45 protein-coding genes, 2 tRNA genes and 1 rRNA gene are annotated in these 55,875 nt (G+C 40.7%); 29 read left to right on the forward strand and 19 right to left on the reverse strand.

Features of this window, described 5'->3' with window-relative positions; all coding sequences use genetic code 11:
• Positions 1-9 precede the first annotated feature (9 nt).
• Positions 10-121: ribosomal RNA gene (rrf, locus tag Q7J63_RS05135) — 5S ribosomal RNA — on the forward strand.
• Positions 122-1,139: 1,018 nt separating this feature from the next.
• Here rrf and Q7J63_RS05140 read toward each other — a convergent pair.
• From Q7J63_RS05140 to Q7J63_RS05170, 7 genes are all read right to left on the reverse strand, one after another.
• Positions 1,140-2,003 carry an endonuclease/exonuclease/phosphatase family protein gene (locus Q7J63_RS05140; protein ID WP_304884491.1) on the reverse strand — a complete coding sequence of 288 codons (864 nt, stop codon included), beginning with the start codon at positions 2,001-2,003 and terminating at the stop codon, positions 1,140-1,142.
• Between the two features lie 384 nt (positions 2,004-2,387).
• A complete protein-coding gene (gene bglX / locus Q7J63_RS05145) occupies positions 2,388-4,688 on the reverse strand; it encodes a beta-glucosidase BglX (protein WP_304884493.1) in 2,301 nt (766 codons plus the stop codon).
• A 383-nt stretch (positions 4,689-5,071) separates the two neighbouring features.
• A complete protein-coding gene (locus tag Q7J63_RS05150) occupies positions 5,072-7,033 on the reverse strand; it encodes a glucoamylase family protein (RefSeq protein ID WP_304884495.1) in 1,962 nt (653 codons plus the stop codon).
• Positions 7,034-7,105: 72 nt separating this feature from the next.
• On the reverse strand, positions 7,106-8,191 hold the full coding sequence (locus tag Q7J63_RS05155) for a LamG domain-containing protein (RefSeq protein WP_304884497.1): 1,086 nt from the start codon (positions 8,189-8,191) through the stop codon (positions 7,106-7,108).
• Positions 8,192-8,212: 21 nt separating this feature from the next.
• The gene (locus Q7J63_RS05160; RefSeq protein WP_304884499.1) at positions 8,213-9,754 is read right to left on the reverse strand and encodes a RagB/SusD family nutrient uptake outer membrane protein; all 1,542 of its coding nucleotides are present in this window, start codon (positions 9,752-9,754) and stop codon (positions 8,213-8,215) included.
• An 18-nt stretch (positions 9,755-9,772) separates the two neighbouring features.
• Entirely contained in the window at positions 9,773-12,844 is a 3,072-nt protein-coding gene (locus Q7J63_RS05165; RefSeq protein ID WP_304884501.1) for a TonB-dependent receptor, read from the reverse strand.
• A 331-nt stretch (positions 12,845-13,175) separates the two neighbouring features.
• A complete protein-coding gene (locus Q7J63_RS05170) occupies positions 13,176-14,990 on the reverse strand; it encodes a 7TM diverse intracellular signaling domain-containing protein (RefSeq protein WP_304884502.1) in 1,815 nt (604 codons plus the stop codon).
• A 373-nt stretch (positions 14,991-15,363) separates the two neighbouring features.
• On the opposite strand from Q7J63_RS05170, the gene Q7J63_RS05175 reads away from it, so the two are divergent.
• Positions 15,364-16,257, forward strand: coding sequence for a flavin reductase family protein (locus Q7J63_RS05175; RefSeq protein ID WP_304884504.1), 894 nt, complete (start codon positions 15,364-15,366; stop codon positions 16,255-16,257).
• A 32-nt stretch (positions 16,258-16,289) separates the two neighbouring features.
• Here the strand turns inward: Q7J63_RS05175 and sppA are convergent, their stop codons facing one another.
• Positions 16,290-18,050, reverse strand: a complete 1,761-nt coding sequence (sppA, locus tag Q7J63_RS05180) for a signal peptide peptidase SppA (RefSeq protein WP_304884506.1) — start codon at positions 18,048-18,050, stop codon at positions 16,290-16,292.
• 73 nt (positions 18,051-18,123) lie between these two features.
• Between sppA and folK the strand changes: the two genes are divergently transcribed.
• A complete protein-coding gene (gene folK / locus Q7J63_RS05185) occupies positions 18,124-18,612 on the forward strand; it encodes a 2-amino-4-hydroxy-6-hydroxymethyldihydropteridine diphosphokinase (RefSeq protein ID WP_019600669.1) in 489 nt (162 codons plus the stop codon).
• A 54-nt stretch (positions 18,613-18,666) separates the two neighbouring features.
• On the opposite strand, the gene fabD is transcribed toward folK, so the two are convergent.
• The 4 genes from fabD to Q7J63_RS05205 form a co-directional block, all read right to left on the reverse strand.
• Positions 18,667-19,542 (reverse strand): ACP S-malonyltransferase, encoded by an 876-nt coding sequence (gene fabD, locus Q7J63_RS05190; protein ID WP_304884508.1) that lies wholly within the window; start codon positions 19,540-19,542, stop codon positions 18,667-18,669.
• Positions 19,543-19,639: 97 nt separating this feature from the next.
• Positions 19,640-20,260, reverse strand: coding sequence for a carbonic anhydrase family protein (locus Q7J63_RS05195; protein WP_019600443.1), 621 nt, complete (start codon positions 20,258-20,260; stop codon positions 19,640-19,642).
• Positions 20,261-20,389: 129 nt separating this feature from the next.
• A complete protein-coding gene (locus Q7J63_RS05200) occupies positions 20,390-20,821 on the reverse strand; it encodes a thiol-disulfide oxidoreductase DCC family protein (protein ID WP_019600444.1) in 432 nt (143 codons plus the stop codon).
• Positions 20,818-23,595 (reverse strand): gliding motility-associated C-terminal domain-containing protein, encoded by a 2,778-nt coding sequence (locus Q7J63_RS05205; RefSeq protein ID WP_304884511.1) that lies wholly within the window; start codon positions 23,593-23,595, stop codon positions 20,818-20,820. The genes Q7J63_RS05200 and Q7J63_RS05205 overlap by 4 nt, the downstream gene beginning before the upstream one ends.
• Before the next feature lie 256 nt (positions 23,596-23,851).
• On the opposite strand from Q7J63_RS05205, the gene Q7J63_RS05210 reads away from it, so the two are divergent.
• The 8 genes from Q7J63_RS05210 to Q7J63_RS05245 all read left to right on the forward strand — a co-directional run bounded on the left by Q7J63_RS05210 (position 23,852) and on the right by Q7J63_RS05245 (position 31,829).
• Complete coding sequence (locus Q7J63_RS05210; RefSeq protein WP_026333895.1) at positions 23,852-24,538, forward strand: succinate dehydrogenase cytochrome b subunit; 687 nt, start codon at positions 23,852-23,854, stop codon at positions 24,536-24,538.
• A gap of 12 nt (positions 24,539-24,550) precedes the next feature.
• Positions 24,551-26,485 carry a fumarate reductase/succinate dehydrogenase flavoprotein subunit gene (locus Q7J63_RS05215; protein ID WP_019600448.1) on the forward strand — a complete coding sequence of 645 codons (1,935 nt, stop codon included), beginning with the start codon at positions 24,551-24,553 and terminating at the stop codon, positions 26,483-26,485.
• 28 nt (positions 26,486-26,513) lie between these two features.
• Positions 26,514-27,263, forward strand: a complete 750-nt coding sequence (locus Q7J63_RS05220; protein ID WP_019600449.1) for a succinate dehydrogenase/fumarate reductase iron-sulfur subunit — start codon at positions 26,514-26,516, stop codon at positions 27,261-27,263.
• Positions 27,264-27,467: 204 nt separating this feature from the next.
• The gene (locus Q7J63_RS05225) at positions 27,468-28,892 is read left to right on the forward strand and encodes a sodium:solute symporter (RefSeq protein WP_304884516.1); all 1,425 of its coding nucleotides are present in this window, start codon (positions 27,468-27,470) and stop codon (positions 28,890-28,892) included.
• Positions 28,893-28,904: 12 nt separating this feature from the next.
• A complete protein-coding gene (locus Q7J63_RS05230) occupies positions 28,905-29,345 on the forward strand; it encodes a GNAT family N-acetyltransferase (protein WP_019600451.1) in 441 nt (146 codons plus the stop codon).
• Positions 29,346-29,351: 6 nt separating this feature from the next.
• A complete protein-coding gene (locus Q7J63_RS05235) occupies positions 29,352-30,425 on the forward strand; it encodes an alanine/ornithine racemase family PLP-dependent enzyme (protein ID WP_304884518.1) in 1,074 nt (357 codons plus the stop codon).
• A 102-nt stretch (positions 30,426-30,527) separates the two neighbouring features.
• Positions 30,528-31,130 (forward strand): porin family protein, encoded by a 603-nt coding sequence (locus Q7J63_RS05240; protein ID WP_019600453.1) that lies wholly within the window; start codon positions 30,528-30,530, stop codon positions 31,128-31,130.
• 138 nt (positions 31,131-31,268) lie between these two features.
• Positions 31,269-31,829, forward strand: a complete 561-nt coding sequence (locus Q7J63_RS05245) for a porin family protein (RefSeq protein WP_304884520.1) — start codon at positions 31,269-31,271, stop codon at positions 31,827-31,829.
• Between the two features lie 24 nt (positions 31,830-31,853).
• Here the strand turns inward: Q7J63_RS05245 and ruvC are convergent, their stop codons facing one another.
• Positions 31,854-32,432: a crossover junction endodeoxyribonuclease RuvC gene (ruvC, locus tag Q7J63_RS05250; RefSeq protein ID WP_019600455.1), complete on the reverse strand. Its 579-nt coding sequence runs from the start codon at positions 32,430-32,432 to the stop codon at positions 31,854-31,856.
• 21 nt (positions 32,433-32,453) lie between these two features.
• Here ruvC and Q7J63_RS05255 point away from each other — a divergent pair, with 21 nt between their 5' ends.
• The 8 genes from Q7J63_RS05255 to Q7J63_RS05290 all read left to right on the forward strand — a co-directional run bounded on the left by Q7J63_RS05255 (position 32,454) and on the right by Q7J63_RS05290 (position 38,989).
• Positions 32,454-33,575, forward strand: coding sequence for a glycosyltransferase (locus Q7J63_RS05255; protein ID WP_304884523.1), 1,122 nt, complete (start codon positions 32,454-32,456; stop codon positions 33,573-33,575).
• Positions 33,576-33,597: 22 nt separating this feature from the next.
• Positions 33,598-33,849: a hypothetical protein gene (locus Q7J63_RS05260; RefSeq protein WP_019600457.1), complete on the forward strand. Its 252-nt coding sequence runs from the start codon at positions 33,598-33,600 to the stop codon at positions 33,847-33,849.
• 10 nt (positions 33,850-33,859) lie between these two features.
• Positions 33,860-35,071 carry a PP2C family protein-serine/threonine phosphatase gene (locus Q7J63_RS05265; RefSeq protein ID WP_304884526.1) on the forward strand — a complete coding sequence of 404 codons (1,212 nt, stop codon included), beginning with the start codon at positions 33,860-33,862 and terminating at the stop codon, positions 35,069-35,071.
• Positions 35,072-35,075: 4 nt separating this feature from the next.
• Positions 35,076-35,702 (forward strand): polysaccharide deacetylase family protein, encoded by a 627-nt coding sequence (locus tag Q7J63_RS05270; RefSeq protein ID WP_304884528.1) that lies wholly within the window; start codon positions 35,076-35,078, stop codon positions 35,700-35,702.
• Entirely contained in the window at positions 35,702-36,808 is a 1,107-nt protein-coding gene (locus Q7J63_RS05275) for a glycosyltransferase (RefSeq protein ID WP_304884530.1), read from the forward strand. The genes Q7J63_RS05270 and Q7J63_RS05275 overlap by 1 nt, the downstream gene beginning before the upstream one ends.
• Positions 36,805-37,575, forward strand: a complete 771-nt coding sequence (locus tag Q7J63_RS05280) for a TatD family hydrolase (protein WP_304884532.1) — start codon at positions 36,805-36,807, stop codon at positions 37,573-37,575. The genes Q7J63_RS05275 and Q7J63_RS05280 overlap by 4 nt, the downstream gene beginning before the upstream one ends.
• A gap of 2 nt (positions 37,576-37,577) precedes the next feature.
• Complete coding sequence (locus Q7J63_RS05285; RefSeq protein WP_026333898.1) at positions 37,578-38,654, forward strand: asparaginase; 1,077 nt, start codon at positions 37,578-37,580, stop codon at positions 38,652-38,654.
• Between the two features lie 248 nt (positions 38,655-38,902).
• A tRNA-Ser gene (locus tag Q7J63_RS05290) sits at positions 38,903-38,989 on the forward strand.
• Between the two features lie 566 nt (positions 38,990-39,555).
• On the opposite strand, the gene Q7J63_RS05295 is transcribed toward Q7J63_RS05290, so the two are convergent.
• Together Q7J63_RS05295 and Q7J63_RS05300 are read right to left on the reverse strand one after the other, a co-directional pair.
• Positions 39,556-39,870, reverse strand: a complete 315-nt coding sequence (locus Q7J63_RS05295) for an HPF/RaiA family ribosome-associated protein (protein WP_019600463.1) — start codon at positions 39,868-39,870, stop codon at positions 39,556-39,558.
• Between the two features lie 107 nt (positions 39,871-39,977).
• Positions 39,978-41,132, reverse strand: coding sequence for a hypothetical protein (locus Q7J63_RS05300; protein WP_304884534.1), 1,155 nt, complete (start codon positions 41,130-41,132; stop codon positions 39,978-39,980).
• Positions 41,133-41,931: 799 nt separating this feature from the next.
• Here Q7J63_RS05300 and Q7J63_RS05305 point away from each other — a divergent pair.
• The 7 genes from Q7J63_RS05305 to Q7J63_RS05335 all read left to right on the forward strand — a co-directional run bounded on the left by Q7J63_RS05305 (position 41,932) and on the right by Q7J63_RS05335 (position 48,395).
• A complete protein-coding gene (locus Q7J63_RS05305) occupies positions 41,932-42,738 on the forward strand; it encodes a MotA/TolQ/ExbB proton channel family protein (protein WP_019600465.1) in 807 nt (268 codons plus the stop codon).
• Between the two features lie 57 nt (positions 42,739-42,795).
• On the forward strand, positions 42,796-43,125 hold the full coding sequence (locus Q7J63_RS05310) for a hypothetical protein (protein WP_019600466.1): 330 nt from the start codon (positions 42,796-42,798) through the stop codon (positions 43,123-43,125).
• Entirely contained in the window at positions 43,125-43,757 is a 633-nt protein-coding gene (locus Q7J63_RS05315) for a biopolymer transporter ExbD (protein WP_019600467.1), read from the forward strand. Before Q7J63_RS05310 ends, Q7J63_RS05315 begins: the two co-directional genes overlap by 1 nt.
• 2 nt (positions 43,758-43,759) lie before the next feature.
• Complete coding sequence (locus Q7J63_RS05320; protein ID WP_019600468.1) at positions 43,760-44,221, forward strand: biopolymer transporter ExbD; 462 nt, start codon at positions 43,760-43,762, stop codon at positions 44,219-44,221.
• A gap of 67 nt (positions 44,222-44,288) precedes the next feature.
• The gene (locus tag Q7J63_RS05325; protein WP_304884538.1) at positions 44,289-45,617 is read left to right on the forward strand and encodes an MFS transporter; all 1,329 of its coding nucleotides are present in this window, start codon (positions 44,289-44,291) and stop codon (positions 45,615-45,617) included.
• The gene (locus Q7J63_RS05330; RefSeq protein ID WP_304884540.1) at positions 45,610-47,085 is read left to right on the forward strand and encodes an NAD(P)H-hydrate dehydratase; all 1,476 of its coding nucleotides are present in this window, start codon (positions 45,610-45,612) and stop codon (positions 47,083-47,085) included. The genes Q7J63_RS05325 and Q7J63_RS05330 overlap by 8 nt, the downstream gene beginning before the upstream one ends.
• 68 nt (positions 47,086-47,153) lie before the next feature.
• Complete coding sequence (locus Q7J63_RS05335) at positions 47,154-48,395, forward strand: MFS transporter (RefSeq protein ID WP_019600471.1); 1,242 nt, start codon at positions 47,154-47,156, stop codon at positions 48,393-48,395.
• A gap of 58 nt (positions 48,396-48,453) precedes the next feature.
• Here Q7J63_RS05335 and asnS read toward each other — a convergent pair whose 3' ends face one another.
• Positions 48,454-49,905: an asparagine--tRNA ligase gene (asnS, locus tag Q7J63_RS05340; RefSeq protein WP_304884542.1), complete on the reverse strand. Its 1,452-nt coding sequence runs from the start codon at positions 49,903-49,905 to the stop codon at positions 48,454-48,456.
• 191 nt (positions 49,906-50,096) lie between these two features.
• Between asnS and rpoN the strand changes: the two genes are divergently transcribed.
• Positions 50,097-51,551, forward strand: a complete 1,455-nt coding sequence (rpoN, locus tag Q7J63_RS05345; RefSeq protein WP_019600473.1) for an RNA polymerase factor sigma-54 — start codon at positions 50,097-50,099, stop codon at positions 51,549-51,551.
• Positions 51,552-52,175: a hypothetical protein gene (locus Q7J63_RS05350; protein ID WP_026333899.1), complete on the forward strand. Its 624-nt coding sequence runs from the start codon at positions 51,552-51,554 to the stop codon at positions 52,173-52,175.
• A gap of 53 nt (positions 52,176-52,228) precedes the next feature.
• Here the strand turns inward: Q7J63_RS05350 and Q7J63_RS05355 are convergent, their stop codons facing one another.
• Positions 52,229-52,966 carry a porin family protein gene (locus Q7J63_RS05355; RefSeq protein WP_019600475.1) on the reverse strand — a complete coding sequence of 246 codons (738 nt, stop codon included), beginning with the start codon at positions 52,964-52,966 and terminating at the stop codon, positions 52,229-52,231.
• Between the two features lie 179 nt (positions 52,967-53,145).
• On the opposite strand from Q7J63_RS05355, the gene Q7J63_RS05360 reads away from it, so the two are divergent.
• A tRNA-Arg gene (locus Q7J63_RS05360) sits at positions 53,146-53,219 on the forward strand.
• A 51-nt stretch (positions 53,220-53,270) separates the two neighbouring features.
• On the opposite strand, the gene Q7J63_RS05365 is transcribed toward Q7J63_RS05360, so the two are convergent.
• Complete coding sequence (locus Q7J63_RS05365; protein WP_304884547.1) at positions 53,271-53,510, reverse strand: hypothetical protein; 240 nt, start codon at positions 53,508-53,510, stop codon at positions 53,271-53,273.
• 404 nt (positions 53,511-53,914) lie between these two features.
• Positions 53,915-54,787: a hypothetical protein gene (locus Q7J63_RS05370; protein WP_304884549.1), complete on the reverse strand. Its 873-nt coding sequence runs from the start codon at positions 54,785-54,787 to the stop codon at positions 53,915-53,917.
• Between the last annotated feature and the right edge of the window lie 1,088 nt (positions 54,788-55,875).

Consider the following 55,875-nt stretch of genomic DNA (forward strand, 5'->3'; position numbering starts at 1 on the left):
CAGCAAAGCATAGGCGGCCTGGCGCAGGGGTCCCACCTCTTCCCATCCCGAACAGAGAAGTTAAGCCCTGCAGCGCCGATGGTACTGGGGTTACTCCCGGGAGAGTAGGCCGCCGCCTTATTGTCATTCAGCTCCCACCCTCACCAGGTGGGAGCTTTTTGCGTTTTGAGGCTTTTGGATTATTGACCTTAATTCATTCTATATTTTTTCAAAAACAGGTGCATAAGTACAGACACCTTTGCGGGGCAAAATGTGCTGATTCTTTTCAGGTAAGATGGATTGAAAGCAAAATATCCCTAAAATTTTACCTTCCGAGCTTCCGGATTTTGAGTATGATTTTTCGCTTTTTATTTCTAATGCTGCCCAAAGCCCAAGATCCCATTTCAATTACGCTGGGCATGTTAAAAAGTCGAATCCTCTGTAGGAATTAAATCAAAATCAAAAGGAAAATCCATTGGCTTGCCGGACTTGCACATTTGAATGTTCAATCAGTTAAGCTCTTTTATTAAATTTGAAACAATGAGTAAAAGGGAAAGAAGAAAATTCGACAAGGCCTTCAAGACCATGGCTGTAGAGTTATAATTGAGCGGTAAAAGCAGTACAGAAATCGGAAGGGAATTAGCCATCGGACCTGATCTTGTACGCAGGTGGACTAGAGAATTTTAGGTGGGTGGTGTGACAAGTTTTCCGGGAAACGGGAAAATGAATCTCTCCTCGGAAGAAAAGGAAATTTATGCTCTGGAGAAAGCTTTACAAGAATCAGAGATAGAAAAGTAAATCCTCCAGAAGGAAGGATGTATCCGAGCCTTTGGGGATGATTCTCATGAGGGAAAGCAGATATACATTTTTATGAAGGAATACAGACATGTGTATGCTGTTGATAAGATGTGTAGGGTTTTCAATGTTGGGTGGACTAATTTTTATGCTTGGCTAAACAGGGACTCGACCTAGCGTGCTGAATAAAGGGGGGGATTGGCTAAAAATCCAATATTCCTTAGTATTGATATGATTTTATATAAATCAGAGAACTGTCCACTGTAGAATGATATTTGGATCATTCTTATGCAGGACTTCGGTGAAATCCCAAGGGGTCTAAGTTTGATACTCAAAACCCAATGGGTTAAATTAAGGTCTAAGTATCAATTTTTTAAACTGATTTCAACCATTACCGGGAAGTGATCAGATGGGTATTTGAGTCCATAATTGTCTGTCAATATCCCATGTCTTCTGACATGAATTTCAGGACTGACAAATACATGATCAATAATACCCTCTGGCATTTTGTTCCAATCAAATCCAGTAAAGGTACCGTTGGGACCAAAGGATGGTAAATTGCTAATGTTTTTACTGTCTCTCAAAGGGGAGTTTTCAATAATGGTTGTGTAAGCGCTATTCTCCGGTGTCACATTGAAATCCCCCAGCAAGATGACTGGTAAGTTTTGCCCATTGATCTCCTTGATTTTTTTGATGACCAAATTGCTACTTTCCTCTCTTGCTTTTTGGCCGATATGGTCATAATGGACGTTGAATACATAAAATATTTCCCCATCCGTATCTTTAAATTTACCCCATGTACATACTCTATTCAATGCGGCATCCCAACCTTTTGAAGGTTGGTTCGGATCTTCTGAAAGCCAAAAAGTAGCCTGTTCCAAAACTTCAAATTTTACGGGGTCGTAAAAAATAGCACTAAATTCTCCTTCATTCCCTCCTTTGTCCCGTCCCACACCTATATATGGATAGCCTAGACCCTTTTTCATTTCTTCAAGTTGGTGGTGCATGCCCTCCTGTGTGCCGATTATATCCATTTTATGGAATTTGACTTGGCTGAATAAGTGAGGCGACCTGTCCTTCCAAAGATTTCCATGATCATTTGGGCTGTCAAACCGAATGTTGTATGTAGCAATATTGTAACTGGATTGTCCTAAACCGTCTGAAGAGATGGCAAGCGAAAACAAAACACAAAAGGAGAATCCAATCAGATAAAAAGGGTTTACTTTCATTTTAAAGTGTTTAAGCATTAATATATTGGTCAATTCAAGATGAGAATATTCTATCGCATGGCACGTATGGGCTTGTTAGAATATCATGTTTTTTTCAGAATCGAACTTGTACAATATGTATATTTCGAAAAAGGAAATCGGGGGCAGAAAGATTCGATCCCCAATTTCCTTTCCATTTAAACTTGATTAAACCCGTTTTATGCATTGCCAATTCTATTCCAGCCTGAAATGAACTAATAATCAGTCTTTGTTTATCATTTCTGACTTCATCATGCCGGCCTTACGCCTTATTTTCAGAGTGGTCTGATTCTCTTGCAGTTTCAATATCCATTAAGGAACTTAATAGATGTTTCGGGATTTAAGCATCATGCCAGATCTTATTCTTTACTCTTTCCAATTCAGTTTCCCCATGGATAGGTCCCTGGAATTTCCTCCGATCATTATTTCAAAATCACCAGGCTCCCAAACGTATTCCAATTCATAATTGTAAAATTTCAGATCTTCCGGGGTAATATCAAAAGTCACTGTTTTGGTTTCTCCTGCTTTCAAAAATATTTTTTGAAAGCCCTTCAATTCCTTTACCGGTCTTGTGATACTTCCAACCACATCACGGATATACAATTGTACGACCTCAGCGCCATCATATTTACCCATATTGCTCACCGAAATACTTGCTTTGATGCTTTGGTTACCAATTGGGGAAATGTTACTAAGCTTAAGGCCTCCATACTCAAATGTGGTATAGCTGAGTCCAAATCCAAAAGGATAAAGCGGTTCATTGGGTATGTCTAAATAATTGGACCTGAATTTTTGGAACCATTGGCCTTCCGGAAGGGGACGGCCGGTATTTTTATGGTTGTAATAGATTGGGATTTGCCCAACATTTTGTGGAAATGTGGCACTGAGCTTTCCGGAAGGATTTACATCCCCAAACAATACATCGGCAATGGCGTCCCCTGCTTCACTTCCCGCAAACCATACATTTAAAATCGCGGGAACATGTTCTTCTTCCCAAGTCAACGCCAAAGGCCTTCCTGTCAACAACACCATTACCACAGGCTTTCCTGTCCCCAAAAGGGCTTTCATCAGGTCGCGTTGATTTTCAGGCAACTCAATATTACTCATACTGGATGCTTCTCCGGTCATTTCTGCTGATTCCCCAAGGACAGCCACGATCACATCTGCATTTTTTGCTACGTCAAGGGCCTCTTGGATCATTGCTGATGCGCTCCGTTCGTCTCTATAAGTGGGTTTACCAAATATACTGACCCTTGACTCCAACAAGGAATCTGCCACCACATTGGCTCCTTTGGCATATACAATTTTAGCCCGATCCCCAACGGCCTTTTTCAAACCATCATTGATGGAGATCGATCTTTCAAAATTAGCAGCCACACTCCAGGTGCCTGTCATATTTTCCTTGTTATCGGCAAGAGGACCGATTAGGGCAATGGTTCCTTTCTTTTGAAGGGGCAAAACATTTCCCTGATTCTTGAGCAACACAAAAGTCTGGGCAGCAATTTCCCGAGCAGATTTCCGGTTTTCGACTGTGAAAAGTTCCTTTTCGGCTCTTTCAGGATCAGCATATTTATAGGGATCGTCAAATAAACCCAGTTTATATTTGGCGACCAAAATTAGCCTGCAGGCATCGTCAATCTGTTTTTCGGTAATCTTACCTTCCTCCAATGATTTTTGTAAAGTGGTCAAAAAACCCTCTCCCACCATGTCCATCTCCACGCCGGCCTTCAGGGCCATTGCCGAAACTGTCTGTAAGTCACCCAATCCATGGTCAATCATTTCATTTATGGCAGTATAATCCGTCACCACAAAGCCATCGAATCCCCATTGCTTGCGCAAAACATCAGTCATCAACCATTTATTCCCGCTTGCTGGTATGCCATCTACGTCATTAAAAGCAGTCATCACACTTCCTACACCAGCATCCACTGCGGCTTTGTAAGGCCCAAAATATTCATTATACATCCTCACTCGGCTCATGTCTACTGTATTGTAATCTCTTCCTGCTTCAGGTGCTCCATAGAGCGCAAAATGCTTGACACAGGCCATAATGGTATTGTTCAAAGCTAAGTTTTCTCCTTGGTATCCTTTGATCATTGCCTTGGCAATTTGAGCACCCAAATAAGGATCTTCACCACTTCCTTCAGAAACCCGGCCCCATCTTGGGTCTCGAGAGATATCCGTCATTGGGGAGAAGGTCCAGTTGATCCCATCAGCGCTGGCCTCATTGGCAGCGATTCTGGCTGATTTTTCCATTATTTCCATGTCCCAGCTTGCCGACATTCCAAGGGGAATGGGAAATATGGTTTCATAACCATGAATCACATCCATTCCAAACAAAAGCGGGATTTTCAATCGACTTTCTTCAACAGCCACCCTTTGAACCTCCCTGATTTTTGATGCGGATTTGAGGTTGAAAAGGCCGCCTACCTTTCCTTCTTTAATTTTTTGGGCAATGTTGGAACTAGAAGCTTGTCCTGTGGTGATATCCCCGGCAGCTGGCAGGTTCAGTTGGCCTATTTTTTCCTCCAAAGTCATGATGGATAGAATTGAATCTGCCTTATAAATGTATTTGTCTTCCAAAGAGTATTTCTCATTGGAAGGACTAAAAGCCACTGCGAGTAAAACAGTGAGGGATAGGAGGAATAATGAAATTTTTACGCCCATGGTTTTTATAATTAAATGTTAAGTCTTTTAAATTTTTTAGATCTCGTGAATATCCCAATTGTTCAAGTTTATTTTCGTTTGTATGAAAACTACTTTCAGTACAAACAACAATATCAATCAAGCCAAATCTTCGCCCCTCTTAAGTTACCATCTTTTGGTCATTTTAGGGTTGTTTCCCTGGCTGAACCTAAGGTTGGCCCCACATCCTCCCATTAATATTGAAATGATTTATTGTGAAGATTCATTAGGGAATTATCAGAAATGCTCCCCTCAGTCAATTTTGAATGCCCCTTTGTGTCTTTTTTTGAATTACACCAGAATACGAATTGAGTGAAGTGATAAGGGTAAAGTAAGATTTTTTCCACAGCTCTTCGATTAGTCCGTTAATGGGTGAAATTGAGGTTTTTCAAACCTGTTTTTATATCCTTATCTGACATAAATAGGTCCCAAAGCAAATTGGATCTGTGATTTTCAATCATAATAATAATTGGGCCTTGGTCTATTGCCAGATAGGAATCCGCATACCAAGCCTCAGTAATGTTAAACGCATCATAAAACCCATATTCTCCCCACAAGCGGTCTCCCATATTGTAATAGAAAAAATGCAATGCTTTGGTGGATTCCTCAGGAGTATAGGGGAAAGAAGACAAGGCAGCCGTAGGAGAGATCACTCCCCTGTCATTGGTGGGTGAATGTGCCGAATAACCTTGATTGCCATCACTGGCGGTAAGTCCCCAACTTTCGTCAGAATAACCCACGTAACCCAAAGGATTGTTGATGGAATGTGCTTGGTTGATTAAGGTGTGGTTTTGGTTCTGTTTCCAGTAATCCGCGTATTGATCGGATAAACCTCTGGGATCCAATCCCAGAAAAGAGTAATGCGAAAAAAACAAAGGGCCGCCCATATCGGGCCCCAAAGGAAGCGTTTTTTGATAAAAGGTTTTCCCGTTTTTCATTCCTCCATTCCTGGCCCATCCATTATCATAGACTTTTTTATCGATTTGGTGAGTTGGGGAGGCAGCTGCCAAAACATACACTATCAGAGATTCATCATAACCCCTGATGGGCAGGTTCATCTCCCAGTTGAATAGGGGAGACCAATGCCAATATAAAACATCTTGTCCCCCTTTTGTAAACCAAGACCATTCTACTTCCGCCCACATCTGGGTGATTTTCTCAATGATGGCACTCTCCACTGCCACGGATTCATTTAGGTAAGCCCTTGCCGACAGAAGCCCCTGCATCATCAATGCTGTTTCTACCAAGTCAGCTCCATTGTCTTTGCTGCTAAAGGGAATTACATTTCCAGTGTTTCCATTTATCCAATGTGGCCAAACCCCATGAAATCGATCAGCGCTGGAAAGGAAGTCAACGATCTTTGAAATCCTCTCTATTCCCTGTTGGCGTGTGATAAAACCTCTTTCGATCCCCACAAGTATGGCCATTACACCAAATCCTGAACCCCCTATGGTAACCAGGTTGCCAGAAGTATTTCTTTCCCGTGCCAGCCCGCTGTTTTCATGGGCAAAGTTCCAAAAATATTTGAATGTCTGCTCCTGTACTTTGGTCAGCAATTCTTCATCAGAAATCAATGGGAATTTAGCAATTTGATCTACACCGGTATAGAAAATTTTGCTTAATCCCGCAAAATCTTCTCCCGAGGCACTTTTGAAGGTGTTGAGTATTTGAATTGTATATTTAGAGAGGTACACCAAGGGAGTATCTCCCGTAATGGAAACCTGTTGATCATTGTTGGAAAATGAAAACTGGAGACTTTGTGGTCCCGTACCAATCAGTTTCAAGGAATTTTGAAGAGATTGCCTATCGACAGGACCTGAGAATTCAAGATTGATGTTGAAATCCAAAGGGACATTTATAATTCTACCTGTTTTGGTTTGATCCGAGTTTTCAAGGTCAAAGGAAACCAGCTCCAATGCACCAATTTTGGTTTTAAAACGGATCTCCTTTCCAGCAAAAGGACTTTTATTGGCTCCTTTGAGATTATCAGAAATGACAATTTTGTATAAAGTGTTGGTTTTCAATATACCCTTTGGGTATAATATTATATTTTTATTATCAGCAATCAGGGTTGTGGTAAGCTCAACCTCCTGATTTCCTTCAAAAAGTGAAATGGCGGAAGACACAAGTGCGGGATCCAACGGGCTTGAAAAAACCAGCGTTATAGGACGGTCAGGGGGGAAGTTTTCACTGATAGGTTCAGTGAGATTAATTTCCCTTCCGCCAATATCTGCCTGCAGAAGGCTCAATTGAGTGAGATCCGATTCTTGTTTTTCGCAACTTGTGGAGAAAACCACAATGGCTAAGTAAAATAAAAATTTTCTCATGCTGTTTTCAGGAAAAAAATAGGGGTTTCAACCAAAGTCGAAACCCCTATTGGAATTATATTTTAATGTGTATTAAGGCTTTTCAGCATCTATTATGTTCTGGATTTCTTCTTGAGTAAGTGCTTTGTTGAACAATCTAAGTTCGTCAAATAAACTTCCATCTGATAAATGTCCCCATTCGGCAAACCTAGGAGCTCCTGAGGCAATCGAAAGCACATCGCATCCGGTCCAATTTACTCCTGGAAAGTCTCCACCACTAACTTTCTGGCCATTGATGTAAACAGAAGCGTTTGTTTCGGAAATCGTAAATGCCAGATGCACCCAATCGGTGTTGGTGCTTGGGTTTATGGATGCCGCTGCACCACCATCAAACCAGTTGTCTCCACTACCATTTCCAATATTCAACTTAAAGGTTTGATTGGTTCCACTTCCCTCTCGGAAAAACCTAAACCCTCCTGATCGATTATTCATGTTATTGGGGTTGTTGGTGTCAGGTGGTCCAATTACCAAAATACCGGCTCTGTCTGGAGCTGCATTTATTTTGTACCAAAATACTGCACTAAACTCACTGCTGAGTAGATTTGTTGTTGGGAAGGTCAAATAGGCATTGCTGGCGCCATCGTATGCTCTTCCAATCAATCCATTCGCAAAACCTGGATTTCCGTTCACGTTTGCATTTTTGATGTTGATCAATTCCATATAATCTCCATCAAAAGGCAGGTAAAAGGTTTCCCCATCATACATTGGTTTGTATGGTTCCACTTTCTCAAAATTGACCGTCTTGGTAGTGGTCTTACCGGATAAGTCACGGGCTTCCACAACGAGGGTGTGTGCACCATTTCCTAAATTCTCATGGAGATGTTCTTTGATCACTCTTCTGTAATCTTTGAAGTCATTGTATTTGGCGATTTCATTGCCATTTAGCTTCAATGAAATCGATTCTACTTCGATATCATCCATAACTTCAAACTTAATATTGATCGCAGTCACATCCTCAGTCACTCTTATCAGAGTACCTTCTGAAGGGAATTCGATAGTCACTTGCGGAGCGGTGATATCAGTCCCTTGTGCAACCGGTATTATTTCATCTATGTAGTTTTCCGTGCAGCCAAAGCTGAGGAAAACCATTCCCAATATAATTAAATTAGATTTTTTCATATTTTTCATCATTAATCAATATCAATTATTTGCTTTATAAGCGGCCAGCTTTGGTAGGATATTCTCTTGTTCCAGTGGATAGGGTAGGAATTTATGGTTTTGGATGGAAAAACTCCTGCCTTCAAAATTCAGCTCGGAAGCTTTTTCATATCGCATTAAATCATAAAAACGAATTCCACCTTCCATTCCGAATTCCGCATATTTTTCGTCTAGTACAACATCAAGATTTACCCCTGAAAGCGTTCCCAAACCTACTCTTTGTCTTACCAGATTTACAGCTTGATCGGCCGATAACACTGAGCTACTCGCTCCGTTTACCAATGCCTCGGCATGCATCAACAATACTTCCGAATACCTTATGGCTGTGAAATTCTTATTGGATCCGTATGAAAATCTTCCAGGAATCAATTGATTGGAGGGGAGGTAATGCTTGCCGCTAAGGAAATTATACCTTGGATGACTATTGAACACATCTCCGTCAGGAGTAACATTCGACATCCAAGCCGGTAAGGTTGAAAATTGAGGGTCTGCCTTTATTTCATCCAAGCCTGCCGGGGTAAATAAAACGGTGGTTTGCAAACGCTCCTGTTCTCCTCGATTCAGCATAAACTTGATGTATTTGGCACTTGGAGCGAAAAATCCCCATCCTGTTGATGCACCGGTAACTGCTGGAGTCCAAGATGCTGGACCATAAGTTTCGAATGGATATGAAGTTCTTGTACCTGTACCGGTCCCAAAATCAGAATATTGGAATTCCAAGATATTTTCCCTGTTGAGTTTACCAGGTGTTTTGAACAATTCGTAATAATCTGGCTCCAGGGCAAATTGGTTACTGCTGATGATCTGGCCGGTTGCTTCAGCTACTGCAGGAAAGTTCTTCAGTTCCAGATTAGCCATGGCTTTTACAGCCAAAGCAGCACCACGTGTAATCCCTCCACGGACGTCTGACCTGTCTCTAGGATGCACATCTGATAGAAGAGGAATTGCCTCATCCATTTGTGCGGAGATATGGTTCATGACCTCTTCAAATGTCGATACTTCTACATTGAAAAGCTCACTGGGTTGTGAACTTGTTGGAATAAGGATATTTCCCCAAGTACGGGCCAATTGTAAAAGCTCAAATGAACGCATCACCTTAATTTCGGCTCTGTATTGTTCAGCTGTTGCAGGATTGGCACCGCCTTCCTGGTATTTTCTGATTTCCTCCATCGCACCATGCCAGTATAGCAAATCTGAATATAGGTTTAACCAGACTGAATTATACATCCAGAAATTCCTGTCGTACCTAAACTCATCCGTTTCAATTAAAGGGAACTGATCCCCTGCAGCTGTGACATCATCCCCTCTCACTGAAAGGATGGTGTAGGTTTCCCATTGAGAACGATAAAGCTCCCCATAAGCACCATAGAGCATCAGGACCATGTTTTCAGACTGGGTGTAATCCGTGTCCTCGACTTTGATCTGGTTTTCAAGTGGCTCATCCAAAATATCCGTACAGGATATGGTGACAAAGAAGGCCATCATCATCGCCACCGCGTTTTTAATAATTCTTATGTGTTTCATGATTATTTTTCCTTATCGTTAAAATTTAACATTTAATCCTACGGTATAAATAGCTGGAATAGGATAAGTCTGTCTGTCTATTCCATCAGCAACCTCCGGATTAAAGCCATTGTAATTGAACATGGTAAGCGGTCGTTCTGCAGTTAAGGTGATTCTGGTATCTGGAAATTTCACTCCAAAAGCCTCTCTATTGATTACGGAATAGGACATACGTACATTTTGAATCCTGAAGTAGGATCCATCTTCGACAAAATAACTACTCATGTTCTGGTTCCATCCTTTTCTAAGGCCGGCTGCTGATGGGTATCTGTCTGAAGTTCCCGCTCCTCGCCATAGATTGTCAATAAGTTCAGCATCAAGATTGGTGTCATTGGTGAAGATCACTTCTCCTCTTTTTCTATTGAGGATATTGTGTCCCCTTTGACTTTGAAAAAGAGCGGAAAAATCAAAATTCTTATATTTAAATCCAGCATTCAATCCATACGTCAATTTGGGTAGGAATGAGCCAAGCACCACTCTGTCCAAGTCATTGATGACACCGTCTCCATTTTGGTCCTTGAAGATAAAATCTCCAGGTACTAGTCTGTTGTCGCTGATGAATTCGGAGGTGTATCCACTACCGGTGATCTGCTCTTGCGTTTGGAAGACACCATCTACTTCATAGCCGTAAAAAGCGCTAAAAGGCTGACCAACTATGGAACGTTGACGAAATTCAGCAGAGCCACCGTCTAAATATGACGGTCCGCCCAATCCCAATACGGTGTTTTTCAAGGTGGCAATGTTTCCTCCGATAAAGTAGGAGAAATTATCGTTGACCCTTTCATCCCAATTCAAGGACAATTCCAAACCTTGATTTCGGATTTCTCCAACACTTCTACGCTCGGTAGCACGAAAAACCGGTGGAATGATACTTACAGCAAGATTTCTTGTGTCCCTGATGAAATAATCCGCCTCTACAGATAACCTTTCCTTGAATAATCTCGCACTTAAGCCAAAATTTTGCTCCACTGTAGTTTCCCAGCGGTCAATTAGGTCAAATGTTGGATTTAATCTTCTGCCAATCGTGAATACATCGTTGATGGCCAAATTATTCTCCTGTAAGGTTGGTACACCCACTGATGGATTGATTGCGTCATTTCCAAGTTGACCCCAAGACCCTCTGAATTTAAGAAAATCGATTGCGGGCACATTGAAAAAACTTTCTTCAGTCACAACCCAACCTGCTCCAATAGTGGCGAAATTGCCCCATTTTTGTTGGAATTTATTGTTTCCATCCCTTCTGATGGTTCCGTACAATAGGTACCTGTCATCGTAATTATAAGCGATTCTGGCAAAATAGGATTGGAAAAATAACTTTCCGCCAGTATCTCCGATGGAATTCAAATCCAAATTGGTTGAATTGGAAAGATACCAGAATTGTTCTTGTCCCCTCACTGGCTCTGGATTTAAACCTTCTCCTCTGGCAAATAACCCTTCAAAGGTTTCGCTTCGAAAGGACTGACCCAAAACGGTAGTGAAACTATGTTTCCCAAAGTTTTCGGTATAGGTAAGGAAATTGTCCCAAATCTGGTCATACCTCGTTATGTTACTTCTGCTCAGCGAGGATTGATTTTCAGTTACACCATCATTGTAAGCAAATGAAACATTCCTGGTATTGATTTGATCTATACTATAGTTGTAGGCAGTTTTGAAGGAAAGCTTGTTTGGAACAAGCTCTAAATCAGCATAAAAGTTACCTAGGATTTTAGCGATATTATTCCTGTTGTCGGAGAAGAGAATGCTGTAAAATGGGTTTTGGTTACCCCGATACCCTATTTGCTGGGCATTGGACAGCGTAAAGGGAGAAGCCGTTGCTCCCGTGTTGAGCGGATCATATTTAGGGATAATGGGAACTGTGTTGTAAGCCCTGAACCAAGCGCCATCATCGGCATTATAGCGCTGAGCTGTACTGATATTCAAGTTTCCTCCTACCGTAATCCAATCTTTAAGATCGGTATCCAATTTTATCCTAAAGTTGAGTCTCTTGTAATCATTTCTTCTTTCATTCATTAATCCATTTTGCTCGAAATAGCTACCCCCAACACTGTATCTCGTGCGGTCACCACCACCATTAAAGGATAATGAGTGGTTTTGGATGGAAGCTGGGCTCATGATTTCAGAATACCAATCTGTATTGACATCCGGAATATTCGGGTCAAGCCTACTTCTGCCATATCTTTGGATCGAGTTGTTTAAAAATGCGATATCCGCAGGGCTTCCTGTTTCGTTCACATATCTGGCAAATTGCTGAGAATTGGCCATTTTAAGCACGTTTTGTGGTACCTGCATCCCAACATAACCGTCATATACGATTTCGGGTTTTTGGTTATAACCGCCGGTTTTGGTAGTAATCAATATCACCCCATTTGCAGCACGTACACCATAGATTGCAGCTGCAGAAGCATCTTTCAATACTGAAAGCGTCTCAATGTCATTGGGATTCAGAAAATCGATATTGGTAAAAAACATGCCATCTACTACATAAAGCGGTGCTGCTCCGCCCTCAAATGAACCCACTCCCCTTACTCGAACAGTAGGTGATGAACCAGGAGCGCCGCTACTTACAATCTGTACGCCAGCGACTCTTCCCTGAAGTGCCTGCATGGCGTTGGTCGCAGGAGTTTTTACGATGTCTTCCGTTTTGATCGTGGAAATAGCAGAAATCCTGTCCTGTTCTCTTTGCGTTCCATAACCAATTACCACCACCTCATTCAAAGTTTTGGTGTCTTCCAATAAGGTAATGTTTACACGGCTGCGTTCACCCACAATGGTTTCCTGCGTTTCATACCCAATAAATGAAAAGAGCAATACAGACTTGGAAGAAGCGACACTTAAAGTGAAATTTCCGTCTAAATCGGTTACGGTTCCATTTGAAGTCCCTTTTTCCAAAATGTTGACACCTGGAAGCGTTTCACCGCTACTGGTGGTTACATTACCATTTATTGAAATTTGCTGACCATAAGACAAACTTAAGGTCAACAGAAAGACGGCCACAGTGAGAAAAAGCCGCATTGGTTTTTGGAGATGTTGGGAAGTTGTTTTCCCTTTCATTTCACTTTTTTGTAAAGTGCAATTCATAGATTTCGTATTTGGGGAATATGGTTAGAAAATTTAACTGGGTCAATCCGCAATCGTTTCCGTAAATGGATTGATCATTGAGAAAAGTTAATCCAAACAAATAAGTTTGGGTTAAAATATGTTAAAAAAAGATCAAAAAAGCATGGAATATCACACGTTTTTCAGTCCAAAAATCACGCTTAAATAACACGAATAAAATCGCAAATAGCGCAATTGGGGGGTATTTTTCTTATTGGATATCGCATTAATACTAAGACAAAAAATTAAATCAAAAAAGCGGCTTTTATTGCCTTGATTCGAGTGGTTAAAGTGCCGTTTTTTGGAAATTGGTTTCTCCCATAATATCCTCCCACTGGGGGTTGGAATGTCCATTCGAATCAAGAATATCTTTCACTCTTTTTCTAAAGCTGCCAACGGTATTTTTCCGGAGATCCAACATTTCGGAAAGTTTTTCCAAAGTTTGCTTTTCCGTTTCAGATATGACTGTGTAAGCGATGTAAAAACCCTTCTCCAAAGGGAATTTTACCCCATGAAAAACCGTTCCCACCGTTGCGGATTCAATGTAGCCACATTTTGAACACCTTTTTGTAAATAGTTTTGGGCCAGTTGATGATTTGTGGTTTCCACAACTTTTGCATTCAAAGCCCTTTGACCATTTGAATTCCTCTAAATAGCGGTAGCAAGCTGATTGGTCCGGAAATATTTTCTTGAACTCCTCGTAAGAGAGCAATTTGTTCGTCAGCCTGTCCTGGAAGGATTGTTTGATACTGCTTTTTAGCTTCCAATTGTCTTTGTCCAAAAAGGAATTGATTCTTTTAATTTCTTCATCTTTTTCGATCAGTTGACGGTTGATGGATTCCATCATCGCTGATTTACTTTCCAACTCTTGGGTTCTTTCCTTTACTTTGTTCTCCAATTCCAAGTTGACTTTTTCCTTCAGCCCATAATTGATTTCAATTTGTTTTATGGTTCTTTGAAACGCCCGATCTCGGTTTTTCTTCAAAATCCTAATGCGGTCCCCCAAAGCAAAGGTCAGCAGTAGCATTTCCAGCAAAAAGGCAAAATGAAGGCTATAATAAATGATAGTGTTGTGCGGAATTATCCCGGTATTTGCCAAAACCTTTATCATTAAACCAATAAACAGCACCCCATAAGCGATCACAAAGAACCGCACCACTTGGTATCCTTTGGTCCAAATGTAGATGCTGGAAAAGAATATGAAGAAAGTTGGGATTACATCATAATACTTGATTTCAAATAATTTGTTGTTCCAAAACAAACCGATCAAAAAGAGTATGGTCTTGATGCCTAGAATTACCCAAAGTGTTTTGTGGATTCTCTGAGACCTGACTTTGGTATTCAAAAATCTGATAGAGAACAAAATGGCCCAAGCAACGACGAAGTAACTGGTAATTCCTTTTGCGATTTGATTGTATTCCGGATTTTTTGGCCAGAGGTATTGGAAGGAAATCCCATCAACACACATGGCGTATATGGCCACACTCAATAAATAAAAAGTGTAGTACAGGTATTTGATTTCTTTGACAGCAAAATAAACCAGGGTATTGTACAAGGCAATGATGGCGATCATCCCGTAAAAAATACCGTAAAGAAAGTATTCGTTCAGCGCATAAAAAATAAATCGGTTCATCGATCTCACCGCTATTCTGATATCGGCTTTTTGGCTGGATCTTATTTTGATGTAATATTGATCAATTCCTTTACTTTGGTTTTCCAACTCCAATTCAAAATTTTTGTGCCTAAAAGTCCTTTCCGCAAATGGAAGGGAGTATCCCATGAGCACTTTTTCGTAGGTACCATCTTGTCTAGGAACATAAATTTCAATTTCATCAATGGTCTGGTCATAGAATTCCAGGATCCAATTTTTTAAACTCCCGGGGTTTTTTTCGAGAGCAAATCTTATCCAATACGTGTGGCTTGTGTTAAAATTGTTTTTGGAAAATTCAGGTTTAACGGTGAAATTTTCCTGAAACGAGCCCTTGAGAATGTCCTCAAAATCAAGAATGTTCTCTTTGTCTTCGTAAAACTGCAACTGGGAAATGTCTAAAATGCGTTCTTCCAATCGATCATCTATCTTTAAAAAAGCATCTCCAGACATCTTTTGACCGAAAGATGAAATTGAGATAAGAAACAGAAAAAAGAAAAATTGTGCTTTCATGCTTAAATTCTGTCTGCCGTTGATTTGCGTTGTTTTTGCTTGGGTTTTTTCCAAAACCTGAAGAACAAAACTTTATCAAAGATGTGATTCCTGCCACGAGTTTACAAAAAAAACCATGATAAAATCAGGATAATCCATTTGATCCGGAGAAATTTTACTTTTGTATTTAATTTTGATTCGACTCTCCTTATTCTGGTTAGATCAAATGGCCTTCACTTGTCAAATTGACTTGCCCAATAATAAAAAATATTTGATAAATTAAACCTTTAATCCAGAAATGGGATTAGTATCAGGAATCCATTCAACAGTATTTATGAGAATTATAGACCCAAAAGAGATTTCCACTTCAGCGTTTCATGGCTATTTACTTGGAGCGGTTGCGCCAAGACCAATCGCTTTTGCCAGCACAATCGATAAAGATGGCGTGGTTAATTTAAGCCCCTTTAGTTTTTTCAACACCTTCGGTTCAAACCCTCCAATCTTGGTGTTCTCACCCGCCAGACGGGTAAGGGACAATACAACCAAGCACAGCCTTGAGAATGTGAAGGAAGTTCCGGAAGTCGTCATTAATATTGTGAATTATGCCATAGTGGAACAAATGTCCTTGGCAAGTACCGAATATGACAAGGGTGTCAATGAATTCCTAAAGTCAGGACTGACCCCGGTCCCTTCCACTATGGTTCGTCCGCCGCGTGTTAAGGAAGCTCCTGTCGCTTTTGAATGTAAAGTATTGGATATTATCGCTGTAGGTACGGAGGGAGGTGCAGCCAATTTGGTTATTTGTGAAATCATTCTTGCCCACATCGATGAAAATATTTTGGATGAAAATGACAAAATTGATCCTTTTAAGTTGGATGCCGTTGCGAGAATGGGAGGAGATTGGTATTGCAGGGCAAATGGATCTGCCTTATTTGAAATCGAAAAGCCACTTCGGACAAAGGGTATCGGGGTGGATCAGATCCCCGAAAGCATCAGAAACAGCAATGTTTTGACAGGAAATGATCTCGGAAGGTTGGGGAATGTTGAAAATATCCCAACCGCTGAAGAAATTGAGGATTTCGGGAAAAAATCTGAAATTCAGGAAATGAAAGTTAGGTTCAAAAATGACGAGGAAAGTCTTGTCTTTCACCTGCACGAGCACGCCAAGGGATTGCTGGCAGCGGGTGATGTTGGCAATGCTTGGAAAGCTTTGCTACAATTGAAATAAAAAAGGGAGCGATTAAGCTCCCTTTTTTATGATTATTGAATAGTGATATCATAGGGCATTCTGACCATGATCCCTTCGTATTTTTTGACTTTTTCGATTTGCTGATAAATTGGGAAAAGGGTTCCCAATTGGGTTCTGGTGTAGGTTGCTTGAACCTCATCGGTCAATTCTTTCAGGAATTGCTCAAACCAAGGTTTCTCTTCGGGATAGTACACAACCCTGAAATCTTCACTTATTCCAGCTTTGGATGCCGCGATTGCTATTGCATCCTCGAGTCCGCCCAATATATCTACCAATCCATTTTCTTTTGCTTGCAGGCCGCTCCAGACTCTGCCAGAAGCAATTTTCAAAACAGAATCCTTGCTCATGTTTCTTCCGTCAGACACCCTGGTGATGAAGGTGTCATATCCTTCTTCAACGTTTTTCTGAACAATGCTTTTTTCCAAGTCTGATAGTTTTCTGGTGGCACTCATGAAATTTGAGAGTTCACCTGTTTTTGCGACATCGGTAGTGATCCCCAATTTATTGTTTAGCAATCCTTGGGCATTGAACCAAAGACCGAAAATCCCAATGGATCCGGTGATTGTATTGGGCTGGGCCACAATCGTGTCAGCGGGTGCCGCGATGTAATATCCACCCGAGGCGGCTACTTCTCCCATGGAGGCGATGACGGGCTTCACTTTTTTTGCTTCGGCCATTTCTCTCCAGATGACCTCGGAAGCCAATACTGACCCTCCCGGCGAGTTTACACGAAGTACAATAGCTTTTATGTCCTTGTTTTTTCTGGCCTTTTTGATTTCTTGGGCAAATTTCTCTGATGAAATCATGCCATCCGCTTTTCCACTTACGATTTCCCCTTCAGCGATGATCACCGCGATCCGGTTTTTAGATAACCTGTTTTTGGATTTTGAGGTTTTATTAATTCCTTTTACATTGATGGTGTTGATGCTATCATCCTCGCCCAGCCCCAAGCGTTCTTTCAAAAGATCGATTACCTGATCTTCATACCAAAGTCCATCGACCATCTTTAAATCAACAGCATCTTGTGGTTTTCTGATGAGCATCTGATCATTGATCTCATTTACTTTTTCGAAAGGAATATTTCTACTCACTCCGATTTGAGTCATGGCAATGTTGTTGAGATCATTGAGGAATGATTCGGTTTGCAGGCGGCTTTCGTCGCTCATTTTATCCAAAATGAAAGGTTCTACCGCGCTTTTGAATTCACCAACCCGAAACACAACCGGCTCCACCTCGATTTTTTCAAACATACCCTTTAAAAAGACCATTTCTGATGCAAATCCATTAAAATCCATTCCACCCATCGGATTCATATACACCTCATCAGCGACAGAACTTAGGAAATAGCCCCCCTCTGAATAGATTTCGCCATAACTAATGATGAATTTCCCTGATGATTTAAAATCTTCAAGCTCGGCTCTCAATTCCTGTAAGATCGCTTGGCCTGCAATTACCATTCCTGCCTGAAGATAAATCCCTTTGATGTTTTCATTCTCCTTTGCAGTCAAAATCGCTTTTTTCAAATTCACCAATCCTACGGAAGGAATTCCTCCAAACGCACTGAGGCTGCTTAAATCAAAATCATTTTCGCTTGTCCGTTCCACTAAAGTCCTTCCGTCCAAGTTCAGATGGAGGACTGTATTTTCCTTTACTTTTACTTCATCATCCGAAGATGAAGCAATGGCAATAATTCCTGCCAAAATAAAAAAACTCAATACTGAAAAGATCAGAAGGCCTACGATTACGGCCAATACATTTCCTAGGAATCTCATGTTTTATAAAATTTTCGTCTAAAATACTTCTTTTTTCTTTATTGTTTATCTTGCAGAGATTATAAACTAAGTAATGGAGAAAGTAGTTTTTGTTATAGGGGGAAATCTTGGCGATAGAATGAAATTAATCGAACAAGCAAATAGTATGCTTCGGGAAAATTTTTCAGATCCATTGCTTTTTTCCTCTGTTTTTGAAACCGCGGCATGGGGCAAGTTGTCGGAAGGAGATTATTTAAACCAGGTTTTGGTGTTCCAAACCAATCTTGCTGCCGAAGGCGTATTGACAATTATTCAAGAAATTGAAAATCGACTGGGGAGGAAAAGGGAGGAGAAATGGGGAAACAGGACCATGGATATCGATATCCTTTATTTTGGACAGCAGGTGATCCAAAATCGGACCCTAATCATTCCACATCCTTTTATCTCCCGACGTAGATTTGTACTGGAACCTCTCGTTGAAATATTACCAGATTTTATCCATCCAATTTTAAGGGTTTCCAGTACCCAGATGCTGGAAATCTGCACGGATACTTCATCGGTAGTACGTTTGATAAAAAAATAGCCCTTCATTATAGAAGAGCTATTTTTTTATCCACTCAAAAGCATGAAGTAAGGATTACGCACTTGCAGTTTCGGCGTCTTTATGGATCTTTTTGACCAAACCTTGAAGCACTTTTCCAGGGCCACATTCGATGAAACTTGTGGCACCATCTTCCACCATTTGCTGGATGGTTTGCGTCCACTTTACTGGTGCGGTCAACTGGGCGATCAGATTTTTCTTGATTTCCTCGATATCCGTCACACCTGTAGTACTGACATTCTGATAGATGGGGCAGGAAGGCGTGTAAAAAGTTGTCTTTTCGATGGCTTCTTGCAGTTTTTTCCTAGCAGGTTCCATTAATGGGGAATGGAAAGCTCCGCCCACAGGTAAAGGTAAAGCTCTCTTTGCACCGGCTTCCTTCATTTTTTCACAAGCGATTTCTATCCCCTTGTTTGAGCCGGAAATCACCAGTTGTCCCGGGCAGTTGTAATTGGCGGGAACCACGATTTCCTCTTCGATCGCAGCACAGATTTCTTCGACTTTTTCATCAGCCAATCCCAGAATTGCTGCCATTCCCGAAGGGTTGGCTTCACAGGCTTCTTGCATCGCCAATGCACGCTGGTAAACCAAATTCAATCCATCTTCAAAAGAAAGTGTTTCGTTGGCCACCAAGGCTGAAAACTCTCCCAAAGAATGTCCTGCTACCATGTCCGGATTGAAATCCTGCAGGGTTTTGGCCAATACCACTGAGTGCAAAAAAATCGCAGGCTGGGTTACTTTTGTTTCCTTTAATTCTTCATCAGATCCCTCAAACATGATGTCCGTAATTCTAAAACCAAGAATCTCATTGGCCTTTTCAAAAATGTCTTTCGCGATCTCATTGGATTCATAAAGGGATTTGCCCATGCCTGTAAATTGAGCACCTTGACCCGGGAATATGTATGCTTTCATCCTTGTTCGTTTTGAGTTTAGTTTATTTTGGGACAAATATATTAAAAAAAAGCCCCTTCAGGGGTGATGATTAGTATGGCTTTGGGATAATTTATTTTCAGAAAAAATTCACTTCTCCAGTTTCGACATCGTAGACACCTCCCTCCAATGTGATTTTTCTGTTGGAAATCATCTCAGCGATAATGTCACTTCTTTCCAGAATTTCCTTCATCGCTACTCGGACATTTAGCTCCGCTACTTTGTTTACAAATTTCTCATTTTGACCGTTTCTGTCTTCCAGAATTGTTTTTTCCTTTTCTACGGCGGGTTTGATTTTATGCAGAAGGGTGGTGATGTTTCCATCCCTGACCTGATTGCATGCGCTGATGATGGCTCCGCATTTGGTGTGGCCCAAAACCAAAATAAGTTTGGAACCGGCGTATTTCACTGCGTATTCCATACTGCCCAAAATGTCTTCATTGACGATGTTACCAGCAACTCGAGCGCTGAATATATCTCCCAATCCCTGATCGAAAACCAACTCAGCCGATGTTCTGGAATCAATACAGCTCAGGATAATCGCAAATGGGAATTGCCCCTCTGCAGTTTCATTCACTTGTTGGAGCAGGTTCCTGTTTGCCCTTAAATTCCTGATGAATCGCTGGTTTCCCTCCTTCAAATATTGCAAAGCATCCTCTGGTGTAAGTTCTTCTTGGGATTTACGGGTATGGACTCTCATAGAAAATGATTTGATCGGTTAAATAAAAAACAAACAAATGGCGCAAGCGCCGGCTTTTATTATAATCGGGCTAGTGTTTCAAGACCAATTCGGAAAATCGATCTCGAAAATAGTGTTTTTGATTTGCGTTCATCCTTTGTTCAACATTTTTTCAGAAAGGAATTTTTCCTTTTCTTCAGGTGAAGGGAGTCTGCAGGTCTCTTTTTTACCAAACCATTTATAGCGGTTCACCGCAATCCAATCGTAAATAGGGTCCCGAATGAATTTTGGGATTACACTCAATCCATACAAGAAGGTCCAGAACCCGCCCAAATTCTTTGCTATCTGGAGCGCTGCGCTACTCTTGTAGTAAACTTGATCACCACTTATCAACACCAAAGAATCAAGGTATTCTGAATCAATCGAATAGTCTTTTAAAAGTGTTTTGGTCGCGACATCTTGCAATGCACCGAATTTGAATCGGTTTTTCTTGTCTCGTTGGATTACAAAATCCACCGAATTGTTACAAAGGTTGCAAACACCGTCAAACAAAATCACCTCATATTTATCTTGAATCCTCACCTGATAATCTGGACAGTGCCTTTAAATTTCTTTTCTTTTAAAGAGGGGGCAAATACATCGAATTTGACCGTTGCAGAATAGAAGTAAGTTCCGGCAGGAAGATCATTTCCGTTTTTGTCCCTTCCATCCCATCTGATGAAAATGTCATTTTCACTAGATTCCAAACTATTGAAGTTAAATACTTCGACTCCCCAACGGTTTGCGATAATGATTTCCACAGCCTCCACGAATCTTGGACACTTGGCGAATGGATTGTCATAGGCCATGAACAGTTCATTGATCCCGTCCCCATTTGGTGTAAAAGCATTTGGAAGCTCATAATTGGGGCAGTTATCGACACAAACCGTGTTGCTCGGTTCACTTTCGTTCCCGGACCTGTCCACCGCAGTGATGTAATAGCATCCTTTATAATCAGGAAGGTTCCTGATCGTGGTCACCAAGTCAAATGTCGTGAATGTTCCTGCCAAAGAAAAAACACCTTGTTCCCCATCAGGACTGAAATAAAGCCTAAATCCGCTGAGTTCATCATCACATTCCCCGGTAAAGTCGGGCTCCCAACTTAGGTCATGAACAAATGTGTTGAAGCCACATCCCTTGTCTGATAAATATGCGGAACACTCAGGTCCTTCAAAAGTCAATACCGGCGGACAAGGCAACCTGTTATCATCAGGTCTGGCGCAGATGACTTGTGATTTGTTTTCCAGTGGATATTCAATTTGGGAGATATTATATGCGCCTTTCGTAATGACATAATAGCAGTATTCGATGTCTTTTTGAAGAGAAACACCATTGTGGCTACCATCATCAAAATAAGTAAATCCATTGATTGTAGGATCTACTTCTGCTATCAAGGTGAAATTGTCCTCGTCAAGGGATCCCGGATCGGTTCTGTTCCTGTAGACTTCATGTTTAAATTGAGAAAGGGAATTGTTCCAAGAAACATTGAATGACCAATTCAACTCAATTGCCTCGTTGATGATCACCGGATCCAACCTTACTGTCGAGGCGGAACTTGAGCTGTCAATCGTAGTGGTATTTTCCTTCAGGATTACTTTATAATTGTAAACCAGGTTTTCAGTGTTCAAGCCTGTATCTGTGAATAAAGTGTCTGAGGTCGTGATGACGGAAACACGATTTTGATTGCCCGTAAATCCAGTGTTTCTCAACAACTCATAGGTAAATGGGCCGGGAAACTGCTCCCGATCGATATCGTATGGGGGGGTCCATTTGATGAAAACCTCTCCATTTTCCGTGTCTGTAACTTCAACACTCACATTGGTAATCAAAGGAACATCCACGTCTATGGTGATGCACAATTCCTCGGAAACAATGCTTTCACCCAATCTTGGCGAAGGGTAGGCCGCCACCAATCGATAGCAATAGGTATTGCCAGGTGCCAGTCCCTCACCAAAATTGTTGTCCAACAGATTAAAGGTTCCCATGTTGGTGGTTCCGATCAGTTCATAGCCTGGCCTGATTCCCGTTTCACAAGAGTCTGGTTCATACGGGTCGCTGTTCAATCTTCTCCAGACCTGCATGGTCTCCGCTGATGTGCCACAGGAATAGGGATTCCATTTGATATCCACAGACCTTCCCTGAAGTTGTTCTATTTCCTCCAGCACAGGAGGCGGTCCAATGACTGTGATGTTCCAGGTTTTGATGTCCACCAAGGCTGGGCCGGACCTTGGTTGATCGGTGATTCTTGCCCTTACTTGGTATTCTCTTGCCCTTACATGGCTGCAGACCGTTTGCCAATTGAAAGTGATGATTCCGGGACTTGGCTGAAAAACCGATAGGGGAGAATAACTTCCCGGAGAAGAGGTGATTTCTACAGGATCCCCGAATATCTCTATCTTGATTGGATCGCCGTCGGGATCTACGCCTTGAATAATTTCTTGAATTTTGGTTCCAGCGACCACACAGAGGTCTGGGGGTAATATCAATTCCGGTCTTTTATTGTTGGAGTTTTCGATGATGATCTGCATGTCCCTGACCACATAGCCAATCAATCGAAATACGCCGTTGATTTTACGGTATTCCAGGATCTTAAAGGCAACATTGAATTGGCCAGCCAATCCAGGAGCATCCCAGATCAGGTCTCCAGTAACATTGTCCAAAGTCAAAAATGCAGGTGTCCCTCCATCCTCTCTGTTGAAACTAAATTCAGGAGTTCCTGGATTCCTATAGTTGTTGACAGGTCTTTCAAATTCTTGCTTTGGAACATCCATGACATAGGCAAGACTGTCTCCATCAGGATCGTATGCGCCAGGATTATGGATATACCTTACATTCACGGCACCATTGTCCACGGGGGGAATGGTGAGGACCGGGGAATTGTTAATGCCAAAAAAAGGATCAATGATGATCATCGTTTCCACATAAAAAGGAGTGTCTACAGAATTGTCCATGTTCAGTGTTCGATCATTCCTGTTGAACTCCTTGAATCGAATGACATATTGTCCGGGGCCTTGGTAGGTATGGGTGATCACAAATGTGTTTTTTTCAATTTGGTTTCCCAATGGTTCCACCGACACAATATCACTCTTCGTATTCAGGACCTCGCTTCTCCCGTCCCCAAAATCAATGTCTCCCGGTCCAAAAACAACATTTGAGCGAAGATCGGTGTAACCCACTACAGTGATCCTGTAGGTGAGCGTTTGGACAGAAACTCTTTCCGCGGTGATTTCTCCCGCACGAATGTGCGTGGCAAATACATCGTTAAAAGCGAGTATTAGAAAAGAGAAGGCAAGTAAAAGTGTTAATCTGATTTTCATGAATGCTTGGCTTTACATTTCAATTTATACGAAAATAACTAAACTAGGTGGAATTTATTTCCAAATATCAAACAATAAAAACAAACAGATGGTTATAAGGTCACTAAAATGGGAATAATAACCCGGAAATTAAAGACTATTTAGAACGTTTTAAAATAAGTTCAATCGATTGTGCTTTGATTGTTTACTAAGCTTTCCAAATGTAAATTTGACCCTCATAAAAAACGGTCTTCAATCAAATCTTAATACAAATTATATGAGTTGGGTAACAAAAACCTTAAGCAGTTCCCTAGGTAAAAAACTAATAATGTCATTGACAGGTTTGTTCCTGATAATATTTCTTGTCGGGCACGTCACTGGAAATTTACAGTTGTTCATCAACGATGATGGCCAGGCATTTAATATCTATGCCAAGTTCATGACGACGAATCCGGCAGTGAAAATCCTTTCTTATGTGACTTACATTGCCATCATAGGGCATGTGGTCTACTCCATTATCACCACTTTGGCAAATAAGAAAGCCAGACCTATAGGTTATCAAACCAGTAGGGCAAGCACAAACAGCGCTTGGACATCCAGAAATATGGGTGTTTTGGGCACGATTGTCTTGATCTTCTTAGTTGTCCATTTGCAGGGGTTTTGGTACGAGATGCATTGGGGAAATTTACCAGTAGTACAATACGATGGGGAAGAGTACAAGGATCTTTACAGTATAGTGAAGTTTGCCTTTGCTGAGCCACTTTTGGTTTTGCTTTATGTAGTGGCGATGGTTTTCTTGGGTTTGCACCTTTCACATGGATTTGCAAGTGCCTTCCAAACTTTAGGGCTGAATCACAAAAAATACACCCCAGCAATCGTCTTTTTGGGGAGGGTTTTTAGTGTGGTGGTCCCTGCGCTTTTCGCAAGCATGCCTATTTATCTTTATATCTCATCATTGAATTAATAATTGAAAGATATGATACTTGATTCTAAAATACCGGAAGGTCCATTAGCAGAAAAATGGACCAAACATAAGTTTAACATGAAATTGGTCAATCCGGCCAACAAAAGAAAATATGAAGTGATCGTGGTGGGTACGGGCTTGGCCGGTGCCTCAGCAGCAGCTTCTTTGGCAGAGTTGGGATACAATGTGAAAGCTTTTTGCTTCCAAGACAGCCCACGAAGAGCGCATTCCATTGCTGCCCAAGGTGGTATTAATGCGGCAAAGAATTACCAAAACGACGGAGATTCAATCTACAGGTTATTTTATGACACCATCAAGGGTGGAGATTACAGGGCAAGAGAAGCCAATGTTTATAGATTGGCAGAAGTATCTGTAAGTATTATTGATCAATGTGTGGCACAGGGAGTTCCATTTGCAAGGGAATATGGAGGGCTATTGTCCAACCGTTCTTTTGGTGGCGCACAAGTTTCCAGGACATTTTATGCAAGGGGTCAAACCGGACAGCAATTGTTGTTGGGTGCTTATTCTGCTTTAAGTAGACAGGTAGCCAATGGAAAGGTTAAGCTCTATCCAAGAACCGAAATGATGGATGTTGTTTTGGTGGATGGCAAAGCAAGAGGAATCGTCACGAGAAATTTGATTACCGGAGCAGTTGAATCCCATAGTGCACATGCAGTTTTGCTTTGTACAGGTGGATACGGAAACGTATTTTTCCTTTCTACCAATGCAATGGGTTCCAATGTGACAGCTGCGTGGAGAGCACACAAAAAAGGCGCATTTTTCTCCAATCCTTCTTACACCCAAATTCACCCCACCTGTATTCCGGTCTCTGGAGATCATCAGTCAAAATTGACACTGATGTCAGAATCCTTGAGAAATGACGGAAGGGTTTGGGTTCCTAAAACTGTAGAAACAGCAGAAAAGCTTAGAAAAGGAACAATCACTGCCAATGACATCAAGGAAGAGGACAGGGATTATTTCTTGGAAAGAAAATATCCTTCATTCGGTAACCTTGTTCCAAGGGACGTGGCCTCCAGAAATGCCAAACTCATTTGTGATGAGGGAAAAGGAGTTAATGAAACCGGAGAGGCTGTTTTCTTGGATTTCAGGGATGCCATCAACAGAGATGGAGAGGCAGCCATTCGGGCGAAATATGGGAACCTTTTTGACATGTATCAGCAAATCACCGGCTACAATCCTTACAAATTCCCAATGATGATTTACCCTGCTGTCCATTATACAATGGGCGGGCTTTGGGTAGATTTCAATTTGATGACTTCTGTTCCTGGGTTGTATGCACTTGGTGAGGCCAATTTCTCAGACCATGGAGCGAACAGGCTTGGTGCATCTGCACTGATGCAAGGCTTGGCAGATGGGTATTTTGTTGTCCCTTACACTATAGGTGATTACTTGGCTCAAATCCCGCAGACCAAAATCCCAACCGACAGTGTCGAATTTCAAAAAGCAGAAAAAGACGTAAAGGATAGAATCCAGAAATTGATCAATATCAAAGGCGAAAAGACTGTAGATTTTTACCATAAGAAATTGGGTAAAATCATGTGGGATTATTGCGGAATGGCCAGAAACGAAGAAGGTTTAAGGAAAGCCAAAGCGATGATCAAAACGCTAAAATCAGAATTTTGGTCAAATGTCAAAGTTTTGGGTACAAATGAAGAGCTCAATCAATCCTTGGAAAAAGCCAATAGAGTTGCGGATTTCATAGAATTGGGAGAATTAATGGTCGATGATGCCCTACACAGAAATGAATCTTGTGGTGGACATTTCAGAGAAGAATACCAAACTCCAGAAGGAGAGGCGATGAGAGATGATGAAAACTTTGCTTACGTGGCAGCCTGGGAATTCTTGGGAGAAGGCCAGGAAGAAAAGTTGAACACGGAGCCATTGGTATTCGAAAACGTGAAATTGACCCAAAGAAGTTACAAGTAATCCGAAAAGCATTTAAAGCATTTGAGCTATGAATTTAACTTTGAAAATCTGGAGACAGAAAAACAATTCCGATAAAGGCGCATTTAAAGAATATAAAGTTGAGCATATTTCCAAAGACATGTCCTTCTTGGAAATGCTGGATGTGCTCAATGAACAGCTTGCCAATAAGGGTGAAGATCCAGTCCATTTTGACCATGACTGCCGTGAGGGTATTTGTGGAATGTGCTCATTGTACATCAATGGTAAGCCTCACGGTCCGGAGCAAACAACCACATGTCAGTTACACATGAGATCGTTCCAAGATGGAGAAGTGGTGACCATCGAGCCTTGGAGAGCGACCGCTTTCCCTGTTCTGAAGGATTTGGTCGTCAACCGTTCCGCATTTGATAGAATAATCCAAGCGGGAGGTTACGTTTCCGTGAATACCGGAGGTGTTCCGGATGCCAATGAAATCCCTATCCCTAAAAAGATTGCCGATGAAGCTTTTGACTCGGCGACCTGTATCGGATGTGGCGCTTGCGTAGCAGCATGTAAAAATGCATCCGCAATGCTTTTTGTCTCTGCAAAAGTTTCTCAGCTGGCTTTACTGCCTCAGGGACAAGTGGAGAGGAAAGAAAGAGTGGAGAGAATGGTTTCCCAAATGGATGCGGAAGGTTTTGGTGCTTGTAGCAATACCGGTGCCTGCGAAGCGGAATGTCCTAAAGGTATCAGCGTGACCAATATTGCCCGGATGAATAGGGAATATTTCAGCGCAGTGGTTACTAGTGATAATATTTAAGCAATAAATAGTCTTCTGTTTTTCAAAAAAGCCGAGTTTCTCGGCTTTTTTCATTTTGCGCTTTTATTAAACATTGTTTATAAAAAATAGTATTTTTTTGCTGAAAATCTAAATAAAACGCTTATTTTTTTCAAATCAGCTATAATTGCTTACCTTTGAAAAATTATATTTATTTAGATTTTATCATAAAAAGAAAGGGGAAACATGCATTACATAGACCTTGGCATTTTTGTCGGGTACATGTTGATAATGCTTGGAGTAGGATACTACTTCATGAAGAAGAATAAAACACAAGACGATTACTATGTTGGAGGGAGAGATATTGGAAGCTGGCACATAGGCCTGTCCGTTGTCGCTACGGATGTTGGTGGAGGTTTTTCTGTGGGACTGGGTGGATTGGGTTTCATCATGGGTCTTTCGGGAAGCTGGATGCTATTCACCGGATTGTTGGGTGCCTGGTTGGCGGCCGTTTTTTTGATTCCAAGGGTAAAAAGTGATCCCGCCTTTGCTAATTTTTATACTTTCCCTCAAATATTCCAACACCTTTACAGCAAGAAAGTTGGCATTGTTGCGGCCTGCATTTGTCTCATTGGCTATCTTGGATTCACATCTTCTCAGTTATTGGCAGGAGCCAAATTGGCCTCTGGCACATTCCCAGTGTTGGAGATGCATCAGGCATTGATGATTATGGGGGCCATTGCGGTCATCTATACAGTGATGGGAGGATTGAAAGCCGTAATCTATACAGACACCATCCAATGGATCATTTTGATGAGTGGGTTTATTTTCATTGGGCTTCCCGTCGCTTATTATTATGTGGGAGGATGGTCTGTAATTAGGACTACACTTCCGGATGAATTCTTCAGCCTCACGAATTTGAGTTGGCAGGATTTTGCAAATTGGGGAATCACGATTTTACCGATTTGGTTTATTGGGATGACGCTGTACCAAAGGATTTTTGCCAGCAGAGATCTCAAATCTGCCAAAAAAGCCTGGTTCATTGCAGGCTTGTTCGAGTGGCCGATCATGGCATTTATGGGCGTGTCTCTAGGTTTGTTGTCGAGGGTAGCTTTCGAACAAGGCATGCTTCTGGTCGATATCAATGCTTTTGACCCAGAAATGGGTTTACCGATCCTTTTGAGAACGATTCTTCCTCCGGGAATTTTGGGCTTGATGATGGCTGCATATTTCTCCGCGGTTTTGTCCACGGCGGATTCTTGCTTGATGGCTGCTTCTGGCAACCTTACCACTGATCTATTTGGCGGGTTTTTGAAAAATAAAAAAGAAAACGTACAAATGTTTATCAGTCAAGGCTTCACGCTTATTTTGGGCGTCTTGGCGTTGGTCATCGCCCTGCAAATGACGAATGTCCTTGAGCTGATGTTGTATTCATATGCCTTTATGGTGTCCGGATTGTTGGTTCCCGTGCTGTTTGGCCTATTTTCCAACATGAGGGATTCGCATGCTGCGATGGGGGCAATGATTGTAGGGGGAGGAGTTACTGCCGGACTTAGTTTTATGGGAATGGAGCTTCCATTTGGGCTGGACCCAAATTTTTTCGGGATATTTTCCTCTTTAGCAACATATTTGCTCGTTTATACGAGTAGAAAAAATAAAATTTCAAAATAAATTGATAATTATATGTTTAAAATAGAAACTCTTTCCGCTATTGATCAAGCGACTTTCCTCCAAAAAAAGGAAATCGCTGACTTTTTATTTGTTCATTTAGAACAATATGGCGACCCTCACGAGGATATCATGAAATGTCTGGATTATGCTCTGGATCAAGCAGTCGATAAAGGAGGATTTGTGGTGTTTGCTAGGGAGGAGGATCATGTTGTGGGGGCGGTTATCGTCAACAGGACTGGAATGTCAGGATATATTCCTGAAAATATATTGGTTTATATTGCCGTGGATGGCAGCCAACGCGGTAAAGGCGTCGGTAAAAAACTGATGCAAACGGCCATTGATTTGGCAAACGGAGACATCGCCTTGCATGTCGAGCCGGATAATCCTGCCAGGAAACTGTATGAAAATCTTGGTTTTACAAATAAATACCTTGAAATGAGGCTAAAGAAATAAACAACCATGGCTTTTCTAAATTTACATAGAACCAAATTAAGAGAGAATTACGAGTTTCTTAAAGCACGTTTTGAATCGCATAACGTGTCTTGGGGAGTGGTTTCAAAATTGCTTTGCGGAAATAGAACTTATCTTAAGGAGTTGATTGATTTGGGGGTGACCGAGATCCATGATTCCAGGATCAGTAACCTTGCAAAGGTCAAAGAAATTAGCAGGGAAATTCAGACTGTTTATGTGAAGCCTGTCTCCAAACGCAATGTGGCCAAAATGGTCAAGTACGCCGATGTAAGTCTTAACAGTGAGATAAACACCATCAGGTGGATAAGCGATGAGGCTGTGATTCAAAAAAAGAGGCATAAAATCATCATTATGGTTGAAACCGGTGATCTTAGAGAAGGAGTGATGGGTGATCATTTGGTAGATTTCTATGCTGAGATTTTTGAGCTTCCCAATATCGAAATCATAGGATTGGGCACGAATCTCAATTGTCTGAATGGGGTAATGCCCTCCACCGATAAGCTTATTCAGTTGTCTCTGTATAAGCAAATCATTGAATTGAAATTCAACATCAAGATTCGATGGGTGTCCGCCGGGACTTCCGTTACCATTCCTTTGATGCTTCATCAGCAACTCCCAAAGGGGATCAATCATTTTAGGGTGGGGGAAACCCTCTATTTTGGAGTGGACTTGGTCGAGGAAAAAGTGATTCAGGGAATGCATGGAGATGTCTTCGAGTTGTATGCAGAGATCATCGAAATGCAAGAAAAACCTTTACTTCCGTCTGGAACCTTGGCCGCCAATCCCCAAGGGGAAATAGCGGAAATAGATGACTCTCTTTATGGAATGTCCTCTTTCAGGGCAATACTTGACATCGGTTTGCTGGATGTAGATCCAAAGTACCTCATTCCTGAAGATGGAGAATTTGAAATATTGGGTGCTAGTTCTGATATGTTGATATTGAATTTGAAACTAAATCCTAAAAACTATAAGGTGGGGGATTTGATAAAATTTAACCTGAAATATATGGGTGCATTGGGAATAATGAATTCAAGTTATGTGGACAAAAAGATAAGCGACTGAATAACAGTTCCTAATTTTTATAATTGCCCGGATTTTCAATCCGGGCTTTTTTTTGGCATAATCTTGGACTATTCGTGTTTATAACCAAAATGATAAAAGGTAATGAAAAAATCGATTTTAGTATTCGCAGTATTGGCATTTTTCTCCTTAGAAATACAAGCTCAGAATGTGACAAGAAGTGATGCAGCTGGTGGGTTTGGAGTAAGGGGAGGAGCAAGCTTCTTCAACTTTGGTGGCTCGGATGCCTCTAACAATGATTATACAAACCGTACAGGATTTCATGCAGGTGTATATTCCAATTTATTTTTGGGAGAGAGAATCGCTTTGGAGCCAGGGGTATATTATGCTGTGAAAGGCACTCAAAATGATGATTTGACCAATTCAAGGGCCGTTTTGAATTATGTGGACGTGCCTCTTTTGCTTAGGTTCTACATCGCAAAAGGAATCAACGTTTTTGGAGGTCCTCAAGCATCATTCTTGACTTCTTCCAAATTTGAGGGAGATCTTTTCGGAACAACTTATTCTTACGATACCGAAAGCATTACCAAAACTGATTTGGGCTTTGTCGTTGGTTTGGGTTATAATTTGCCAAAGGGGATCAATCTCCAGGGAAGTTATGACTATGGAACCTCTCCAGTCTTTAAAAATAGTGATGCCGAAATATTCAACCGTGGATTTAAAGTTTCTCTAGGTTACTCCTTTTAATTGACCTTTCAAAAAGCCTACCCAATTGGGTAGGCTTTTTTTTTGAAAATGCCCGTCCTGAAATAGCGTTAATTTTTCAGATTCTTTTTGTTTATTTGCCCTTGATTCAAAAGTGAAGATTAAAAAAAAATGCCTGAAATGAAAAAATTAATATTTGTCTTGTTGTTTGGAATGGCCTTATTGTTTAACCAAGAGGCGAATGCCCAATTTGGAGCCAGGGTGGGGGCTAATTTCGCCAACTTCGATGGCTTTGATTTTGACTCGAGAACGGGCCTTCATGCAGGTATTTATTATGGTTTGCCATTGATGGACAAATTGGTCATCGAGCCGGCAATTTTTTATTCCCAAAAAGGGTATAAATCTGCCGATAATTCAGCAAGCGGACGAATCACCGAAAACCTGGATTATATCGATATTCCTGTTCTGGTGAGGTACCAGATATTAGAGGGTTTAAATCTCTTTGCCGGGCCACAAGGTTCCTTTCTGTTTTCCAGAAAATACGAACAGGGAGGAATGGTTTCCAAAACCAAAGAGGTTGTCAGAGGGTATGATATTGCGGGCGTGATCGGTGCCGGAGCCAATCTTCCTTTGGGACTCAATGTACAAGCCAGCTATGATTTTGGATTGGTAGACCTGAATTATTTTAATTTCAATGTCAAAAACAGGGTTTTCAAATTGGCTTTGGGAAAGAATTTTTAATGACTTGAAATTGGGCTTAAAACCTTAAAGTCCCTTTACCCGATCAGGATTTTCTTGTAAAAATGATTTCCATCCCGCGGATTTACCACTAGTTTGAATCCTTCCATCATGAAAATGATGACAGACAGCGACGGCCAATGCATCCGTTGCATCCAAAAGTTTTGGAATTTCCTTGATGTTTAGCAGTGTTTTAAGCATTTCGGCAACCTGCTCTTTTGATGCATTGCCATTCCCTGTAACAGACTGTTTGATTTTCTTGGGGGAATATTCGGTAATGGGGATATCTCTCGACAATGCTGCAGCCATGGCTACACCTTGAGCACGGCCCAGCTTCAACATGGATTGAATATTCTCTCCATAAAAAGGAGCTTCCAGGGCCACTGAATCAGGGTGGTATTCATCAATGATACCAATTATTCTTTCGAAAATCTTCTTGAGCTTAAGTTCATGGGTAGCGTATTTTTTGAGATGAATCACTCCGTATTGTATCAAGCTGTACTTTTTGCCTTCAATCAATATCAATCCATATCCCATCACGTTGGTGCCAGGGTCAATTCCCAGAATTATTTTTTCCTTTGACACTTTTTTCTCTTCTTTACTCATCACCGCAATTTAAGCCAAAACATGCTGATATTTTATGTTTTTATAGGGATACTTTATCTCGTTTTGATGTCGGTGCTATGGATGAATTGGCAAACACCTCAAAGAATTTCCCCCATTTCATCGACGCCAAAAGTCACAGTTTTGGTTCCCTTCAGAAATGAACAACAAAATATTTCCGCATCATTCCATAACCTCAAAGCTTTACAGTACCCGGATTTTGAAATCATCTGGATAGATGATTTCAGCGAGGACCGTTCTTTGTTTATGTTGGAGGAATTGATCGCTACGCAATCATCCCCTTTGCTTTCAATTCGAATCATCCAAAGTGAAGTAATCGGAAAAAAAGCAGCCTTAACGGGTGGCCTGGAATTGTCCAATGGAGAAATCATCATGACCACGGACGCAGATTGCCTTGTGCCTAAAGATTGGATTAGCCAAATGACAGCACCTTTCGCCAACCCAGAAATCAAATTGGTAGCTGGACCAGTGATGACAGACAGGGGATTGTCTTTTTTTCAGAAATTCCAACAAATAGAATGGGCGAGCATTTTGGCTGTCACCCAGATGACTTTTCATCTCAAAAAACCATTGATGTGCAGCGGTGCAAACCTTGCCTATCGCAAAAGTGCTTTCTTGGCGGTGCGTGGATATGAAGGAAATCTTGAGCATCTTTCCGGGGACGACGAGTTTTTGTTGAAAAAAATCATTTCAAATTTCGGGAAGAATGCCGCGGTCTATCTCCATAGTAAAGATAATTTGGTCTATACACAAGAAGCAAGAAGCTGGACTGAATTGTTCCAACAACGCATCCGATGGGCTTCCAAGTGGAATGTCAGTCCTTCGAAAGGGCATATTTTTGCGGCCATAGCCCCCTTTCTTTTCCAGTTGTTTTTTTTGGCAAGTGTCGGATTGCTGTTTATGGGGTTAAAGGGGTTGGCCGTTTTTCTTTTCCTTTGGCTTGTCAAGCTCGTTTCGGAGCGGGTTGTTCTAGGGCTTGTTTTAAGTTCGTATCAAATTCAACAGAAGGCGATTGATTCCATTCTTACAAGTTTGGTTCATCCTTTTTATGTTTTGACTACAGGATTGGGCGTTTTAAGAGGGAAATTTGTCTGGAAAGGCAGGGAAAGTTTACCAAAACATTAACTTAGTATTTTAATAGAGAAGAATGAGCGACGAGGAATTTGACTTATTGGATGAATTGTATTTTGTCCAGCACTATGCATATTTAAAAGGCGTTTTAGGTTGGGAGGATGATAAGCTTTTGGCTAACTTGCATGCACTTTATGCAAAAGATTTCATCAAATGTCTGAGACAACCCGATCAGGAAATCTTCGAAAAGGTTGACTTGAGACAAGAAGGGGCCCAATTATTTTATTTGGCCACAAAGAAAGGGCTCATGGAGCATAACGCACTTTAACGACAATCAATTGACCACCGAAATTGTAAAATACCAAAGGAAGGAATTAGAGCTCAAGGCATTGTTGGAGATTACTCAGGCAATCAACGAAAATAAGCCGGCTTCTATATTGCTCAATATATTCAAATTCACCTGTTTGGTGCATTTGAATATCCGCTCTTTGGTGCTTTATGTTGCCAATAATGATGTTTTTGATCAAAAGATCAGTCATGGCATCAAAGGCAAAACACCCAGCAGTATTCCTGAAAACCAAGTTAATGACAACAGGGACACGGATGAACTTCAGATACAAGTGGACGATGGGTTTTCCTTTGAAGAATTGGAGATTTACATCCCGGTATATCACAAGGATAAAATGCTTGCAATCCTATTTCTTCAGAAAAAGGAAGAACATAGCGAGCTTGACTTGAACTTTACGCAGGCTTTAACCAATATTTTGGTCGTGGCTTTGGAAAACAAGCGTTTCGCCAGCAGGCAATTGGAGCAAGAACGGCTCAAAAAAGAAATTGAGATTGCTTCAAATGTGCAAAGGATGCTTTTTCCATCTAATTTGCCACAAACCGAAAAATTAAAAGCGAAGGTAACTTACTACCCGCACAGTACTGTTGGAGGAGATTATTACGATCTTATCCAAAAGTCTGACGACGAGGTGTTTTTCTGTATTGCGGATGTATCAGGAAAGGGAATGCCGGCATCTTTGTTGATGTCAAATTTTCAAGCTGCCCTAAGAACCTTGCTCAGAAGTTCCTCCGATCTCAAAATGATCACGGAGCAATTGAATTACACCATTTTTGAGAATACAAATGGAGAGCGCTTTATTACTTTTTTCCTGGGTCATTACAATTTCAAAAAGAGGGAGTTGATATTTGTGAATGCGGGCCATAATCCACCAGTATTGTGTTGGGAAGGAGAAAGAAGAAGCGAATTGTTGGAAGCAGGCACCACCATTCTAGGCGCTTTCGAAGAACTGCCTTTCTTGGAAGTGGGAAAAAGATCCCACTTAAAGGGATTTAATCTTCATTTGTATACAGATGGTTTGACAGAGAGTTTTAACAGCAGTGAAGAGGAATATGGAGATGAAAGGTTTGTTAAATTTGTTCAGGCAAATCTTTGCACAGACCCAAATGTCTTTCACGAAACCTTTTTCAAGGAGTTGGATGGATTTGCCGAGGGTACCGTGCGGGGAGACGACATTACTTTGTTAAGCATGAGATTCAAATAAACAAATGCTCATCCATCATGTTCCCTCTATAATATCGAGTTTATTGCCACAGTTGATCTGGAACAAAGATAGGCAAGAGAGAAAAGTCTATTTGACTTTCGATGACGGGCCTGTGCCAGGCGTTACAGATTATGTGCTGGAAATGCTGGATAAAAGAAAGATGAAAGCGACCTTTTTTATGGTTGGTGATAACATTCGGAAAAACCCGATGCTTGCCAAGGAAGTGCTTACATGTGGACACAAAGTTGGAAACCATACTTATCATCACCTCAATGGTTTCCAAACAAAAGAAGCGGTCTATCTTCAAGACATAGAAAAATGTCAAGAGACAATAGGCGAACATTTGGGGATTTTTACTGATTTATTCCGCCCGCCCTATGGAAGAATGACCAGAAACCAACACAAAAAAGTGAATAGTACCCATCAGGTGATCATGTGGGATGTACTTTCCGGAGATTTTGATCTCAATCAACCAGCTGAAAAATGCCTTCAAAAGACCATAAAATATACCAAAAACGGTTCCATCGTAGTTTTTCATGATCAAGTGAAAACAAAAGGAATATTGAAAAGGGTTTTGAACCCTTACTTGGATTTCGTTTCGGATAATGGCTTTGAAACCGGACTTTTGTAATGGGGATCCTCTCACTATCTCTCGTGGTTTTATTGTTGTTCCAGGACTTCGTATTGATTTTATTATTAAAGGACAATTTTAAGCGGTATAAAACCGGAAATCTCCCTTCATACCCACGCGTCAGCATCTTGATTCCTTCTCGAAATGAAGCCAACAATCTCCCCGGATGTCTTTCCTCTTTGGAAAAACTGAGTTATCCTTCGGACAAAATTCAATTCATTTTGGGAGATGACCACAGTACCGATGCCACCAAATCCATCCTGGAAGCTTGGGTGAAAACCATGCCCAATGCAGCATTCATTTCCATTCAACCCAATCCGAAGCCTGAAAACCAGCTCAACGGCAAAGCAAATGCATTGGCACAAATGGGTGCAATGGCAAATGGAGAGGTATTGTTGTTTACGGACGCGGATTGTTTGGTCCCAGAAGGGTGGGTGGAAAAAATGATTGAAGGGTTGGGGCCAGAAGTGGGGATAGTGACCGGTATCACCACAATAAAAGGAAAATCCAATTTCGAAAAATTCCAGGCCTTTGATTGGTGGCTCAGTTTGGGGATGGTTAAGGTGCTGGATGACTTGGGTGTTTCCATTACGGCAATGGGCAACAATATGCTCATCACCCGGGAAGCATACGATAAGGTTGGTGGTTTCGCAGGGATCCCATTCTCCCTAACAGAGGATTTTGAGATGGCCAGGAGCCTGAAGAATATTGGTTATAAAGGAGTCCACCAGATAAGTCCAGAAAACCTCATCGAGACAAAAGCACAATTGGATTTTTCAAGCTTATTGGAACAGCGCAAAAGGTGGATGGCCGGTGCTTTTACTTTGCCTGTCTATTGGAAGGTTTTGCTGGCGATCCAGGTGCTGTTTTTTCCAGCGATACTCCTAGTCCTTTGGTTTTTCCCCGTCATTGGGCTAGTGGCTTGGAGTGTGAAGATTTTCTTACAGAGTCATTTCATCCACCGATTTGCAGTATATGCTGGGGAGAATTTAAATTATTTGGATCTCCTTCTTTTTGAAATTTATTATATGATTACCGCTTGGTCTACGATAGTTTATTATTTTTGGCCTTCCAAAACGGATTGGAAAGGAAGGCAGTACTTATGAATTTCACAGATACGCATGCGCATATTTATTCATCAAAATTTGACGGCGACAGGGCTGAGATTATAGGGCGCTCCGTTCAAAATGGGGTCCACAAGATCTACATGCCCAATATCAGTGTGGAATCCATCGATCCAATGCTGGATGCCGAATCAAAATACCCCGGAATATGCATTCCCATGATGGGGCTTCACCCCTGTGATGTAAAGAAAGATTTTGCCAAGGAATTGTATGTGATGGAAGAATGGCTTGAAAAGCGTCCTTTTTCAGCGATCGGAGAAACTGGATTGGATCTCTATTGGGACAAAACCTTCTTTGAGGAACAAAAAGAATCCCTAAAAATCCATATCAATTGGGCAAAGCAGAAAAATCTCCCCATTGTACTCCACTGTAGGGCATCGATGGATGAAACGATCAAGATCATCAGAGAAGAAAAAACAGCTGCCCTCAGGGGGATATTCCATTGCTTTTCAGGTTCGCTCGAACAAGCAAGGGAAATTATTGACTTGGGTTTCTTACTTGGGATTGGAGGAGTTTCCACATACAAGAATGGTGGTTTGGACAAAGTGTTTCCGGAAATTTCTCTGGAGCATGTCGTCTTGGAAACAGACAGCCCATATTTGGCCCCCGTTCCTTTTCGCGGGAAAAGAAATTCCCCGGAGTATGTTCCGGTCATTGCCGAAAGGTTGAGTTTCTTGACTGGAAAAACAATACAAGAGGTCTCCATCATTACAGAACAGAATTCCCAAAATATATTTCATAGGTTTTAGCGATGAACTACAAAATAGTAAGACTCAGTACTGCCGCAAAAGACGATATAACCTCATCGGTTTTGATCATATACACAGGTGGGACACTAGGTATGGCCTATGACGAATCCGGGGCGTTGGTACCTTTTAATTTTGGTCAAATTCTTGAGAAGATCCCCACACTCACGAGCATGAATATTGCGATCACGGTGATTTCTTTTCCGGAGCCTATTGATTCCTCGAATGTCAACATGCAGCATTGGGTGGATATGGCCTATATCATTTATGAGAATTACGACAGCTATGATGGGTATGTCGTGCTTCATGGAACAGATACGATGGCCTATTCCGCATCAATGATGAGCTTTATGTTAAGTGGTCTGAGCAAGCCTGTGATTTTCACTGGCGCACAATTGCCCATCTCCGCAATGAGATCAGATGCCAGGGAAAATCTGATGACCGCCTTGGAAATTGCCACCGCAAAAGCCAACGGTAAACCCATTGTTCCTGAAGTTTGTATATTTTTCAACCATAAATTATTAAGGGGAAACAGGTCCAAAAAAGTTCAAAGCATACATTTTGATGCGTTTGAATCGGAAAATTATCCACCACTGGCTGAAGCGGGCATCATCATAGATTACAATTATGCGGCCATCAGGCCCTACGAAGAAGGACGAGAATTGAAATATTTCAATGGTTTAGACAACCGCGTGATGGTCATCAAACTTTTTCCTGGGATTACCTCCAAGATTATAGATAGCTGTCTAAATATTGAAGGGATTCGTGGAGTGGTGTTGGAAACCTATGGTTCAGGCAATAGCCCAAGCGAACCTTGGTTTATTCAATGTATGGAAAGGGCTGTCAAAAAGGGGATCATTATATTGAATGTGTCCCAATGCAACGGAGGCAGGGTCATCCAGGGAAGATACGAGACGAGCAAGGATCTTAAGAGGGTAGGGATTTTAAGTGGAGGAGACATCACCACAGAGGCAGCCATCACGAAGATGATGTTTCTTCTGGCCAATGAAACCGAGGAGCATATTATAAGAAGGAAGCTGATCACCTCTTTGGCGGGAGAAATGTCATTGCCCGGGTTTTGATTGGTTTGAACTGGGCTGATGTAAATTTTGTGCGTGGACCAAATTGATTTCATTGAAGTGGTATTGGTGTTTTGGGGAATTATTGTGGAAGGTTTGTATTGCAATAATGCTTCACCCTTCCCGCAATAGATGTTTTTTTGTAGATTGAGCACATTAAATGAGAAACAGAGCGAACTTTCTCGGCGGAAGTTAGGATTGGCTGAAATTTTTAATTTTCTTTGCACTCCGATTCAGCTGAGGTATCAAATAGAGAGGTGTCCGAGTGGTTGAAGGAGCACGCCTGGAAAGTGTGTATACTCGTGAGGGTATCGAGGGTTCGAATCCCTTCCTCTCTGCATTATTAAACCCTAACTATCTAAAAATATGATAGTTAGGGTTTTCTTTTTAAGAGGATAGTTGATTGTGTTTTTGATTTTTTTACTCCATCAAAGAAGAAACTTTCAAAGTTGAGTCAAATACCTATTCTAATAACCGATGACTGACCCAAGTATTTAGTCCCTTCCTTTCGAAAGTTTCTGTTTGATTCATTCATGCAGGAATTTGCTTTCACCATCACCATCATCCAAGTGTTCATCTTGCTGAAATTTGCCAGTCAATCACTCTTCTGACTGCAGTACCCAGCTGGAATATCTCAAGATTAAAAAAAGGCCAATGCCAATTGTCTTTCTGTTTTAAAACTTCAGACAATTAGCGTTGGCCTAATGTAAATTAAAATAATTTTTATTTGCTGATTTAATCGGTGTTGTGTATTGCCTCTTCCATTCTAGCATGAAATAGTTTAATAATCAGTCAGTTGTTTACTGTTTTTGATTTCACCATATTGGTAATACGGGTTATTCTCCAGTCGGTCTGATTTTTTTGCATCTCAACTCCTGGAGTAAAGCCAATACATGTTTTGGGTTTAATGATTTTTCATCCGTCCAAGCCTGGTACTTAGCAAATTTTTCAATTTATCAACCGCTCCTTTTACTGCATGTTCATCTGAATCGGCTTGGTTGGTCACCGCAAGTGGCTGCATACCCTCTACTCGGGCTTCCAGCAAACAGCGTCTGTCCTCAGGCCCTTCCTTACTTCCGTTTTCATCCGAAAGGTGAACTTCTATTCTTGTGATTTGTCCATTGAATCTGTCTAGATCTTTGGCTATAAGTTCAGAAAACCAAGCGATTTTATTTTCGCTTATTTCTACATTTTTGTCGGTGTTTATCTGGATTTTCATTTGTTTTTATTTTTTATTCAAAATTAAAGGGAAGCTCCCTGTAGGAAAGTTTATTCCCTTCATCATTTTTTTATTTAATCCCCACAAGTCTATTTACTTCTCTTAAATCAATAACGGTATATGGCCGCAAGACCTGTTTCGGAGGGCATACTTTCAGTAGGAACCACGATGACTTTTCCACCCATCTTCATGACCAATTCCCCCATATCGTCCAAAAGATCATCAACTCGCGGATTGTCCAAGTCCTTCTTTTGTGTATTTCCAGTAACCAAATTGGTAATCCGAACAGCGATTACCCTATCTGCTTCTACTAGAAGGGTGTCAATTCTGCCTTCCACAGCCGCAATGGCTACCTCTTTATAGTCATCGCTGCCTTTTCCATTGGCTCTTTCCTGCTCAAACCTATCCACTGTATTTTTTAACCTTTTTGAATATTCCGGTTCCATGACCTCCCAAGCCCTTTGGGCAAGAATTTCTTTTGAGACCGATTTAGGGTTTACGGTAATCCCTTTCTCCAACAACAGTGGGTTGATGTTCACTTCGTGAAATTGATGATGGTGCTCTGGTAAGGCCGCTAGAATAAGGGGCAGCCCTGTAGGCCTCGAATAATTTTCATAAATTGACTTTCCAATCACACGGAAAAAACGTTCGGCATCCAAGTCCATTTCTTCTTTTTTGCCTCCGTGGCCATGGTGCATATTTGAGCTCTCACCACTCGAGCCACCATAGGAGGCAACGGTAGTGTGTTTATCTGTCAATTCATCTCCCAGTGCATCTTCGATCGTTGCGGGTACATCTTCGGAGAGTACTATCGGATCCAATGAATGCCTGTTCCCTTCAAATAGCTGGATATCGTGGTGGCTTACACCCAAAACATGAAATCGGTCGGTGGACTGCAAATATTTTCGGAGCGGTTTTGTATGGAAACTGTCCGCTGCAATGGCTAATTCTTCCACGGAAACCTTTAATTTAATGACTTCAAAACGGCCATTTGTGCTGAGTACTGCAAGACCCTCAGTAGTATGGTTCCAAAAATCAGCATCTTCAGCAAGTTTTTTTAGCGGCTCAAGATGGGTGGTCGTCTCAGTTGTTGAATATTTGGTCAATATGGATTTTTCGAGTTCCTTGATCAGATTGTTAAACCTGATTGGATCCTGAAGATTTTCAGGATGGGACCTGTGCGTGGGCATGTAAAGCGATAGACAAAGCTCCTCATTCACGTTCAGAAGCTCTTGAATCAGTTTTTCGGTTAGTAATTTCATATTTTTCTTTCGTTAGTAATAAATTAGGTTTCATTTTAGAATATGAGGCAAAATAGCATTCAAAAAATGCCGTGAAAATCACGTGTTCCGTAAAGATAGATTTTTCAAAGTTTAAAAATGTTACTTAAATTTAGGGAATAGTTACATTATTATTGTCTTTTCACCTTGAGGGCAGTTAGAAAGTCAAAATCAATTTCTCCGAACTTCTTTGTTAGGAAAACCTAAGAATGAAATCCACGCAAAGAATCTTGTTCCAGCCCGAAATAGCCTTTTTTGGTTGGGAAATAGCCAAAACTTAGCCCTATTGGATTGGAAAGCGGGATTTTTCAGGGGCTTTTATTTCAAGGGGATTTAGTTTTTAACAGGGCCCAAAAAAAGACAATCCTTATGCGAATATTCACAGCTAAACCGATTGTTTTTCAGTGATATAGCAGTATGTTTATTCCTTGGAAAAATGGTTACAGGGACTTGGCCTTGTCTCCGCTGACAACTTGAATTGGAGAAAGGAAGTTTGGGGCAGGGCAAAGGAGGATTTCAGACTTGTTTTTTCATCAATTGATTCAATAGCATTTAAACTCCCTTTACCGCAATAGTTTTTCCGTTCACATAAATTGTCTAATGTGTTCAAAATAGATGATTTAGCTTGCAAATATTATAAAAACAGTGACGAAATTTAAACTATCTAAAAAAATTATGATTGTATCCATTGCAATTTGAATTGAAAAAATGATAACTTTAAAATTCAATATTATTCAAGAAACCATTAACCTTTATCTAAAGTCTATTTAAAATCTAAATTATGAGAAAGCTAATCACTTTGTTCATGCTTACTGGAATCCTTTTATCTCCGGTGATCTCGAAAGCTCAAGACGCAGCCACAGACGCTGCTGCTGTTGACACAACTGAAACCGTTGAAATAGCTCCTGTAGCTGCTCCAACAATCGTGGATGATGAAATTATTGAGGAAGAGAAAGGCTTCCACCAAGTAATCAAGGAAAAATTCATTGAAGGTGATCCAGCTTACATGGCTCCGGTATTGATCTGTTTGATTTTGGGTCTAGCGGTTGCGCTTGAAAGAATCATTACTTTGAATCTATCTACCACCAACACCAAGAAATTATTGCTTAGAGTGGAAGATGCATTGGAACAAGGAGGCATTGAAGCGGCAAAAGACGTTACAAAAAGCACAAAAGGTCCAGTCGCGTCCATTTTTACGCAAGGCTTGATGAGATATTCAGAAGGAATCGAGATGGTTGAAAAATCAATTATCGCCTATGGTTCTGTTGAAATGGGAAGATTGGAAAAAGGTCTTATCTGGATCTCTCTTTTCATCTCTCTTGCTCCAATGCTTGGGTTTATGGGTACAGTTATCGGTATGATTGGTGCATTTGATGCAATCGAAGCTGCTGGTGATATTTCTCCTTCGCTTGTAGCCGGTGGTATTAAGATCGCTCTTTTGACTACAGTTGCGGGTTTGATAGTTGCGATTATTTTGCAGTTGTTTTACAATTATTGTGTCGCTAAGATCGATTCTCTTGTCAACGACATGGAAGATGCTTCTATCTCTTTGGTAGACATTCTTGTAAGGTATAAACTGACGAAATAATTGATTGTTGAATGAAAATTCAACAACCAATTGTTCATAACCTAGAAATAAATTAATATGGATATAACAGATATTTCCTTATACCTATCCTATGTTTTAGTATTAGTAGGTATAATTCTCGCAGTAGTAATGCCATTGATTAAGTCTTTAGATGATCCAAAAAGCCTAGGTAAAACATTAGCCGCTGTTGTAGGTTTGGTGATCATTTTCTTTATCGCTTATTCAATTTCAGACGGGGATGTGTTGCCCAAGTTTGCAGCAGAACCCTTTAATCTTACCGAAACATCATCTAAGTTAGTTGGTGGCGCGCTCATGACTGTCTATGTGTTGTTTTTCATCGCATTGGCAGGGATTGTCGTCACTGAAATTACTAAAGCTGTAAAATAATGGCAAGGAAGAAATCAAGAATGAGTACGGAGGTAAGTACAGGGTCGATGGCGGATATCGCTTTCCTGCTCCTTATCTTCTTCCTCGTTACCACCACAATTGCTTCGGACAAGGGTATTCTTAATATTCTTCCTCCAAAGCAAGATCCGAACGTACCGCCACCTGATATCAAGAAGAATGAGCGTAACATTTTCAACATACTTGTAAATGCAAATGATCAGCTTCTGGTAGAAGGAGAATACTTGGACAATACCGAATCTTTATCTGACGATGTGAAAGCATTTATTTTGAATTTTGGTATTCCAGATTCAGAATATGCCGAATTGTACAACGGGTTGCCTGCAACATTGAAGGCAAAGTCGAACAAGGATCCAAGTTCTTCAGATCATCCTGGTGAGGCTGTTGTCTCAATCAAAACCAATAGGGGTACTAGCTACGAGCGGTATCTTGAAGTTCTTGATCAAGTCAAAAGAGCTTATTTTGAGATCTATGCGGAAAGGGTTGGCATCACAGCCGATCAATACAGAGCACTTACTGGGAAATCAGCCTCAGAGAAAGATCTTCAGGACAGAGGGAAAGAAGGGATTCCTATGGCGATTTCAATTGCTGAACCAGATAAAATAGGAAGTTAACTATGGGTAAATTTAAGAAAAAAACCAAAGCTGAGATCAGTATTCCAACATCAGCTTTGCCGGATATTATCTTTATGTTGTTGTTCTTTTTCATGGTGACCACTGTGCTTAGAGAACAGGATCTATTGGTAGAACAAAAGCTCCCTCAAGCAACTCAGTTGCAGAAGCTTGAAAAGAAGTCTTTGATTTCCTACCTTTTCGTAGGGAAACCCAAAAACGTTTCCTTGTATGGTTCAGAGCCAAGAATTCAAGCCAATGATGTTTTGATCAACACCAAAGACATCGTGTTATGGGTGAATCAGGAAAAAGACAAATTGGGAGAAGCTGAAAGAGATCAAATTACCATCTCCATGAAGGCAGACAGAGAAGTGAAAATGGGTCCAATTTCCGATATTCAATTTGAATTGAGAGAAGCGGATGCACGTAAGTTAATGTATGCTTCAACAGGAAAAGTTGAGAATTAATCTTTCTTAATGATTTATATTGAAAAGCTATCTCGTTTGAGATAGCTTTTTTAATTTTAATCCGAAAATGGCCTTACCAAAACTGAATAACAAGAAAAAGATTCAAAGGGCTTGGACGATGTACGATTGGGCCAATTCTGTTTACAGTCTGGTCATTACTTCCACCATTTTCCCAGTTTACTTCAATGGTGTAACCAAATCAGATGAATTTGGATATACAGTAAAATTTTTTGGGTTTGACATTGTCAATACTGTTTTGTACTCCTACTCGATTTCTTTTTCCTTTTTGATAATTGCATTTTTGTCGCCATTGCTTTCTGGAATGGCTGATTATGGAGGCAAAAAGCTTCTTTTTATGAAAATCTTCACTTATATGGGTTCTCTTGCATGTGTAGGTTTATTCTTTTTTGATGGGGATAATCTTGAATATGGAGTCATCTGTGCAATGCTGGCAAGTATTGGTTATGCCGGTAGCATAGTTTTTTACAATGCCTATTTGCCAGAAATAGCAAATATTGAAGAATATGATTTCTTAAGTGCCAGAGGCTTTTCTTTGGGATATATTGGAAGTGTGATTTTATTGGTGGTGAATTTGTTTATGATCCAGTCTCCTGAATTTTTCGGGATATCTGATGGTGGGCAAGCTGCCAGGTGGTCTTTTTTAATTACAGGTTTATGGTGGGCAGGTTTCGCACAGATTCCTTTTCATTTTCTGCCCAAGAATCCCTACAATCGAAAAGTCCAAAAATCACTTTTTTCGAAAGGGTATCATGAAATCAGAAGAGTGTTCAAAGAAGTGCGGGAAACTACAGTGATGAATAGGTTTTTGGCCGCCTTTCTTTTTTATAGTATGGGAGTCCAAACAGTCATGTACCTTGCAGCATCTTTTGGGGACAAAGAATTGGGGCTTCCTGGGGACAAGTTGATTGTGACGATTTTGATTATTCAATTTGTCGCCATTGGTGGGAGCTTTCTGTTTGCCTACGTATCTAAACTCTTTGGTAATAAAAATTCTTTGGTCATCATGGTGTTTATTTGGGTTTTTATTTGTGTTGCCGCATATTTTGTCATTTCCGAATACCAATTTTATGCCTTGGCTTTTGTGGTGGGAATGGTTATGGGTGGGATCCAATCCCTTTCCCGATCTACCTATGCGAAGTTGATTCCTCCTGATACAATAGATCATGCCTCTTATTTCAGTTTCTTTGATGTTACCGAAAAGATTGCGATCGTACTGGGTACATTTTCTTATGGGTTGATCGAACAACTCTCAGGAAGTATGAGAAATAGTTCGCTTGCACTCGCTCTCTTTTTCTTTGTCGGCCTGGGATTTCTTATATTGGTTAAAATACCCAAAAGGAATCTAGAAATGTCTTCCAAGGTCGAACATGCTTAGTATTATTCCCGGTAAGAAAGTTTCTCAATTGGACCAAGCACATATCCAAAGAGAAGGTATCAGTGGACTTGAACTAATGGAAAGTGCTGCAAATGCTTTTGTCTCCTGGTTTATCGATAAATTCAAGTCCCCTGAGGTTCCAATTTATATTTTTTGTGGACCGGGCAACAATGGTGGAGATGGCATTGCGATCGCAAGGCTCTTATATCAAATGGGGTATCAGATAAGCATAATTAAATTCGAACATCTTTCTAATTGTTCCTCCAATTTTCAAGCGAATTTCAATCGGTTACCAAAAACCATCCCGATTATGGATTTTGACACCTTTGAATTTATTCTCCCTGAGAAAACCTTTGTTATTGATGCCGTATTAGGGGTGGGGCTTGATAGGCCACTTTCTGGAATTTACCTGGATTTAATTCTAAAACTGAATGGTTTGTCAGCCACAAAAATTGCGATAGATATTCCTTCAGGAATTCCGTCGGATGGGGTTTTGGTAGGGGATGCCTTTCATGCGGATTATTCTGTTACTTTTCAATTTCCTAAGTTGGCAATGCTTTTCCCCGAGCATGCTTTGTACACAGGGGAGATTATAATTGTGGATATCGGTATTTCAGATGGTCTTTTGAACCAATTTGGGGAAGATAAATTTTTCATTCAGAAAAAAGATTTGGCTATCCGTCATAAGTTCTTCCATAAATTTTGCCACAAAGGCGATTTTGGAAGGGTACTTTTGATTGGTGGAAGTCCCGGTAAAGTTGGTGCGATTTTGATGGCGAGCAGGGCTGCGCTAAGGACCGGAAGTGGTTTGGTCCATTGTCATCTCCCTGGATCTGAATCTTCTTCCTCTCTTGTCGTTGCCCCAGAAATAATGGCGGTTACGGATAGTGAGTTGGAAATGTTGGATAATTTTGATGCGATTGGAGTTGGGCCTGGTTGGGGGATTCAAAATGATTTTTCCTTTTTTGAAAGCTTATTGAAGCGATTTCGAAAACCTGTCGTCATCGATGCAGATGGGTTGAATACGCTTGCCCTTTATCCGCATTTGTTAAAATTATTACCTGAGCAGAGTATTCTCACGCCACATTTTAAGGAGTTTGAAAGGTTGGTCGGGGATTGTTCGAATCATTTGGAAAGGTTGGAGAAGGCAAGGAGTTTTTCCCGGAAAAACAATTGCATTTTGATTCTTAAGGGTGCTTTTACCTCGATTTCATTGCCCAACGGGAAGCAGTTTTTTAATTCTACCGGCAATCAATATATGGCGACCGCTGGGTCAGGGGACGTTTTGACTGGAATAATCACTTCCTTTTTAGGCCAGGGATATTCATCGGAAAATGCCGCTATCTGTGGGGTGTATCATCATGGATTGGCCGGGGAGCTTGCCTCAGTTTCGAAAAAGAGAGGAATGATTGCTTCTGATATCATTGAAGCCATTCCAGAAACCTTTGTCCAAATGCAGGTTTTTTAATTCCTGTGTATCTGAATGGGTAGAACTTTAATTTGCCCCAAAGAGTTAAGGTTTTGTATTTTATTAGGATGAAGAAAGAAAAACTTTTGCTTTGGACCCTTGCGGCCATCAATTTCACACACATTGTGGATTTTATGATCATCATGCCCCTGGGGCCACAATTGATGAGAATGTTTGAGATCACACCAAGGGAATTTGGCTTATTGGTTTCTTCATACACCTTTAGCGCTGGATTCAGCAGCTTTTTGGGCGCTTTTTTCCTGGATAAATATGATAGAAAAAGCATTCTACTTTGGGTTTTTGTAGGTTTTCTTTTGGGGACTTTGGCTTGCGCCCTGTCTCCGAGTTATCCGGTTTTATTAATGGCTAGAATTTTTTCAGGCTTTTTTGGGGGTTTGACCTCTGCACTGGTTTTGTCCATAATAGGAGATACCATTCCTGAAGGAAGAAGGGGTAGGGCAATGGGTTGGGTGATGGCAGCGTTCTCCGTTGCTTCTGTTTTTGGTGTCCCTTTTGGATTGTTCATTGCAAGTATGTCCACTTGGCACGCACCATTTTATTTTCTTTTGGGGTTGTCGGGGATTATTTTCTTGATGATTTTCAAATTTATCCCTAAAATCACACAGCATTTGGGAAAACAAATAACAAAGCCCACCCCAATTCAAGTAATTAGAAGAGTGACAGGTAATCCCAATCAAATGAGGGCAATTTCATTGACCATCATGATGATGTTGGGTCAATTTTCCATTATTCCCTTTCTGAGTCCATATATGGTGGCCAATGTTGGTTTTACGGATATGGAACTTACCTATGTTTATATGGCAGGTGGTTTTTTCACCATCTTCACCTCCCCTTGGGTAGGTAGGATGAGTGATCAATATGGGATGATCAAGGTCTTCAGCGTTTTTATGGCCTTGAATATTATCCCGATTGCCATTATTACGAACTTGGGTGTGACGCCTATTCCTTATGTTTTGTTGGCGTCCACCCTGTTTTTCGTGACTTCCAATGGTAGAATGGTTCCCGCAACAGCCTTGATCACCGCTACCGCAAAAATTGAAAATAGGGGGAGTTTTTTGAGCTTCAACTCATCAGTCCAACAACTTGCTGCAGGTCTTGCATCTTTTGTTGCAGGGATGATCCTAGTGGAGGGTGCAAATGGAGAATTGATCAATTATAACATTGTGGGTTATGCGGCCATTGGTCTCAGTTTACTTTGTATTCCGTTGGCAAGAAGGATTAAGATAATTGAATCACTTCCGATTATAGGGGATGAAATTCCAGCAGAAGAAGTTTCCAACGAAGCCTAAAAAAAAAGGTCATGGGATTTAGAACCCCATGACCTTTTTTGTGATAATGATTTAAAACTTAAAATTCCGCATTACCAGGTGTTCTGGGAAATGCGATTACGTCCCGGATATTGGACATTCCGGTAACGAACAGCACCATTCTTTCGAATCCCAAACCAAAACCGGCATGTGGAGCGGTACCAAATCTTCTCGTATCCAAATACCACCACATTTCCTCTTGGGGGATATCCATTTCTTCCATTCTTTTGGTCAATAGCTCTAGGCGTTCCTCTCTTTGGGATCCACCGACAATTTCTCCGATTCCCGGAAAAAGAATATCCATGGCAGCAACTGTTTTGCCGTCATCATTTTGCCTCATGTAAAAGGATTTGATCTCTTTTGGGTAGTCGGTCAAGATAACGGGTTTTTTAAAATGTTTTTCTACCAGAAAACGCTCATGTTCTGATTGTAGGTCTACTCCCCAATCTTCGATCAGAAACTGAAATTTTTTCTTTTTGTTCGGAGTGGAATTTTTGAGAATATGGATAGCTTCGGTGTAGGTTATTCTTTCAAATTCATTGTTGACGACAAAATTCAACCTTTCCAATAAGCCCATTTCACTTCTTAATTCAACCTTTTTTGCCTGATCTTCCTCGGAAGCCCTTTGGTCAAGAAAAACAAGGTCATCCTGGCAGTTTTCCAAAGCATAGGAAATCACATATTTCAGAAAGTCTTCTGCCAAGTTTTGGTTGTCCTCTGCGTCAAAGAAGGCCATTTCAGGTTCAATCATCCAAAATTCGGCCAAATGTCTGGCAGTATTTGAATTTTCAGCCCTGAAAGTTGGCCCAAAGGTATAGATCTCCGAAAGTGCCATTGCTGCCAATTCCCCTTCCAGCTGTCCTGAAACAGTTAGGTTGGTCTCCCGCTCAAAGAAATCTTCCTTGTAATCTATTTCCCCTTTATCGTTTTTGGGTGGGTTTTTAAGATCGAGTGTAGTCACCCTGAAAGTTTCTCCTGCTCCCTCGGCATCCGAAGCGGTAATTATAGGCGTGTGGATATAGAAGAACCCTTTGTCATTGAAATATTTATGAACCGCAAAAGCAAGGGCGTGGCGTACTCTGAATATAGCCCCAAAAGTATTGGTCCTCATTCTGAGGTGGGCGATTTCCCTTAAGAACTCCAAGGAGTGTTTCTTGGGTTGAAGTGGGAATTTTTCAGGATCTGCTTCCCCCAGGATCTCTATTGATTTGGATATGATTTCGGTTTGTTGGCCAGCACCCTGAGATTGAACAATTTCACCAGTGACTTTTATGCAAGCACCAGTGGTGATTTTCTTCAAGATATCTTCAGGGATCAAATTCGGATCCGCTACTGCTTGGTAATTTTTGATTGTTGAGCCATCATTCAACGCGATAAAAGATACGTTTTTGTTGCTTCGCTTCGTTCTTACCCAGCCCATGATTGTAACGTCGTGACCGGTTTCATCACTTTCCAAAAGTGATTTGATTTTAATTCTGCTGTTGAATGCCATCTTTAAAGATTATTAATTCCGTTTTTATAATAGAACATGAGTTAGTTCGGGTAAGCGGAATGCAAAAAAACGATATTCTTAGCTTTTTATCAAAAAATTGATCTTATTTCCTAAATTTGGAAAAGAAAAGTGCATTGATCGCCTTAGTTCATAGGTTTTTTCTTTCCACTCATTAATCAAAAGTATCCTTTATGCAAAAATTAAATTTAAGTCAGGTATTATCCCAGAAACTTTCTCCTCAGCAAATTCAATTTATAAAATTGTTGCAGGTGCCTACGGTCGAGTTGGATGCAAGGGTAGAGGAGGAGTTGGAAATAAATCCTGCTTTGGAAGAGGGTAAAGATGAAGAAAAAGACCAGAATGAGGATGAATTTCCAGAGTCATATGAGGAGGATTCAGGGAAGGAAGAAAGCGATGTGAATATCGACGATTATCTGAATGAGGATTATGGAGGATACAAGATGCAAGGTGATGGGAATTATTCCCCTGACGATGATGATCGAGAAATCCCTATTTCAAGCGGGGTATCGCTTCATGAGCAACTGATCACCCAACTTGGTTTTTTGAAACTGGATGAGCATCAGAAAATTATTGGAAGACAATTGATTGGGAGTATAGAAAATGATGGGTATATCCGGCGGGATTTGGAAGCCATTATCAATGATCTTGCATTCAGTCAAAATATGGAGATCGATATCGATGAGGTAGAGGAAATCCTAAGAAAAATTCAGGCATTTGATCCAGCTGGAATTGCTGCTCGAAATCTCCAAGAATGTTTATTGATCCAATTGGAACGCAAGGAACATTCCGATGACCCTACTGTCATGAATGCAATTAGAATTGTAGGGGAGTGTTTTGAGGAGTTCACAAAAAAGCATTATCCCAAAATTCAGAAAAAACTGAACATTGAGGATGATGAATTGAAGGATGCTATCCAAATGATCACCAGGCTTAACCCCAAACCGGGGGGAGCTGCGGATGGAATGGTCAAAACTCAGTATATTTTCCCGGATTTCATTCTCAATAATGTGGAAGGGAAACTTGATATTTTGCTTAATTCTAAAAATGCGCCGGAATTGAGGGTAAGCAGGTCTTATTCAGAGATGTTCAATGCGTATGAGAAAAGCGACAAAAAAGACAAAAAGCTCAAGGAAACGGTCACTTTTGTGAAGCAGAAACTTGATGCAGCAAAATGGTTCATTGACGCCATTAAACAAAGGCAACACACCCTTCTTAAGACGATGCATGCCATTTTGAATTTTCAAATTGATTTTTTCCAAGATGGTGATGAGACCAAGCTCCGGCCAATGATCCTGAAAGACATTGCCGAAAGAATAGATATGGATATTTCTACGGTTTCCCGAGTGGCCAACAGTAAATCGATTCAAACTGAATTCGGTATTTTTCCGCTGAAGTACTTTTTCTCAGAAGGTATTGCAACGGACTCGGGTGAGGATGTGAGCAATAAAGAAGTGAAAAGTGTTTTGCAGACGATGGTGGATGAGGAAGATAAGCGCAAACCGCTCTCTGATGATAAATTGGTGAAGATGCTGAATGGAAAAGGATACAATATTGCAAGGCGAACGGTAGCTAAATATCGTGAGCAATTGCAAATCCCTGTGGCAAGATTAAGAAAAGAACTTTAAGTGGGTAGAAGACTTTCAGAAATAATATCATTGCTGTTTCAGCCTTTGGTGATGCCCTCCTTGATCTTTTTGTTTTTGCTTTACGGGATGCAGGAGTCCAGTATAGCAACTGGGGGGGACAAGAATCAGATTTTTTCGGTAATTGTGGTCAATACTTTGGTGTTGCCTTTGTTCATGATTTTCATATTGCGATTAACCAAGGTTATTCCTTCGGTTTTAATAGAGGATAAAAAAGACAGGATTTTCCCGTTTTCGATTATCAGCATGTTGTATTTCATTACTTCTTACTTGTTTTATGTCAAAGCATGGGTCGATTTTACTTTGGTCTTTACCTTGTTCGTCCTGACGGTTTGTTTGATACTTTTAACCAGCATCACTGTTTTTTGGAAAATTAGCGCCCACATGACAGGGGTATCGGGATTGCTCGCGATTGTTTTGGTGATGAGCCTTAGGTATCCAATGGTCGATTTACTCTATCCACTCATCGGTGTTATTATTTTGTCTGGTGCAATTGCCTCTGCAAGACTTCACCTAAACGCACATTCTCCCCTAGAAATATTCGGGGGGTTTTTGTTGGGCTTTGTCGTCTGCTTTTCATCTTTTTACTACCTTTTGTTTACATAAAAAAAGACCGGATTTCTCCGGTCTTTTTTTATGCTTGTTTTTCACTTTGGAATCTAAAAGAGTGCTACCGACAATCCAAAATTAATTTGATTGGTTTTGGTATTGAAAGGTCCTTTATCCTTAGAAAACACTTCATTTAACCCATAATATCCCCAAACATTGAAGCCAGACGTCCCAACCCTTGTCAATATACCGTATCTGATTGGATTGATCCCGTACGATTGTTTATCCTTTATTTTTCTTTCTAACTCATTCTCATCTGTATAAGAGATTTTTGTTTGCGAATCAAAAAGAAATCCGATTTTCCCTCCAACGGCTATTCTCATCCCCTTATCATAATTGGTTTTATTAAAATGATAACGGAATTCCAACGGGATATCCACATAATTGAGAGATACGTTGTTTTTTCCGATGGTTATTTCATCCCCATATACATCCTTTACTTCTAATAATCGACTTGAAGTTGGACCTTTCAAAGGATCATTGAATAAATTTTGGTCTTCTTTGAAAGCTAATTTATCCAAACCCAATCCTAAACCCGGATTAAAAGTGACCCCTGAATTCTCACCGAATAATTTGACCGGCAATTGGTAGGAGATGTTAAAGGTTCTTGATGGGAATAAACTGGTAGCCAATTCATCAGGCTTATTGTTTAAGGTATTTAACCCAATGTCAATAAAGAGGTCACCTTTAATGTTAGGCCTTCCCCCTATGGGCGTTTTCTCTTTTTCTTGGGCAAACAATGAGAATGTTATCAAATAAGCCAATAAAACTGCTGTAAGTCTTTTCATGAAAGATGGAATTGTATTAAAATAATAAGGCGCTAAATTATAAAAACATACTTGATTTTTATTCCTTTTGATCTTAATAATTCTTAATAATCAAGTTGGACCGCACTTTGTCTTTTGAAAAATTCGATTGAACTCATTTTTTTAATTTGAAAATATGGTTACATTTGCAATCCCAATACGGCTTCGTAGCTCAACTGAATAGAGCACCTGATTACGGCTCAGGAGGTTTCAGGTTTGAATCCTGACGAGGTCACTACTAGCGCTCTTCAGAGCGTTGTTTTTAACATACTTGTTTTCTTTTTGTTTAGGAGAGAATGAGGTTGAAACGAAAAGGAAGGAGATAAAATCTTCTTCCTTTTTTTGTGCCTATTTCCATCCCAAATCTTCCCCACATCAGGAAAACCAAAGTGTTTCCATTTGATGAAAGGACAAGTTGAAGCATTCGCTCATGGGCGATTCCCTTGCTTGTCCTATTGGTCCTCCTTCCCAGAGCCATGACTGCATCGGTAGGATTTCTGTTTCTGGAAGGATGCAGGTGTGCCATGATCAACGGAGAAATTTTGGATTTTGTCACTTCATTGAAGACGGACTCGGGGTTCTATAATAAATGCATGTTTTGAATCATTGGTATGAACCTTGAATGTTGCAATGGGAGCACCCATCAAATCAGTGATGTCGTTGAACCGGTTGACATTCTTGGTATAGACGCATACCATGAATCTCGCCTGAGCATGTGGGATCAACGCCATACATCTGGGAATTGCTTTTTACTCAGGTGACCTGTGTGATGCATTGCCAATTCCATTGCGTTTTGAAAATTCAAATAATTAGTAACCTGTTTACTGTTTTTGGCTTCACCAGAACGGTACTGCTCACAATTTTCCGGATAGTCTGATTTTCTTGAGGTTTGAACTCCAGGAGGAAACCAAATGCCTGTTTCGGGTTGAATTACCCTTGGGCACCATCTCTATTGGCTCCACTTTCTTTAGAGGACAACAATTGATTGTAGATCGAAGTCACCCCCAAAACCATCAATCCGGCAATTACGGCCAATAACACATTGTAATAGGCAGGTGCGCTCAAAGTGAGTCTAAGGAATATGGTAGCCAATGCAAATGAGGAATAACGGAAAAGGTTGTAATATTTGGTGTTATATCGGAGTGAGAACAATAAAATGAAAACATCAGTAAAAATCAGCAATGTGTAAAACAACTTGATGCTGTAAATAAACTGATGCATCTGATAGGCCGAAATAATATCGTAAATGCCCAATCCAATAAAAGAAACGGTGAGGTAGATTGAAATAAGTTTTTTGATGGCGACAAACCCTTTTTGCTCCTCATAGCTTTGGGTGATTCGCCTGTGCCGCTGTGCCCTATAAAAGAGGCCTGTGATCAAGAAAATCAATATCGCTCCAAATGCATCTGATACTATAGGTAACAACTCCATTAAAAAGCCCACATCCCAACTTAGGTCACCCAAATAGTGCCCAAACTCTTTGAATGCATCCCTCAGCAACAAGAGCGAAATAATCTCAAACTGTTTGCCCACTGAATCGGCAACGGATTTTGGGATGAGAAATATCAATCCCAACACCTCAAATATAAGCAATACGTTGAATGCCAGCTCAATTGCAAAAAATGCCGTAAAATTCTCACCCAAGTCTACGATCTCTAAATGAGAAAGGAGACCCAAAAACAGCCCTGCCACAAAAAATCCCACGACAATATTACTGATCACTTTGGATACAGCGGTACTTTCCCAATGCTCATCCAATATATCGAATGTGTTAATCTGCCATTGGAAAAATTTCTTGATCATCTTGTTTTTTTTAAATCTTTCGCCTGTTCCAGTTTATCTCACAGCAACCAGTCTCCATTCTTCTTTACAATCTAAGTAGGCGTCTTTGTAGTAAAATCTAATCTTAAGAAAGTGCTGTAGCCAATAGATTTTACAAATCACTTTGAAATTGGAACAAAGTATCTGTTAACCTTTTGTTTGTGAATAAGTTTATTGAATTTATAAAAATCCCTAAACTCGTCTAAGTTTAGTGAATCGGTAAATATTGTCGCGTAACAAATATCACATCGCCTACAAATAAGGGGATTCTGGGGAATTGAATTTTGCAGATTAACCGTTTGCGAAAAAAAGGAGGAGTTATCAGCACCGGATTAGATGCGCTTGTTTTAGATACTTGTTATTCAAGAAGGATGATCCATAGAGGATGCATGGTTTGGGCAAGTGACGAAACCATAGCGTCAGATCGGTCCTATTGTTTAGCATCAATAAGCTTTCCTGTTACCCCATCTTGAACTGCCTTTGCTGAATTCATAGGGCTGGAAGGGGGCTTGCCGTAAATTCTGAGTTGGTTTCAGTTGCCTGTTTTGACGAGGTTGCCATTTACATTTCAAAGAATTGGGAGATTACTTCTTGATCATCGAGAATATAGGGCTGATGTTCAGTTCATAATGTTTGATACTGATAATAATGACTTATTCTCTTTGCAAAAAGACATTTTCTTTTGCACCTTTGCAATCCCAAAAGAGGGAAAGCGTTCAGAACGGTAAAACGGGAAGGAAAATATTGAAAATTAAATCTTGCGAGGAAAGACAATTTGTTTACCTTTGCAACCCGCTTCGGAAGGAAGGGTTTGATTTGAGATTAAAATTTTGGAAAACGATTGGTTTTGGATTGCTGGAGCTGGTTTTTTGGAGGAAGGATCGGGTTTTCGGGCCTGAAAATTTTTTCAAAAAAACATCAACAAATTCAGACAAATTGTTTACCTTTGCAACCCGCTTGAAAACGAAGAGTGGAAAAGATTGGGGATGGCGACATCACGAGCCCGGAAAAGTCCGGGAGAAGTTCATTGAAGTACTGTAAGACAAAAAACAAAAACGATTGCGCGATAC

This window comes from Rhodonellum sp. (assembly GCF_030656585.1).
GTDB classification, from domain to species: domain Bacteria; phylum Bacteroidota; class Bacteroidia; order Cytophagales; family Cyclobacteriaceae; genus Rhodonellum; species Rhodonellum psychrophilum.

Bases quoted from the DNA above. Each gene is read 5' to 3' on its own strand.
- Q7J63_RS05320 (WP_019600468.1), top strand. From the start codon at position 43,760: ATGGGTAAATTTAAGAAAAAAACCAAAGCTGAGATCAGTATTCCAACA.
- Q7J63_RS05195 (WP_019600443.1), bottom strand. From the start codon at position 20,260: ATGAGAGTCCATACCCGTAAATCCCAAGAAGAACTTACACCAGAGGAT.
- Q7J63_RS05335 (WP_019600471.1), top strand. From the start codon at position 47,154: ATGAAGAAAGAAAAACTTTTGCTTTGGACCCTTGCGGCCATCAATTTC.
- folK (WP_019600669.1), top strand. From the start codon at position 18,124: ATGGAGAAAGTAGTTTTTGTTATAGGGGGAAATCTTGGCGATAGAATG.
- Q7J63_RS05230 (WP_019600451.1), top strand. From the start codon at position 28,905: ATGTTTAAAATAGAAACTCTTTCCGCTATTGATCAAGCGACTTTCCTC.
- Q7J63_RS05225 (WP_304884516.1), top strand. From the start codon at position 27,468: ATGCATTACATAGACCTTGGCATTTTTGTCGGGTACATGTTGATAATG.
- Q7J63_RS05260 (WP_019600457.1), top strand. From the start codon at position 33,598: ATGAGCGACGAGGAATTTGACTTATTGGATGAATTGTATTTTGTCCAG.
- Q7J63_RS05275 (WP_304884530.1), top strand. From the start codon at position 35,702: ATGGGGATCCTCTCACTATCTCTCGTGGTTTTATTGTTGTTCCAGGAC.
- sppA (WP_304884506.1), bottom strand. From the start codon at position 18,050: ATGAGATTCCTAGGAAATGTATTGGCCGTAATCGTAGGCCTTCTGATC.
- Q7J63_RS05170 (WP_304884502.1), bottom strand. From the start codon at position 14,990: ATGTCTGGAGATGCTTTTTTAAAGATAGATGATCGATTGGAAGAACGC.
- Q7J63_RS05315 (WP_019600467.1), top strand. From the start codon at position 43,125: ATGGCAAGGAAGAAATCAAGAATGAGTACGGAGGTAAGTACAGGGTCG.
- Q7J63_RS05270 (WP_304884528.1), top strand. From the start codon at position 35,076: ATGCTCATCCATCATGTTCCCTCTATAATATCGAGTTTATTGCCACAG.
- Q7J63_RS05215 (WP_019600448.1), top strand. From the start codon at position 24,551: ATGATACTTGATTCTAAAATACCGGAAGGTCCATTAGCAGAAAAATGG.
- Q7J63_RS05240 (WP_019600453.1), top strand. From the start codon at position 30,528: ATGAAAAAATCGATTTTAGTATTCGCAGTATTGGCATTTTTCTCCTTA.
- Q7J63_RS05310 (WP_019600466.1), top strand. From the start codon at position 42,796: ATGGATATAACAGATATTTCCTTATACCTATCCTATGTTTTAGTATTA.
- Q7J63_RS05165 (WP_304884501.1), bottom strand. From the start codon at position 12,844: ATGAAAGGGAAAACAACTTCCCAACATCTCCAAAAACCAATGCGGCTT.
- Q7J63_RS05210 (WP_026333895.1), top strand. From the start codon at position 23,852: ATGAGTTGGGTAACAAAAACCTTAAGCAGTTCCCTAGGTAAAAAACTA.
- Q7J63_RS05370 (WP_304884549.1), bottom strand. From the start codon at position 54,787: ATGATCAAGAAATTTTTCCAATGGCAGATTAACACATTCGATATATTG.
- Q7J63_RS05305 (WP_019600465.1), top strand. From the start codon at position 41,932: ATGAGAAAGCTAATCACTTTGTTCATGCTTACTGGAATCCTTTTATCT.
- Q7J63_RS05325 (WP_304884538.1), top strand. From the start codon at position 44,289: ATGGCCTTACCAAAACTGAATAACAAGAAAAAGATTCAAAGGGCTTGG.
- Q7J63_RS05140 (WP_304884491.1), bottom strand. From the start codon at position 2,003: ATGAAAGTAAACCCTTTTTATCTGATTGGATTCTCCTTTTGTGTTTTG.
- Q7J63_RS05255 (WP_304884523.1), top strand. From the start codon at position 32,454: ATGCTGATATTTTATGTTTTTATAGGGATACTTTATCTCGTTTTGATG.
- Q7J63_RS05330 (WP_304884540.1), top strand. From the start codon at position 45,610: ATGCTTAGTATTATTCCCGGTAAGAAAGTTTCTCAATTGGACCAAGCA.
- Q7J63_RS05365 (WP_304884547.1), bottom strand. From the start codon at position 53,510: ATGGCACACCTGCATCCTTCCAGAAACAGAAATCCTACCGATGCAGTC.
- Q7J63_RS05355 (WP_019600475.1), bottom strand. From the start codon at position 52,966: ATGAAAAGACTTACAGCAGTTTTATTGGCTTATTTGATAACATTCTCA.
- Q7J63_RS05300 (WP_304884534.1), bottom strand. From the start codon at position 41,132: ATGAAATTACTAACCGAAAAACTGATTCAAGAGCTTCTGAACGTGAAT.
- asnS (WP_304884542.1), bottom strand. From the start codon at position 49,905: ATGGCATTCAACAGCAGAATTAAAATCAAATCACTTTTGGAAAGTGAT.
- Q7J63_RS05235 (WP_304884518.1), top strand. From the start codon at position 29,352: ATGGCTTTTCTAAATTTACATAGAACCAAATTAAGAGAGAATTACGAG.
- Q7J63_RS05245 (WP_304884520.1), top strand. From the start codon at position 31,269: ATGAAAAAATTAATATTTGTCTTGTTGTTTGGAATGGCCTTATTGTTT.
- fabD (WP_304884508.1), bottom strand. From the start codon at position 19,542: ATGAAAGCATACATATTCCCGGGTCAAGGTGCTCAATTTACAGGCATG.
- Q7J63_RS05280 (WP_304884532.1), top strand. From the start codon at position 36,805: ATGAATTTCACAGATACGCATGCGCATATTTATTCATCAAAATTTGAC.
- ruvC (WP_019600455.1), bottom strand. From the start codon at position 32,432: ATGAGTAAAGAAGAGAAAAAAGTGTCAAAGGAAAAAATAATTCTGGGA.
- Q7J63_RS05160 (WP_304884499.1), bottom strand. From the start codon at position 9,754: ATGAAACACATAAGAATTATTAAAAACGCGGTGGCGATGATGATGGCC.
- Q7J63_RS05220 (WP_019600449.1), top strand. From the start codon at position 26,514: ATGAATTTAACTTTGAAAATCTGGAGACAGAAAAACAATTCCGATAAA.
- Q7J63_RS05155 (WP_304884497.1), bottom strand. From the start codon at position 8,191: ATGAAAAAATCTAATTTAATTATATTGGGAATGGTTTTCCTCAGCTTT.
- bglX (WP_304884493.1), bottom strand. From the start codon at position 4,688: ATGGGCGTAAAAATTTCATTATTCCTCCTATCCCTCACTGTTTTACTC.
- Q7J63_RS05150 (WP_304884495.1), bottom strand. From the start codon at position 7,033: ATGAGAAAATTTTTATTTTACTTAGCCATTGTGGTTTTCTCCACAAGT.
- Q7J63_RS05175 (WP_304884504.1), top strand. From the start codon at position 15,364: ATGAGAATTATAGACCCAAAAGAGATTTCCACTTCAGCGTTTCATGGC.
- Q7J63_RS05285 (WP_026333898.1), top strand. From the start codon at position 37,578: ATGAACTACAAAATAGTAAGACTCAGTACTGCCGCAAAAGACGATATA.
- Q7J63_RS05205 (WP_304884511.1), bottom strand. From the start codon at position 23,595: ATGAAAATCAGATTAACACTTTTACTTGCCTTCTCTTTTCTAATACTC.
- rpoN (WP_019600473.1), top strand. From the start codon at position 50,097: ATGCAAAAATTAAATTTAAGTCAGGTATTATCCCAGAAACTTTCTCCT.
- Q7J63_RS05295 (WP_019600463.1), bottom strand. From the start codon at position 39,870: ATGAAAATCCAGATAAACACCGACAAAAATGTAGAAATAAGCGAAAAT.